Annotated in this window: 53 protein-coding genes (1 of these 53 only partly in view); 21 read left to right on the top strand and 32 right to left on the bottom strand. The window is 66.2% G+C overall.

Going from position 1 to position 56996, the window contains the following annotated elements; genetic code table 11:
• Positions 1-777, bottom strand: partial view of a PHP domain-containing protein gene (locus C5B85_RS01620; protein WP_104284312.1) — the 5' portion only. 99 nt of this gene lie to the left of the window's left edge; the window shows 777 of its 876 coding nt (coding positions 1-777); its start codon is at positions 775-777; its stop codon lies beyond the left edge, outside the window.
• Between the two features lie 86 nt (positions 778-863).
• Here C5B85_RS01620 and C5B85_RS01615 point away from each other — a divergent pair, with 86 nt between their 5' ends.
• Together C5B85_RS01615 and C5B85_RS01610 are read left to right on the top strand one after the other, a co-directional pair.
• Positions 864-1919 carry an endonuclease/exonuclease/phosphatase family protein gene (locus tag C5B85_RS01615; RefSeq protein ID WP_104284765.1) on the top strand — a complete coding sequence of 352 codons (1056 nt, stop codon included), beginning with the start codon at positions 864-866 and terminating at the stop codon, positions 1917-1919.
• Between the two features lie 66 nt (positions 1920-1985).
• Positions 1986-3557 carry an aminopeptidase P family protein gene (locus C5B85_RS01610; protein WP_104284311.1) on the top strand — a complete coding sequence of 524 codons (1572 nt, stop codon included), beginning with the start codon at positions 1986-1988 and terminating at the stop codon, positions 3555-3557.
• An 18-nt stretch (positions 3558-3575) separates the two neighbouring features.
• On the opposite strand, the gene C5B85_RS01605 is transcribed toward C5B85_RS01610, so the two are convergent.
• A complete protein-coding gene (locus C5B85_RS01605; RefSeq protein WP_104284310.1) occupies positions 3576-4310 on the bottom strand; it encodes a general stress protein in 735 nt (244 codons plus the stop codon).
• Positions 4311-4406: 96 nt separating this feature from the next.
• Here C5B85_RS01605 and C5B85_RS01600 point away from each other — a divergent pair, with 96 nt between their 5' ends.
• From C5B85_RS01600 to C5B85_RS01590, 3 genes are read left to right on the top strand one after another with little or no spacing between them, the layout of a single operon-like run.
• Positions 4407-5747 (top strand): magnesium transporter MgtE N-terminal domain-containing protein, encoded by a 1341-nt coding sequence (locus C5B85_RS01600; RefSeq protein ID WP_104284764.1) that lies wholly within the window; start codon positions 4407-4409, stop codon positions 5745-5747.
• A complete protein-coding gene (locus C5B85_RS01595) occupies positions 5734-6393 on the top strand; it encodes a DUF1003 domain-containing protein (protein ID WP_104284309.1) in 660 nt (219 codons plus the stop codon). Before C5B85_RS01600 ends, C5B85_RS01595 begins: the two co-directional genes overlap by 14 nt.
• Positions 6390-7523: an Mrp/NBP35 family ATP-binding protein gene (locus tag C5B85_RS01590; RefSeq protein ID WP_104284308.1), complete on the top strand. Its 1134-nt coding sequence runs from the start codon at positions 6390-6392 to the stop codon at positions 7521-7523. The genes C5B85_RS01595 and C5B85_RS01590 overlap by 4 nt, the downstream gene beginning before the upstream one ends.
• Before the next feature lie 60 nt (positions 7524-7583).
• Here the strand turns inward: C5B85_RS01590 and C5B85_RS01585 are convergent, their stop codons facing one another.
• Complete coding sequence (locus C5B85_RS01585) at positions 7584-7997, bottom strand: Sec-independent protein translocase TatB (protein ID WP_374953074.1); 414 nt, start codon at positions 7995-7997, stop codon at positions 7584-7586.
• A 134-nt stretch (positions 7998-8131) separates the two neighbouring features.
• Here C5B85_RS01585 and C5B85_RS01580 point away from each other — a divergent pair, with 134 nt between their 5' ends.
• Entirely contained in the window at positions 8132-8761 is a 630-nt protein-coding gene (locus C5B85_RS01580; RefSeq protein ID WP_104284306.1) for an O-methyltransferase, read from the top strand.
• 69 nt (positions 8762-8830) lie between these two features.
• Here the strand turns inward: C5B85_RS01580 and C5B85_RS01575 are convergent, their stop codons facing one another.
• Positions 8831-9001, bottom strand: a complete 171-nt coding sequence (locus C5B85_RS01575; RefSeq protein ID WP_082775374.1) for a DUF3117 domain-containing protein — start codon at positions 8999-9001, stop codon at positions 8831-8833.
• A gap of 217 nt (positions 9002-9218) precedes the next feature.
• On the opposite strand from C5B85_RS01575, the gene C5B85_RS01570 reads away from it, so the two are divergent.
• On the top strand, positions 9219-9815 hold the full coding sequence (locus tag C5B85_RS01570; protein ID WP_104284305.1) for a superoxide dismutase: 597 nt from the start codon (positions 9219-9221) through the stop codon (positions 9813-9815).
• Positions 9816-9882: 67 nt separating this feature from the next.
• Here the strand turns inward: C5B85_RS01570 and C5B85_RS01565 are convergent, their stop codons facing one another.
• The 3 genes from C5B85_RS01565 to dapE all read right to left on the bottom strand — a co-directional run bounded on the left by C5B85_RS01565 (position 9883) and on the right by dapE (position 13130).
• Positions 9883-10626, bottom strand: a complete 744-nt coding sequence (locus C5B85_RS01565; protein WP_146077800.1) for a hypothetical protein — start codon at positions 10624-10626, stop codon at positions 9883-9885.
• Positions 10627-10758: 132 nt separating this feature from the next.
• A complete protein-coding gene (locus C5B85_RS01560; protein ID WP_146077799.1) occupies positions 10759-12018 on the bottom strand; it encodes a hypothetical protein in 1260 nt (419 codons plus the stop codon).
• Positions 12000-13130, bottom strand: coding sequence for a succinyl-diaminopimelate desuccinylase (dapE, locus tag C5B85_RS01555; protein WP_104284302.1), 1131 nt, complete (start codon positions 13128-13130; stop codon positions 12000-12002). The genes C5B85_RS01560 and dapE overlap by 19 nt, the downstream gene beginning before the upstream one ends.
• Positions 13131-13205: 75 nt before the next feature.
• On the opposite strand from dapE, the gene dapD reads away from it, so the two are divergent.
• Entirely contained in the window at positions 13206-14189 is a 984-nt protein-coding gene (gene dapD / locus C5B85_RS01550; RefSeq protein ID WP_104284301.1) for a 2,3,4,5-tetrahydropyridine-2,6-dicarboxylate N-succinyltransferase, read from the top strand.
• A gap of 169 nt (positions 14190-14358) precedes the next feature.
• Here dapD and C5B85_RS01545 read toward each other — a convergent pair whose 3' ends face one another.
• The 6 genes from C5B85_RS01545 to C5B85_RS01520 all read right to left on the bottom strand — a co-directional run bounded on the left by C5B85_RS01545 (position 14359) and on the right by C5B85_RS01520 (position 21607).
• Positions 14359-15693 (bottom strand): citrate synthase, encoded by a 1335-nt coding sequence (locus C5B85_RS01545; RefSeq protein ID WP_104284300.1) that lies wholly within the window; start codon positions 15691-15693, stop codon positions 14359-14361.
• A 130-nt stretch (positions 15694-15823) separates the two neighbouring features.
• On the bottom strand, positions 15824-16954 hold the full coding sequence (gene dapC / locus C5B85_RS01540; RefSeq protein WP_104284299.1) for a succinyldiaminopimelate transaminase: 1131 nt from the start codon (positions 16952-16954) through the stop codon (positions 15824-15826).
• The gene (gene fdxA / locus C5B85_RS01535; RefSeq protein WP_061710753.1) at positions 16951-17277 is read right to left on the bottom strand and encodes a ferredoxin; all 327 of its coding nucleotides are present in this window, start codon (positions 17275-17277) and stop codon (positions 16951-16953) included. Before fdxA ends, dapC begins: the two co-directional genes overlap by 4 nt.
• A complete protein-coding gene (locus tag C5B85_RS01530) occupies positions 17274-17744 on the bottom strand; it encodes a hypothetical protein (RefSeq protein ID WP_104284298.1) in 471 nt (156 codons plus the stop codon). Before C5B85_RS01530 ends, fdxA begins: the two co-directional genes overlap by 4 nt.
• Positions 17745-17789: 45 nt before the next feature.
• Positions 17790-19706: a translational GTPase TypA gene (typA, locus tag C5B85_RS01525; RefSeq protein ID WP_104284297.1), complete on the bottom strand. Its 1917-nt coding sequence runs from the start codon at positions 19704-19706 to the stop codon at positions 17790-17792.
• 107 nt (positions 19707-19813) lie between these two features.
• Entirely contained in the window at positions 19814-21607 is a 1794-nt protein-coding gene (locus C5B85_RS01520; protein ID WP_104284296.1) for an ABC transporter ATP-binding protein, read from the bottom strand.
• 113 nt (positions 21608-21720) lie between these two features.
• Between C5B85_RS01520 and C5B85_RS01515 the strand changes: the two genes are divergently transcribed.
• On the top strand, positions 21721-22326 hold the full coding sequence (locus tag C5B85_RS01515) for a hypothetical protein (protein ID WP_146077798.1): 606 nt from the start codon (positions 21721-21723) through the stop codon (positions 22324-22326).
• Positions 22327-22385: 59 nt separating this feature from the next.
• On the opposite strand, the gene C5B85_RS01510 is transcribed toward C5B85_RS01515, so the two are convergent.
• From C5B85_RS01510 to C5B85_RS01500, 3 genes are all read right to left on the bottom strand, one after another.
• Positions 22386-23525: an ABC transporter permease gene (locus C5B85_RS01510; protein WP_104284294.1), complete on the bottom strand. Its 1140-nt coding sequence runs from the start codon at positions 23523-23525 to the stop codon at positions 22386-22388.
• A 14-nt stretch (positions 23526-23539) separates the two neighbouring features.
• Positions 23540-25114 (bottom strand): ABC transporter permease, encoded by a 1575-nt coding sequence (locus tag C5B85_RS01505; protein WP_104284293.1) that lies wholly within the window; start codon positions 25112-25114, stop codon positions 23540-23542.
• Between the two features lie 154 nt (positions 25115-25268).
• Complete coding sequence (locus C5B85_RS01500; protein ID WP_104284292.1) at positions 25269-27137, bottom strand: ABC transporter family substrate-binding protein; 1869 nt, start codon at positions 27135-27137, stop codon at positions 25269-25271.
• 188 nt (positions 27138-27325) lie between these two features.
• Between C5B85_RS01500 and C5B85_RS01495 the strand changes: the two genes are divergently transcribed.
• A complete protein-coding gene (locus C5B85_RS01495; RefSeq protein WP_104284291.1) occupies positions 27326-28132 on the top strand; it encodes a CPBP family intramembrane glutamic endopeptidase in 807 nt (268 codons plus the stop codon).
• 25 nt (positions 28133-28157) lie between these two features.
• Here the strand turns inward: C5B85_RS01495 and C5B85_RS01490 are convergent, their stop codons facing one another.
• The 6 genes from C5B85_RS01490 to C5B85_RS01465 all read right to left on the bottom strand — a co-directional run bounded on the left by C5B85_RS01490 (position 28158) and on the right by C5B85_RS01465 (position 34903).
• On the bottom strand, positions 28158-28841 hold the full coding sequence (locus tag C5B85_RS01490) for a hypothetical protein (RefSeq protein WP_146077797.1): 684 nt from the start codon (positions 28839-28841) through the stop codon (positions 28158-28160).
• 5 nt (positions 28842-28846) lie between these two features.
• Positions 28847-30982, bottom strand: a complete 2136-nt coding sequence (gene malQ / locus C5B85_RS01485; RefSeq protein ID WP_104284289.1) for a 4-alpha-glucanotransferase — start codon at positions 30980-30982, stop codon at positions 28847-28849.
• Positions 30979-31410 (bottom strand): Rieske (2Fe-2S) protein, encoded by a 432-nt coding sequence (locus C5B85_RS01480; RefSeq protein ID WP_104284288.1) that lies wholly within the window; start codon positions 31408-31410, stop codon positions 30979-30981. Before C5B85_RS01480 ends, malQ begins: the two co-directional genes overlap by 4 nt.
• Positions 31411-31490: 80 nt before the next feature.
• The gene (locus C5B85_RS01475) at positions 31491-32891 is read right to left on the bottom strand and encodes an MFS transporter (RefSeq protein ID WP_104284287.1); all 1401 of its coding nucleotides are present in this window, start codon (positions 32889-32891) and stop codon (positions 31491-31493) included.
• 172 nt (positions 32892-33063) lie between these two features.
• Positions 33064-33474 carry a VOC family protein gene (locus tag C5B85_RS01470; protein ID WP_104284286.1) on the bottom strand — a complete coding sequence of 137 codons (411 nt, stop codon included), beginning with the start codon at positions 33472-33474 and terminating at the stop codon, positions 33064-33066.
• A gap of 181 nt (positions 33475-33655) precedes the next feature.
• Positions 33656-34903: an FAD-dependent oxidoreductase gene (locus C5B85_RS01465; protein ID WP_104284285.1), complete on the bottom strand. Its 1248-nt coding sequence runs from the start codon at positions 34901-34903 to the stop codon at positions 33656-33658.
• 129 nt (positions 34904-35032) lie between these two features.
• Between C5B85_RS01465 and C5B85_RS01460 the strand changes: the two genes are divergently transcribed.
• Complete coding sequence (locus C5B85_RS01460) at positions 35033-35434, top strand: TraR/DksA C4-type zinc finger protein (protein ID WP_104284284.1); 402 nt, start codon at positions 35033-35035, stop codon at positions 35432-35434.
• Here C5B85_RS01460 and C5B85_RS01455 read toward each other — a convergent pair.
• Positions 35431-35790, bottom strand: a complete 360-nt coding sequence (locus C5B85_RS01455; RefSeq protein WP_104284283.1) for a DUF2695 domain-containing protein — start codon at positions 35788-35790, stop codon at positions 35431-35433. The genes C5B85_RS01460 and C5B85_RS01455 overlap by 4 nt on opposite strands.
• A 210-nt stretch (positions 35791-36000) precedes the next feature.
• Between C5B85_RS01455 and C5B85_RS01450 the strand changes: the two genes are divergently transcribed.
• A complete protein-coding gene (locus C5B85_RS01450; protein ID WP_104284282.1) occupies positions 36001-36435 on the top strand; it encodes a hypothetical protein in 435 nt (144 codons plus the stop codon).
• A 59-nt stretch (positions 36436-36494) separates the two neighbouring features.
• Here the strand turns inward: C5B85_RS01450 and C5B85_RS01445 are convergent, their stop codons facing one another.
• Complete coding sequence (locus C5B85_RS01445) at positions 36495-37106, bottom strand: dihydrofolate reductase family protein (RefSeq protein WP_104284281.1); 612 nt, start codon at positions 37104-37106, stop codon at positions 36495-36497.
• 120 nt (positions 37107-37226) lie between these two features.
• On the opposite strand from C5B85_RS01445, the gene C5B85_RS01440 reads away from it, so the two are divergent.
• Positions 37227-38420 carry a N(5)-(carboxyethyl)ornithine synthase gene (locus tag C5B85_RS01440; RefSeq protein WP_104284280.1) on the top strand — a complete coding sequence of 398 codons (1194 nt, stop codon included), beginning with the start codon at positions 37227-37229 and terminating at the stop codon, positions 38418-38420.
• Between the two features lie 66 nt (positions 38421-38486).
• Here the strand turns inward: C5B85_RS01440 and C5B85_RS01435 are convergent, their stop codons facing one another.
• The 6 genes from C5B85_RS01435 to ychF form a co-directional block, all read right to left on the bottom strand.
• Entirely contained in the window at positions 38487-40265 is a 1779-nt protein-coding gene (locus tag C5B85_RS01435) for an HSP90 family protein (protein ID WP_181064221.1), read from the bottom strand.
• Positions 40262-42499, bottom strand: coding sequence for a hypothetical protein (locus C5B85_RS01430; protein WP_104284278.1), 2238 nt, complete (start codon positions 42497-42499; stop codon positions 40262-40264). The genes C5B85_RS01435 and C5B85_RS01430 overlap by 4 nt, the downstream gene beginning before the upstream one ends.
• A 174-nt stretch (positions 42500-42673) precedes the next feature.
• Entirely contained in the window at positions 42674-43753 is a 1080-nt protein-coding gene (locus C5B85_RS01425) for a DUF4241 domain-containing protein (RefSeq protein ID WP_104284277.1), read from the bottom strand.
• A 97-nt stretch (positions 43754-43850) separates the two neighbouring features.
• Positions 43851-45482 (bottom strand): hypothetical protein, encoded by a 1632-nt coding sequence (locus C5B85_RS01420; protein WP_146077796.1) that lies wholly within the window; start codon positions 45480-45482, stop codon positions 43851-43853.
• Between the two features lie 77 nt (positions 45483-45559).
• The gene (locus tag C5B85_RS01415; RefSeq protein WP_104284275.1) at positions 45560-46219 is read right to left on the bottom strand and encodes a mismatch-specific DNA-glycosylase; all 660 of its coding nucleotides are present in this window, start codon (positions 46217-46219) and stop codon (positions 45560-45562) included.
• Positions 46220-46282: 63 nt separating this feature from the next.
• Positions 46283-47356: a redox-regulated ATPase YchF gene (gene ychF, locus C5B85_RS01410; protein ID WP_104284274.1), complete on the bottom strand. Its 1074-nt coding sequence runs from the start codon at positions 47354-47356 to the stop codon at positions 46283-46285.
• 46 nt (positions 47357-47402) lie between these two features.
• Here ychF and C5B85_RS01405 point away from each other — a divergent pair, with 46 nt between their 5' ends.
• Both C5B85_RS01405 and C5B85_RS01400 read left to right on the top strand, forming a co-directional pair.
• Positions 47403-48032 carry a 3'-5' exonuclease gene (locus C5B85_RS01405; protein ID WP_374953073.1) on the top strand — a complete coding sequence of 210 codons (630 nt, stop codon included), beginning with the start codon at positions 47403-47405 and terminating at the stop codon, positions 48030-48032.
• Positions 48033-48062: 30 nt separating this feature from the next.
• On the top strand, positions 48063-49295 hold the full coding sequence (locus tag C5B85_RS01400; protein ID WP_104284273.1) for a DNA recombination protein RmuC: 1233 nt from the start codon (positions 48063-48065) through the stop codon (positions 49293-49295).
• Between the two features lie 192 nt (positions 49296-49487).
• Here C5B85_RS01400 and glpX read toward each other — a convergent pair whose 3' ends face one another.
• Positions 49488-50420, bottom strand: coding sequence for a class II fructose-bisphosphatase (glpX, locus tag C5B85_RS01395; RefSeq protein ID WP_104284272.1), 933 nt, complete (start codon positions 50418-50420; stop codon positions 49488-49490).
• A 233-nt stretch (positions 50421-50653) separates the two neighbouring features.
• On the opposite strand from glpX, the gene fbaA reads away from it, so the two are divergent.
• Positions 50654-51679: a class II fructose-bisphosphate aldolase gene (fbaA, locus tag C5B85_RS01390; protein WP_068479490.1), complete on the top strand. Its 1026-nt coding sequence runs from the start codon at positions 50654-50656 to the stop codon at positions 51677-51679.
• Positions 51676-52119 carry a DUF6264 family protein gene (locus tag C5B85_RS01385; protein ID WP_104284271.1) on the top strand — a complete coding sequence of 148 codons (444 nt, stop codon included), beginning with the start codon at positions 51676-51678 and terminating at the stop codon, positions 52117-52119. Before fbaA ends, C5B85_RS01385 begins: the two co-directional genes overlap by 4 nt.
• A gap of 146 nt (positions 52120-52265) precedes the next feature.
• Here the strand turns inward: C5B85_RS01385 and C5B85_RS18890 are convergent, their stop codons facing one another.
• Complete coding sequence (locus C5B85_RS18890) at positions 52266-53093, bottom strand: hypothetical protein (protein ID WP_146077795.1); 828 nt, start codon at positions 53091-53093, stop codon at positions 52266-52268.
• A 255-nt stretch (positions 53094-53348) separates the two neighbouring features.
• Between C5B85_RS18890 and xseA the strand changes: the two genes are divergently transcribed.
• From xseA to C5B85_RS01355, 4 genes are read left to right on the top strand one after another with little or no spacing between them, the layout of a single operon-like run.
• Positions 53349-54623, top strand: coding sequence for an exodeoxyribonuclease VII large subunit (xseA, locus tag C5B85_RS01370; protein ID WP_374953077.1), 1275 nt, complete (start codon positions 53349-53351; stop codon positions 54621-54623).
• A 5-nt stretch (positions 54624-54628) separates the two neighbouring features.
• Positions 54629-54853 (top strand): exodeoxyribonuclease VII small subunit, encoded by a 225-nt coding sequence (locus tag C5B85_RS01365; RefSeq protein WP_374953072.1) that lies wholly within the window; start codon positions 54629-54631, stop codon positions 54851-54853.
• Positions 54853-55500 carry a DUF4245 domain-containing protein gene (locus C5B85_RS01360; RefSeq protein WP_104284266.1) on the top strand — a complete coding sequence of 216 codons (648 nt, stop codon included), beginning with the start codon at positions 54853-54855 and terminating at the stop codon, positions 55498-55500. Before C5B85_RS01365 ends, C5B85_RS01360 begins: the two co-directional genes overlap by 1 nt.
• Before the next feature lie 59 nt (positions 55501-55559).
• Entirely contained in the window at positions 55560-56963 is a 1404-nt protein-coding gene (locus C5B85_RS01355) for a class II fumarate hydratase (RefSeq protein WP_374953071.1), read from the top strand.
• Positions 56964-56996 lie beyond the last annotated feature (33 nt).

The following is a 56996-nucleotide window of genomic DNA, read 5'->3' as shown; positions in this document are numbered from 1 at the left end:
ATTGGGCTTCCCCGCCCCGTGGTAGTCGCTTGATCCCGTGACGATGAGATTGTGCTCGGCTGCGATCTCGAGCAGGAGCGCGCGGCTCTCGGCGTCGTTCTCCCTGTGCCCGACTTCGAGCCCGGCGAGCCCGGCCTGCACGAGCTGCCCGACGACATCCTGTGCCATCCCCCGTTTTCCGCGCGACCCGGGATGCGCGAGCACCGGCACGCCACCCGCCCGGCGGATCAACTTGACGGCGTCGAACGGGCTTGGCGCGTAGTGCGCGACGTAGTATCCGCCTCGCCAGTGGAGGATCGTCTCGAACGCGGCCACGCGGCTCTCTGCGATACCTTTCGCGACAAGCGCGTCGGCGATGTGCGGGCGGCCGACAGTCGCCCCAGGCTCCGTGACCGAGAGCACGTCGTCCCAGTCGAGGTCGTGGTCGGCGCCGATCATCCGCACCATGCGCTCGGCGCGAGAGACTCGCGACGCGCGCACCTGCTGCATCTCCGCGAGCATGACCTCGTTGGCTGGATCGATGAGGTAGCCGAGCACATGAACGCTCGCGTGGTTCAGCTGCGAGGAGAACTCGATGCCGGGGATGAGCGTCACCCCGGTCTCTCTCGCCGCGACGCTCGCTTCGGCCCAGCCAGCGGTCGTGTCGTGATCGGTGAGGGCGATCACGTCGAGGCCAGCCTTCGCTGCCTGTCGGACGACCTCGCCGGGCGATTCGGTGCCATCAGAGACCACGGAATGGGTGTGGAGGTCGATGCCTGGCTTGTCGAAGGAGGTCATGCCCCGATCAAAGCACAGGGCGCGGAGAGCTCAACGCCATGCGCCTCCCAGAGTCGCGAGACCCCGGGGGCTACGCTGAGGCCGTCATGCCGCGTACTTCTCCACCACCCAGACGATCCGCCATTGCCGGTTACCGAATAGCGGGGCTCCTGCTTGGGCTCGTCGCGCTCGCCGCGGCGATCGTCCTCGGCTGGCCGCAGCTGCTCGACCTCCAGCGAGCACCGCTCGTCGCGCAGGCGATCTCGTTCCGGCTCCCGGTAGCGATCGGCGCGACGGCGATCATGCTGCTGCTCCTCATCCCGGTCCTTGCCTCTCGCAAGGCCAGGGCCGTCCTCGGGATGACGACGCTTGTCATCGCGGTCTTCGTCGCGGCGACGGCCGCCCTGCTCGTCGACCGGGGGCTCGGCTCTCCCGTGGCGGCGGCGGACTCGCCCGAAAGCATCAACATCCTGAGTTGGAACACGCGAGGAGATGCCCCTGGCTCGCCTTCAGTCGCGGAACTCGCCATCGAGGTCGGCGCGGACGTCGTGGTGCTCCCCGAGACGACTGAGGAGCTCGGCGTGGAGATCGCTGCCCAGATGTCCGAGGCGGGCTCCCCAATGTGGGTGCACACGCACACCATCGATGAGGATTACAAAGCCACCTCGACGACGCTGCTCATCTCACCAGACCTCGGCGACTACGAGGTCGTCACCGACAGGGGCGACACGAGCACGCTGCCCACGGTCATCGCGGTTCCGGTGGACGGCAACGGTCCGACGATCATTGCGGCCCACCCCGTGTCTCCCACTCCGGGCAACATGAGCTCGTGGAACACCGACCTCGAGTGGCTTGCAGCCCAGTGCTCGAGCAACACCATCGTGGCGGGCGACTTCAACTCGACGCTTGATCACCTGTCGGGGCTCGGCGCGGACGACAACAGCCAGCTCGGGTCGTGCGCGGATGCCGCGCTCGCTTCGGGGAACGGGGCCGTCGGCACGTGGACGGCGGGCGTCCCCCCGCTGCTCGGCGCGAACATCGACCGCGTCATGGCGACACCCGAGTGGAGCGTCACGGGCTTCGAGGTGCTCCTCTCCCGTGACTCCGCGGGCAGCGACCACCGCCCTGTGTTCGCGCAGCTCACCCCGACCTCGGCAAGCTGAGGGCCTCACTCGTCAAGATGGGGGCGGCTGAGCGCCCCATCCAGTTTTCCGCGCGAGAATGGCAGGGTGACTACCTCCGACCGCGCCATCACCCTGTCCGCCACCGACTCCGTCTCCGGGCCCCAGAACGAGACCGCCGACACGGCCGCAGGCGGCCAGCAGCCAGGCGAGGCGCCAGCAAACGAGAACCGCAGCACGACGCCGAGGAGCGACGCGTTCCGTGCGCAGATCATGCAGGGCTGGGCGAATCGCGAGGAGCCCCTTCCTGCGGCCAGAGTCTCGGTCCCCACTGCCTCGGCGCACCGAGAGGCAATCTCGGCGCGCCACCGCGGCGCGCGCCTCGTCATCCCGGCCGGGAGCCTCAAGCAGCGCTCGAACGACACCGACTACAGGTTCCGCGCGCACTCTGCCTTCTCGCAGCTGACGGGGTGGGGTTCCGACGCGGAGCCGGGCGCCGTCCTTGTCCTCAACCCCGTCGACGACGGGCACGAGGCCACCGTGTACTTTCGTGAGCGTGCCGGCCGCGACAGTGACGAGTTCTACGCGAACTCCGAGATCGGCGAGTTCTGGATCGGGCCGCGTCCCTCACTCGCGCAGACGGCGGCCGACCTCTACGTCGCGGCGCGCGACCTCGCCGAGTTCTCCGAGCTCGGTCTGGTCACGGACGCACGCACGCTCTTGCTGAGAGAGGCCGACGCAGCTCTCACGGAGCGGGTCGACGAGGCGCGTCGCACGATGTCCCTCCCCGACGCCGAGTTCGATGCGCTCCTCGCCGACGACGCGCTCCTCGCTCAGGACCTGAGCGAGCTGAGGCTCGTGAAGGACGCCTACGAGGTTGACCAGATGCGCGAGGCTGTTGCTGCCACGGCTGCGGGCTTCGACGACATCGTGGCCTCGCTCGCGAAGGCCTCCGCACACACGCGAGGTGAGCGCATCGTGGAAGGCGTCTTCCAGGCTCGGGCCAGGCTCGAGGGCAACGATGTCGGCTACGACACGATCGCCGCCTCTGGGAGCCACGCGTGCATCCTCCACTGGACGAAGAACTCCGGCGCGGTCCACCCGGGCGAGCTGATCCTCGTGGATGCGGGCGTCGAGGTCGATTCCCTCTTCACAGCCGACATCACGCGGACGATCCCTGTGACGGGCCGATTCACCGACGAGCAGCGTCTGGTGTACGAGATCGTGCTCGAGGCGGCAGACGCTGCGTTTGCGATCGTCCGCCCCGGCATCACGTTCCGCACCATTCACGACACCGCGATGGAAGTCATCGCCAGGCGCACGCAGGAGCTCGGCATGCCGCTGGGGCTCGGCGAAGCCGATCCTGCCGAGCAGCTCTACCGCCGCTACATGGTGCACGGCACAAGCCACCACCTCGGCATTGACGTGCACGACTGCGCGAAGGCCCGCCGCGAGCTCTACCTTGATGGAGTGCTCGAGGAGGGCATGGTCTTCACCATCGAGCCTGGGCTCTACCTGCAGCCGGACGACCTCACGGTCCCGGAGCAGCTCAGGGGCATCGGCGTGCGCATCGAGGACGACATCCTCGTCACCGCCGACGGTGCCGAGAACCTGTCGCTGAGCATCCCTCGGACAGTCGCAGACGTCGAGGCGTGGTTCACGAGGCTCAACGAGCGATAGGCAGCGCCACCGCCGGGGTCAGGAGCTTGTGCTCGACCCCGAGCGGTCCTGCGCGGCCTGCTCGGCGCGCTTTTCGCGCTCTAGCCGGCGCATCTCCGCTTGCGCTTCCGCGTACGTGCGGCGCGGCGCGGCGGGCTCCTGCGGCTCGGTGGGCGCAGCGTCGCCAGGCTGAGCCTGGCCGTTTGCGAGCACGGGCGACTGCGGGGCGGCGGGCACGACGCTCTGAGTGTGCACCGGCGTCTGCTGCGGCACGGGGGCAGCCGTCGGCCGGGTCGTGCCAAGCAGTCCGCGGGCCTTCTCAGCGTGCTCTCGCGGGACCACGACGTCGAAGTGGGTTGCGACAACCTGCATGACGGAGGTGAACTGCCTGCGCTGGGGGTTCAGCGCGTAGCCGATGACGCTCCAGATGACCGAGAAGCCGATCGCGACCGGGAGGATGGCGATCAGCGTCTCGAAGCCGACGCCGGGCGTCACGATGAGCACGAGGAGGCCGACGAAGAGGCCGAGCATGACGCCGGTGCCGACCGCGCCGAGGGCGGCCTTGCCGAAGGACATCCGGCCAGTGACCCGCTCGACGGTTCGAAGGTGGCTGCCGAGGATGGAGACCGTCGAGACAGGGAAGTCCTGCTTCGCGAGGCCGTCCACCACAGAGCGGGCTGCCTCGTAGCTGTCGAGGCTTGCGATCACGTCGCCCTCTGGGACCTTGGGGAACCGGCTGCGAGCGCCACGTGTCGTCGTGCCTGGGGTTGTCATGCCGCCATTCTCTCAGCCCGGCCTGCGGAAACGCGTCGGGTGAGTCACATGTTCGCTGTTGGCTGGCGAGCAGTCAGCGGCGACTACCATTGGCCCGTGAGCGTCTCCAAGGTCTTTACCGCGCGTCTTTCCGCGTGCCCCGTCTTCGACGAAGACGGGGACCGGATCGGCAAGGTCCGCGATGTCATCGTCGAGTATCGCGCAGCGCACTCCCCCAGGGTCAACGGACTCGTCGTCGAGACCAAGAGCAAACGGCTGATCTTCATCCCCATCCGCCAGGTCGAGTCAATCGGCTCTGGCCAGATCGTCGTGAGCGGCGAGATCGACTCGCGGCCGTTCGTGCAGCACGGGCAGGAGGTCCGGGTCCTCGCGGACCTCGCGGACCGATCCGTGACGTTCAACGACGGGACCGCCTCCGGCACGATCGAGGACGTCCAGATCGAGGAGGACGCGCAGGGCAACTGGAGCGTCGGACAGCTCTTCGTGCGCCTGCCGCGCAAGAGCAAACAGCTCTTCGGCACCGGGCCGACTCGCTTCGCGACCTGGGGCGAGGTCACTCCCGAACTCACGATCGGTGAGCAGCAGGCCGCAACGCAGTTCCTCACGGCCCACTCGGAGATGAAGCCAAGCGACTTCGCCACCGCGCTCCTCGATCTGCCGGATGCGCGCCTCAAAGAGGTCGTGAGCATGCTGCCAGACGAGCGGCTCGCGGATGTCCTTGAGGAGATGCGGGAGTCCGACCAGGTGACGATCATCGAGTGGCTCGATGAGGAGCACGCTGCGGACGTGCTCGACCAGATGCAGCCAGATGACGCCGCCGACCTCGTTGCCAAGCTCGACGCGGTCAAGAGCGAGGCTCTGCTCCAGCGCATGGACCCTGAGGAGGCCGAAGAGGTGCGTATGCTCCTCGAGTTCGCCCCGGATACGGCCGGCGGGCTCATGACCACGGACCCGGTGATCCTGCCCGGCGACGCGACCGTCGCCGAAGCCCTTGTCCTCATCCGTCGGAAGGACCTCCCCGCGGCTCTCGCGACGAGTGTTTTCGTCACGCTGTCGCCGTACGAACCGCCGACGGGGCGCTACCTCGGGCTCGTTCACTTCCAGAGGCTCCTCAGGTACCCGCCGCACGAGCGGCTCGACACGATCCTGGACCGTGAGATGGAGCCGGCGCCCACCACGATGCGCGACGCCGAGGTTGCTCGCGTCCTCGCGAGTTATGACCTCGTGGCCCTTCCCGTCATCGACGACGCCCATCGACTTGTCGGTGTCGTGACGATCGATGATGTCCTCGACCACCTCCTGCCAGAGGACTGGCGCCAGGTCGACGCCGAGGGAGAAGTCGTGCCGAGTCGCGTCTCGCAACGAGTCGGCACCAAGCGCGCCGTCACGGCCCCCGCGAACTCCCCAGCAGCCCGGAGGACTCATGGCACGTCGTGAAGACGATCTCGAGCGCCCCAAGGTGAAGGGCCTCCACCTCCGTCGACCGCGCCCCAAGCCCAGGCGGGACTCGCGCGGGGACGATTCCGAGAACCGCGACCACGAGCGGAGCGATGCGTTCGGCCGTGGAATGGAGGCGTTTGCGCGCGCCATGGGAACGCCCGCGTTCCTCGTCGGCCTCTCCCTGTTCGTCATTTTCTGGGTCGTGTGGAACTCGATGGCGCCCATCGAGCTGCGCTTCGACTCCGCCGACCTCGGCTTCATCGCCCTGACGCTGATGCTGTCGCTCCAGGCTTCCTACGCCGCACCCATGCTGCTGCTCGCGCAGAACCGTCAGGACGACCGCGACCGCGTGCAGATCGCCCAGGATCGCCAGCGAGCTGAGCGCAACTCCGCCGACCTCGAGTATCTCGCGAGAGAGATCGTCGCGCTCCGAGTGCTCACCAAGGACCTGGCTTCGAAGGACTTCATCCGTGCTGAGCTGCGCGCGCTCCTCGAAGACATCGAGGATCTCGACGACCCTGACGAGGAGGGCTCTGAGACCATCTCGCGCCAAGAGCAGCGCGTCAGCGACTCCGCGCGTCGCCGCGCGGAAGCGATCCGAGACAGGAAGCGCGCGGCCAAGTCGGCAGAAGAGCAGGCGTGAGCAGCGTGACGCTTGCCGAGGACATCTGGAACGCGCTCGCCGGGGTCAGCGACCCGGAGCTGCGTCGACCACTGACCGAGCTCGGAATGATCGAGCGCGTCGACGAGCGTGCCGACGGGACCATCGAGGTCGAGCTCAGGCTCACGATCGTCGGCTGCCCGGCCGCCCGGCAGATCGAGCGGGAGGTGCGCTCAGCAATCGAGTCCGTTCTGGATGACGCACCGTACGATCTCGAGGTCGGCGTCATGACGCGTGAGCAGCGCACGGCGCTCACCGAGCGACTCCGCGGCTCGCGAGCCGGCCGAGTGCATCCATTCGGTCGAGACTCCCTCACGCGTGTCATAGCCGTCACGAGCGGCAAGGGCGGTGTCGGCAAGTCGACCGTCACCGCGAACCTCGCCGCAGCGTTCGCGCGGCGGGGCCTGAGCGTCGGGCTTATCGACGCCGACGTGCACGGCTACTCGATCCCTGGCTTGTTCGGTCTGGGCGACGACGTCTCCCCGACCCGGATCGGCGACATGATCGTGCCACCTGAAGCGCACGGGGTGAAGCTCATCTCGATCGGGATGTTCCTGGGCGACGACTCGCAGGTGGTCGCCTGGCGCGGCCCGATGCTGCACCGCACGATCGAACAGTTCCTCACGGACGTGTACTTCGGCGACCTCGACGTCCTGCTGCTCGATCTTCCGCCTGGGACTGGCGACATCGCGATCTCGCTTGGACAGCTCCTGCCGGCGGCGGAGGTTGTTGTTGTCACGACCCCTCAGGCAGCGGCTGCGGAGGTCGCCTGGCGCTCGGGTGCGCTGGCGAGGAAGACCGGTCAGCGCGTTGTCGGCGTCATCGAGACGATGTCGCCGTTCTCGACCTCCGACGGAGAGGTCGTCGCGCTCTTCGGCGAAGGGGGCGGCAGGGCCGTCGCGACCAGGCTCAGTGAGGAGGGCGCACCGGTCGAACTGCTTGCCGAAGTGCCCGTGAGCCAGCCGCTCCGCGAGTCGGGAGACGCAGGCACGCCGCTCCTGCGAGAGGCGCCGAGCAGCCCGGCCGGTCGAGCGCTGCAGCAGGCGGCGGACGCACTCCTGGCGCAACCGCGCGGGCTCAGCGGGCGCAGACTCCCCGTGACACTCGTCTGACGGCAGCGCGCTTCAGGGACACAGCAACAGCTCAGGGTAGGGCCGAGGAGGCGCGCGAGATCAGGTCGCTTCGCCGTCGAACGGCACGGGGCCGATAACGGAAGGCACGGGCACCGCGCTTGACGCCCAGCTTGGTCGAGATGCTCCACCGACCGCGGCGGCGGCCCCGGCAGCTGCGACCGCGCCGACGCTGGACGCTGCTGCGCCGGAAGCTGCGTTCACGGGAGCCGGCTCCGGCGCCGCTGGCTCGTCCTCGGACAGCAGCGCGTCACGGATGATGCGACGAGGGTCGTACTGGCGGGGGTCGAGCTTGCGCCAGTCGACGTCCGCGAAGTCGTCGCCCATCTCTTCTTTCATGCGCGACTTCGCATTCGTGGATGCCCCACGAAGCCACTTGACCGCATCAGCGAGACGCTCGGCAGCTTTCGGGAGCTTGTCGGGACCGATGATGAAGGCCGCGATAATGCCGATCAACAGCAACTTCTCAAACGTCAGCCCAAACACCGTCCCATCATAGGCTCTGGGATGCGCGGGCGCGGCACTCGAGGCCCGCCAGCCGCGACTCGACATTCGGGTCCCGCGGCCCAAGCCGACGCTAGTCTTGAAGAATGTCTGAACTGGAGCTCAGCTCGCGTTACATCAACGAGCGAATCGTGGACGATGCATTCGTCCGGGATGCTCGTCAGCTGACTCTCGAGCTCGGCCTTCCGCTGCCGTCTGCGGCGACCGCCGCCCACCTGACGTTCCTCGCCGCCGCGACAGGCGCATCCACGATCATCGAGATCGGGACTGGCGCAGGTGTGCTGACCCACGCAGTCTGGCGCGGCGCGCCTGACTCGACGATCACGTGCATCGATGCCGAGCCCGAGTATCTCGGTCACGCGCGACGCCTGCTGATCTCCGCCGGCGCGCGCGGCGCGAGCCTCCGATTCATCACTGGCCACCCGCAGGACGTGCTGCCCCGCATGACCGAAGGCGGCTACGACCTCGTCGTGATCGGCGGCGACGTCGCCCACATCGGCGCCCACCTCCAGCATGGACTCCGCCTGATCCGCCCAGGCGGGACGATCGTCGCCCTCGGGGCCCTCAACGGCGGCAAGGTGGCGTCCCCCGCCCGGCGCGACGCCCTCACCAGCGGGCTGCGTGCGCTCTACTCCGAGTTCGACCTGCAGGACGACCTGCGGCTCTCCCTGCTGCCCCTTGATGGCGGAATCCTGCAGCTCACGAAGCTGCGCTAGACACCTCGACCCGGCAGAGAGGAAGGGCGTCGACCGAGTGGTCGACGCCCTTCCTTTCGTGCGAAACGGCTATTCGCCGACGACTGCGCTCAGCGCATCGCGAAGCTCGCGGGCCTCGTCGTCGTTGACGGACACCACGAGGCGCCCGCCGCCCTCAAGGGGTACACGGACGATGATCAGCCGTGTTTCGCGGATGGCTTCCATAGGTCCGTCACCAGTACGCGGTTTCATCGCGGCCATAATTGCGCCTCCAAGATTTGTGCAGTGTCTCCCTAGTATCCCAAATTCGTGGACGGAGTGTGCAATCGGCCCTCCGGAATGTGGAAAGTCGCGAATCGAAACCGTGCCGACTTGCGCCCAAGCGACGCGGGGAACGACCAGAACCGAGGTGTAGCGTCGGTTTCTGCTGGCACCGAGGGTGCCTTCTGCTCTAGCCAGATGATCGAAAGGACCTCCCGTGGCTGAATTCACGCTTCCCGACCTTCCATACGACTACGCGGCACTCGAGCCCCACATCTCGGCCCGAATCATGGAGTTGCACCACGACAAGCACCACGCGACCTACGTGAAGGGCGCGAACACGGCGCTCGAGCAGATCGCCGAAGCGCGTGACAGCGGCAACCTCGCAAACATCAACAAGCTCGAGAAGGACCTTGCCTTCAATCTCGGCGGACACGTGAACCACAGCGTGTTCTGGACGAACCTCTCGCCTGATGGCGGTGAGCCCGAGGGCGGCATCAAGGACGCCATCGACGAGCAGTTTGGCGGCCTGGACAAGTTCCAGGCGCAGTTCACGGCTGTAGCTCTCGGCGTCCAGGGCTCCGGCTGGGCGGTACTCGGCTACGAGCAGACCGGCGGCAACCTGACCACGTTCCAAATGTTCGACCAGCAGGGCAACATCCCGTTCGGGGTCACGCCGCTGCTGCAACTCGACGTGTGGGAGCACGCCTACTACCTCGACTACCAGAACGTGCGCGCCGACTACATCAAGGCGTTCTGGAACATCGTCAACTGGAAGAATGTCGGCGAGCGCCTCGACGCCGCTCGCGCCTGAGTCGCGAGAAGACCAACACATGGCGATCGCCGCATCCAGTGATGGATGCGGCGATCGTTGTGCTGGCTCAAGAGCCGTAATCACCCTTCGCGATGGCGATGACCTGCTCGAGTGAAGCGAGGCACTGCCCGTCGGTCTCCCGCACGATCGTAATCACCGTCTGTCCCTCGACGTAGTGGCAGATATCGGCTTGAACAGTCTCGCCGTGCGTCTTGTTCTCGAGGAAGTAGACAGCACCGTCGCCGAGTTCCTGTGTCATGTACGGGTTTGTGCCGACCGAGAAGCCCTCGCTGAAACTCTCGAACTCGTCGAACATGTTCTCGGCGTCGAGCGCCTCGCTGCCCGGGACTGTCGCGATGTGGAGGAACGTCGATCGCCACTTCGCGGACGGGACACCGCCGCCGGTTCCCTCCACGTCGCCTGCCTTGGCCGGAACCCAGTTGCAGAGCTCAGGGGCGGCGTCCGCGAGCTGCGTCAGATCGGGGTGCTGCTCGAGGCTGAATGCCTGTTCGAATGGCGCGAGTCGAGGAGCGTTCAGGTCTCCGAGCATGGCGTCGGTGAAGAACGCGCATTGCTCGGCCGAATCGAGCGAGGTGACCGCCCAGGGAAGAGGAGACTGTTCCGTCTCCTCGGGCTGAGTCGACGGCATGGCCGTGGGCGCCGGCGTTGCAGATGCTGTCTCGACGGGTGAGGACGTGACCTCGGGAGTGACCGCAGGCGTGGCCTCTCCCTGAGTCGGCTGGCACCCCGTCAGTGCCAGCATGCCGACCGCCGCGATCGCTGCGATCCGCCCCACCCTGAGTCGTTCCATGTCCTGCTCCCCCGTGTTGTCGGCGCCTTCGCGCCGGTGCTGTTGCGTGCACTCAATCTAGGGGCTGACCGGGGGTTCCGTAGGCCGAAACGCTAACGCAGCGGACACGGATCGGTGTCGGTTTGGACCGAACTAAGCCGGCGTCCAGTCGCCCTCGACCGTGTACCAGCAGAAGTACAGCCAGAGCAGCTGGCCAACAAGCATGAACACCACAACGCCAACCCGATAGAGCGGTGACTTTGGGATCGCGATCGCCCCCAGAACCGGGAACATCGGCATGAGCAGGCGGAAGGTGCTCGATTGCGGGAAGAACACGGCGAAGAGGTAGGTGAAGTAGCTGAGGAGCCAGATCCGGATCTCGATGCCGAGCCTGCGCATGACGGGAAGCGCGATGACGCCGAGCACGACAACCACGAAGAGCACGACGATGATCGCGCCGATCGGTTGCCCGAACCAGAACGTCGATCCGTGGAACCACCCCGTGAAGGGAACCAGCTCGATGGGACCCGTGTAGTGGATGCGCCATGCCAACTCGGTATCGATGTACGCAGAGGGCACCCCCGTCACCGCCCACGCGATGAGCAGCCAGCCGAAGCCTGCAACCGCCGACAGGAGACCGGCCGCCATCACTCTGATGACCTCGGGGCGGGGGAAGTCCTCGCGTCCCTTCGCGTGCATCCACCACCGCGCCAGGAAGTACAGACCGAGCGTCATGGCCCAGGCGAGACCTGTGGGGCGAGTGAAGGATGCGACCACGATGACGGGAAGCATGACAAGCCACTGCCGCTTGATGAGCAGGTACAGCAGCAGCGCGACGAAGAAGTTCTGCGCGCTCTCGGCGTAGCCGAGCTGCAGGAGTGGACTTGTCGGCCCGATGCAGAAGAGCAGCGTCGCGAATGCCGTGGTGCTCTTGTCCACGACCAGCGCGAGCGTGCGGTTGAAGACCCAGGCCGCGGCGAACCCGAAGGCCGTCGCCACGAGTACCGAGGCCACCTCCCAGGGCAGCGTCGTCACGACCATGAGCGCACGGACGAGCATGGGATACACGGGCATGAAGGCCCAGGCATTCTCGGTCACCTGCCCCTCATCGTTCCGGGGCAGCTCACTGGAGTAGCCGTACGGGCCCGTCGCGATCCGCTCGTACCAGGCGGAGTCCCACAGGTTCGAGAAGGTCCACAGGTCCGGCTTCGCAGGCGACTGCCACGTCTCCTCCTGCTGCGACGCGAACGCGAGCAGGAAGACCGTCGTGACGACTCGGGAGGCGAAGAAAATGATGGCCACCTGCGCCAGCGCGGGCAGGCGACTCCAGTAGTAGGAGAAGTAGGTGGGCCTCGTGTCAGACGCGACGGTGAACTCGTCGCGTCCAGTCCTCGCTAGCGTGAGGTCAGCCACGTTCGGAGTCCCTCCTCGACGCGAGTGATCTCGGAGAGCAGCACGCGCTCGTCGTCAGCGTGCGCCTTGAGCGGGTCCCCTGGTCCGTAGTTGACGGCCGGGATGCCGAGCGCCGAGAAGCGGGCGACGTCCGTCCACCCGTACTTCGGCTTCGCCTCCGCGCCGACGGCTTCCAGGAAGCCGCGGGCCAGCGGCGCGTCCAGCCCGGGCCTCGCGGCGGGAGAACGGTCGACGAAATCGAGCTCGAAATCGCCGAACCATTCGCGGAGCCTCGCCTCAGCCTCGTCGAGCGACTTGTCTGGCGCGAACCGGTAATTGACGTGCACGACGCACTCATCCGGGATCACGTTCCCTGCGACGCCGCCGGAGATGCGCACGGCGTTGAGCCCCTCCCGGTAGTCGAGGCCCTCCACGGGCACCGTCTCCGGAGTAAACTCCGCGAGCCTCGCGAGGATCGGCGCAGCCTTGTGGATCGCGTTCTCCCCCACCCAGGCTCGCGCGGAATGCGCTCGCTTCCCCCGCGTCCGGATATCGACGCGGATCGTGCCGTTGCATCCCCCCTCGACCTCGCCCTTCGTGGGTTCACCGAGGATCGCGAAGTCCGCCGCAAGCAGGTCCGGGCGTGCCTCGGCGAGCAGACCCAGCCCGTTCAGGTCAGACGCGACCTCCTCGTTGTCGTACCAGATCCAGGTCACATCGACCGCGGGCTCCGTGAGCTCCGCAGCGAGTCGCAGCTGCACCGCCACTCCCGCCTTCATGTCTACCGTGCCGCGACCCCAGAGGTACTCCCCCGCGGGCGTGCCTGGCACGTCGGCGGCCGCCTGCTCGGGCGAGAGCACCTCTGGTCGCGTCGGGAGGTTGTTGTTGATCGGCACCGTGTCGATGTGACCGGCTATCGCGACGCGCTTAGCCCGCCCCAGAGCGGTGCGCGCGACGATCGTGTTGCCGAGGCGAAGCACGTGGAGATGCGCAAACGGCACCAGTGCCGCCTCGATCACGTCGGCGATCCTCGCCTCGTCACCCGACACCGAAGGGATGTCACAGAGCATCCTTGTGAGTTCGGTCGAGGGTCGCGTCAGGTCGATGGTCTCGGCACTCACGAAAGAAGACATGCGTTCAAGCCTAAGTCCTCCCGAGGAAGGGTCAGCGGCGCCCGCGCGGGGCCAACGCTGGGTAGCCTGGAGCGCATGACCAACGATGCACCCACATCCAACGACCCGCGGACAGCGTGGGGCGACGGCCTCGCCACGATCACGAACGACGGACAGGTGCTCGACGCCTGGTTCCCGACGCCAGCGCTCGGCCCACTGCCGGACGGCCGCGACCCGCACATCTCACCCGCCAGCTTCGCAGCGCTCGCCTACGACGACGAACGCCGCCAGGTGCAGGTCAGCCCGGTCACGGTCACCGTCAAGCTCGACGAGCCGGTGGAGAGCGTCGTCGACGCGTACCTCCGCCTGCACCTGCTCAGCCACCTTGTGGTGGAGCCGAACAGCATCAACCTCGATGGCATCTTCGGGCACCTGCCGACAAACGCGTGGACCAACGTCGGCCCCATGCGGCCTGAGCTGGCTGCCAACTCGCGTGCAACCCTCCAGCGCGAGGGCATCCAGGTCTACGCGATCGATAAGTTCCCGAGACTCCTCGACTACGTGATGCCAGCGGATGTGCGCATCGCCGACGGCGGCCGCGTGCGCCTGGGCGCGCACCTCGCTCCCGGCACCGTCGTCATGCACGAGGGCTTCGTCAACTTCAACGCTGGCACGCTCGGCCGTTCCATGGTCGAGGGTCGCGTCTCGCAGGGCGTCATCGTTGGAGAGGGCAGCGACATCGGCGGCGGCGCATCCATCATGGGCACGCTCTCGGGCGGCGGCGTGCAGCGCATCCGCATCGGCGAGCGCGCCCTCCTCGGAGCGAACTCCGGTATCGGAATCTCCCTCGGCGACGACTCGATCGTCGAGGCCGGCCTGTACGTCACCGCTGGCACGAAGGTCTCTCTCGTCGGCCAAAGCGACCCCGACGGCCAGATCGGCGAGCCCCGTTCAGTGAAGGCAGCCGAGCTCTCCGGCGTGCCGAACCTACTGTTCCGTCGGAACTCGCTCAACGGCGCCGTCGAGGCGATCGCGCGGACGGGTTCGGGTATCCAGCTCAACGACGCGTTGCACGCGTAGGGGCTGCTCCGATCCCCGGAGACAGAACAACACTCCCCGCTGGCCACCTGTCGTGCGGCTCGAGCGGGGAGTGTCTTGTTCGTTCAGCGTAAAGCGAGAGCCGCCGGAGCGGAAGCCCTCCCAGGGGTTTCCATGCTCCGGCGGCTCTTTTGCTTTCGCCCGGCCAGCGTCAGAGGAGCTGGAAGCCGCGGTTCTCCGGGTAGTGCCGCTCCGGCTCACCCGTGTACAGCTGCTGCGGGCGACCGATCTTCGTCTTCGCGTCAGCGTTTGCCTCGCGCCAGTGCGCGAGCCAGCCAGGTAGTCGGCCGATGGCGAAGAGCACCGTGAACATGCGCGTGGGGAAGCCCATGGCCTTGTAGATGAGGCCCGTGTAGAAGTCGACGTTCGGGTAGAGGCTTCGCTCTTTGAAGTAGTCGTCGTTGAGTGCGACCTGCTCGAGCTGCGTGGCGAGCTCCAGAAGCGGGTCGTTGACACCGAGGGCGGCGAGTACCTCGTCAGCGGACTCCTTGACGAGCTTCGCGCGGGGGTCGTAGCTCTTGTAGACGCGGTGGCCGAACCCCATGAGGCGCACGCCGTCTTCCTTGTTCTTCACGCGCTCGACGAAGCGGTCGACGCCCTCGCCGGATTCCTGTATCTGCGCGAGCATCTTGAGAACGGCCTCGTTGGCCCCGCCGTGGAGCGGGCCGTTGAGGGCGCTGATGCCAGCCGAGATCGACGAGTACATGTTCGCCTCGGTCGAGCCAACAAGACGCACAGTCGAGGTCGACGCGTTCTGCTCGTGGTCGGCGTGCAGAATGAGCAGGCGCTCGAGCGCCTTCGAGAGCACTGGGTTGGCCTCATACGGCTCCGCGAGGTTGCCGAAGTTGAGCTTGAGGAAGTTGTCGACGAAGTCGAGCGAGTTGTCCGGGTACAGGAACGCCTGGCCGATGCTCTTCTTGTGCGCGTAGGCGGCGATGACCGGGATCTTCGCGAGGAGGCGGATGGTGGACTGCTCGACCATCTCGGGGTTGTGGACGTCGAGCGAGTCTTCGTAGTAGGTCGAGAGCGCGTTGACTGCGCTGGAGAGCACGGACATCGGGTGCGCGTGCGGCGGCAGTGCCGTGAAGAAGCGCTTGAGGTCCTCGTGCAGGAGCGTGTGGTGGCGGATGCGGTCCGTGAAGTTCTCGTACTCGGACTCGGTGGGGAGCTGACCGTAGAGAAGGAGGTACGCGACTTCGAGGAAGCTCGACTTTGAGGCGAGCTCCTCGATCGGATAGCCGCGGTAGCGCAGGATGCCGTTGGCACCATCGATGTAGGTGATGGCCGACTTGGTCGACGACGTGTTGACGAAGCCCTGGTCGAGCGTTGTGTACCCGGTCTGCTTCATGAAGGTCGAGATATCGACCGCGTCAGCACCTTCCGTGGCGCGCAGAACGGGAAACTCAGCTGTCCTGTCGCCGATCCTGAAGGTGGCCGAGTCCGCCTCGTGCTGGTGGGCCTCAGCCTGCTTGTGCTGTTCAGTCACAGATCCTCCTCGAGCGGGTGGGGGATGCTCCCCGGCGAGCACGCAGAACGCGCAGTGTCCTCATAGCCTAATCGCTCGACAAGGTGACTATGCGAATCCACAATGAAACGCGCGATGTGCTGTCAGTTATCTACTGAGCTTTCGTGGAATTGTCGCCGCTGGCCGCGAGGAGCCGGCGTGCTGCCTCGTCGACCTGGTCATCAGTGGCCGTGAGCGAGACTCGTACGTGCCTCCCTCCGGCGTCTCCATAGAAGACCCCTGGCCCGCCGATGATGCCGAGACCGGCGAGTTCTTCGATCGTGACCCACGAGTCGTCGCCTTTGGTGCCCCACAGGTACAAGCCGGCCTCGCTGTGCTCGATGCGCAGCCCCCAAGCCTCGAGTGCCGGAAGCAGGACCTCCCGGCGCCTCCGGTAGCGGTGGTACTGCTCGACGGCGTGCTCGTCGTCACCAAGAGCCGTTGCAACGGCAGCCTGCACTGGGGCAGGCACCATGAGGCCGGCGTGCTTGCGCGCCACGAGGAGCCTGGAGATGAGCGCCGCGTCGCCTGCGACGTAGGCCGCACGGTACCCCGCGAGGTTCGACCGCTTCGAGAGCGACGAGCATGCGAGGATGTTCGTCAGGTCGCTGCCGGTGACCCGCTCGTCAAGGATGCTCGGGATGAGCTCCCCCGCCCAGTCGCCCCACCCGAGTTCCGCGTAGCACTCGTCGTTGATGATGACGGCGCCGAGCTCGCGGGCGCGCTCGACAGCGGCCTTCAGCTCGCCGGCCCCGAGGACTCGCCCGTCCGGGTTGCCGGGGCTGTTGAGCCAGATCAGCTTCGTCGAATCAGGCCAGGCGGCGGGGTCGTCGCTCGCAAACCCGGTCGCACCGGCGAAGACGGCACCGATCTCGTAGGTCGGGTAGGCGCGGGACGGGTAGACAACCGTGTCGCCGACACCCAGGCGCAAGAAGAATGCGGCCGTCGCGACGAACTCCTTGGAACCGACGGTGAGCATGGTGTTCGCCCGCTCGAGGCCGGTGACACCACGGCTCCTTGCGAACCACGCGACGACGGCGTCCCTGGCTTCGTTGGTGCCGATCGTCGTCGGGTACGAGTGCGCGTCCGCGTGCTCCCGAAGCGCCGTGCGCACGATCTCTGGAGTCGGGTCGACTGGCGAGCCGATGGAGAGATCGACCGCTCCGGCCGGATGCGCCTTCGCACGTTCGATGTATGGGGTGAGCTGGTCCCACGGGTAGTCGGGGAGCTCGCCGAGCGTCACGCGCCTTCCCCCTGCGGGTCGAGCGCGGCGATCAGCGGGTGGTCGTGGTGGATGACCCCCACCTTGGCGGCGCCGCCCGGGGATCCGATCTCGCTGAAGAAGTCGACGTTGGCGGTGTAGTACTCACTCCACTCGTCCGGCAGATCATCTTCGTAGTAGATGGCCTCGACGGGGCAGACGGGTTCGCAGGCACCGCAGTCGACACATTCGTCAGGATGGATGTAAAGCATCCGATCGCCCTCGTAGATGCAGTCGACGGGGCACTCATCGATGCAGGCCCGGTCTTTCACGTCGACACAGGGAAGGGCGATGACGTAGGTCACTGGGGTGACTCCTCCTCGTTCGAGTGCGATCTTCCATCGTACTCGTCGCGGGCGCGTGCTGTCCGCACTCGGCGGTTCGGCAGCTCGGGCCAGAAGGCGCAGGCGGCAGCGACCAGCGAGGCCAGGGCCAGCCAGGCAAGCCCGAACGCGTCGCCGACGACCACGACGCTCGAGCCGGGATTCCACAGCCCGAGCCCGCCGACAGCCACAACAACCCCGACCGCGAACCCGGTGGTCATCCACCGGTCGACGAGGTACAGGCGCAGTCCGATTCCGAGACACAGGATGCACGCGAGGCCGAGTACGATGCCCACCCAGAGCGTGATGTCGAAGATCTCGACACGCCCCCGGTGGAGGAACGTCGTCACTGTCCCGACGATAACGCCAAAAAGCGCGTAGAGCAGCGCGCCGAGGATACGTTCCCCGGTTCGCTGCTCTACAACGGGCTGTTCGATGACTTCCGTCATACGACCTTAATCTTCACCGCGAACCCTGGAGGCTCGCACGTTCGACTACTGCTTCTTGGCGCGCGACGTCGCACGAGCACGTGCGTTGCCGTCGAGGAGCAGCTTGCGGATGCGGATCTTCTCGGGCGTGACCTCGACGCACTCGTCCTCGCGAGCGAACTCGAGTGACTCCTCGAGCGTCAGGACGCGCGAGGGAGTCATCGACTCGAACGTGTCCGCGTTGGCGGAACGCATGTTCGTGAGCTTCTTCTCCTTGGTCACGTTGACGTCCATGTCGTCAGCGCGCGAGTTCTCGCCGATGACCATGCCCTCGTAGACCTCTTCGGTCGGCTGCACGAAGAACGACATGCGCTCCTGCAGGGCCTGCATGGCGAACGGCGTCGCGACTCCTGCGCGGTCGGCGACGATCGAACCCGAGATGCGGGTCGTGATCGGGCCGGCCCACGGCTCGTAGCCGTGCGAGATCGCGTTCGCGATGCCCGTTCCACGCGTGCTCGTCATGAACTCGCTGCGGAAGCCGATGAGGCCACGCGACGGGATGACGAACTCCATGCGAACCCAGCCGGTGCCGTGGTTCGACATCGACTCCATGCGGCCCTTGCGGGCAGCGAGCAGCTGCGTGATAGCACCGAGGTGCTCTTCAGGCGAGTCGATCGTGAGGTGCTCGTAAGGCTCGTGCGTCTTACCGTCGACGATCTTCGTGACGACCTGCGGCTTGCCTGCCGTGAGCTCGAACCCCTCGCGGCGCATGTTCTCGATGAGCACGGAGAGCGCAAGCTCGCCGCGACCCTGGACTTCCCAGGCATCGGGGCGACCGATGTCGAGCACGCGGATCGAGACGTTACCGATCAGCTCGCGGTCAAGGCGGTCCTTGACCATGCGCGAGGTGAGCTTGTGGCCCTTGACCTTGCCCATGATGGGTGAGGTGTTGGTGCCGATCGTCATCGAGATGGCGGGCTCGTCGACCGTGATGCCGGGAAGCGGACGGATGTCCTCCGGGTCGGCGATCGTCTCACCGATCATGATCTCGGGGATACCTGCGACGGCGACGATGTCGCCGGGGCCAGCGGAGTCGGTCGGGACGCGGTCAAGCGCCTTCGTCTCGAGCAGTTCCGTGATGCGCACGTTGTGCACCGAGCCGTCGTTCTTGACCCAGGCCACGTTCTGGCCCTTCTTGAGCGTGCCGTTGAAGACGCGCAGCAGGGCAAGACGGCCGAGGAACGGCGAGCTATCGAGGTTGGTGACGTGCGCCTGCAGAGGCGCCTCCGGGTCGAAGACCGGCGGCTGGATGTGCTTGAGGATCGTCTCGAAGAGCGGCTCGAGGTCGTCGTTGTCGGGCAGCTCGCCGTCGGCGGGCCGGTTGTGCGACGCGGCGCCTGCGCGGCCGGAGGCGTAGAGCACGGGGAGGTCGAGGATGCCGTCGAGATCGAGATCCGGGACCTCGTCAGCCATGTCGGACGCGAGGCCGAGGAGGAGGTCCTGGCTCTCGGCGACGACCTCTTCGATGCGAGCATCCGGGCGGTCTGTCTTGTTGACGCAAAGGATGACGGGGAGCTTCGCCGCGAGTGCCTTGCGGAGCACGAATCGGGTCTGCGGAAGCGGGCCCTCAGAGGCGTCCACGAGCAGGACGACACCATCAACCATGGAGAGGCCGCGCTCGACCTCACCACCGAAGTCGGCGTGGCCTGGGGTGTCGATCACGTTGATCGTGATCGGGCCATCCGTGGCGTGCTTCCCCTTGTAGGAGATCGCCGTGTTCTTGGCGAGGATCGTGATGCCCTTTTCACGCTCGAGGTCGTTCGAGTCCATGACTCGGGCCTCGGTCGAGTTGCTGTCGTGCTCGCCAAACGAGCCCGTCTGCTTGAGCATGGCATCGACGAGGGTCGTCTTGCCGTGGTCGACGTGCGCCACGATGGCGACGTTTCGGAGTTCAGAACGGTGGGCGACAGGCACAGCAGTCATTCAGGGGTGCTTTCATTTGAGAAAAGGGCAGTTCATCCTACGTCACGGAGGGCAGGCCTCCCGACCAGCACAAAGGAGCCCTTGTGCTGGCCGAAGTTCTTACCGGATCACTGGCCGGATTCGCGCTCCTCGGCCTCGGCCCGCAGGATCTCCTCCTGCTGCTCCGAGGTGGCGTCCGAGACGACAATGTCATCTCCGAGTACCTCGGTCGTGACCGCGCCGGCGGTCGCCGCCTTGAGCGCGGCGCGCTCCGCGCGGCGGATCGCCTGCTCGTCGGGGTCAGGGACGGGGACGGCGGCGACGAGGCGTTGCGTGTACGGGTCCTGGGGAGCTCGCAGGATCTGATCGGTGGGACCCTGCTCCACGATCTTCCCGTGGTTCATGACGATCACTCGGTTGGCGAGCTGGTCGACGACCGCGAGGTCGTGTGTCACGAAGAGCACGGCGAACTGCAGCCGCTGCTGGATCTCGACGAGGAGCTCGAGCACGCGCTTCTGGACCGACACATCCAGGGCTGACGTCGGCTCGTCGGCGACGAGCAGCTTGGGCTCGAGCGCAAGTGCCCTTGCAATGCCGATGCGCTGCCGCTGGCCACCCGACAGCTCGTTCGGGTAGCGATTGCGGAAGGCGCGGGGAAGCTCGACCTGGTCGAGCAGCTCGCCGACCCTCGCTTCGATCTCTGCCTTCGAGAGCTTCTTCTCGAGGATGAGCGGCTCCGCGATCGACTGCCCGACGGGCCAGCGCGGGTTCAGCGAAGATCCCGGGTCCTGGAACACGATGCCGATGTCACGGCGCACACGCGCGAGGTCCTGCCGAGAGACCCCGTTCAGCTCTACCCCGTTGAGCTTCATCGAGCCTGCGGCCACAGGGAGCAAGCCGACAACCGCACGGGCGACCGTCGTCTTACCCGAGCCTGATTCGCCCACGACGCTCACGATCTCGCCGGGGTAGATCTCGAAGGTCGCGTCCTCGACCGCCTTGAAGGCGGGCACTCGCCCCTGCTTGGGGTACTCGATGTCGGCGTTCTGGACGACAAGCGCAGGCTCGCCGGTGAACTCTCGAGCGTCCAGCCCGCTCGCCTCGCCCGTGCCGAGGTGCGGCACCGCGTCGAGGAGCGTCTTCGTGTACTCGTGCTGCGGGTTCTTGAAGATCTCGCGGACGGTGCCGCGCTCGACGATCTCGCCGCCCTTCATAACGATGACGTTGTCCGCGATGTCCGCGACGACGCCCATATCGTGCGTGATGATGACGATCGCGGAGTTCAAGCGCTCGTGCAGGGAGCGCATGAGCTCGAGGATCTCGGCCTGGATCGTCACGTCGAGCGCCGTGGTCGGCTCGTCGGCGATGAGGAGGTCCGGATCGCAGCTGAGCGACTGCGCGATCATGGCTCGCTGTCGCTGGCCGCCGGACAGCTGGTGCGGGTACGAGTCGAAGGCTTTCGCCGGGTTCGGCATCTCCACGAGGCGCAGCAGTTCGAGCGCGCGCTCACGAGCATCGTTCGGCGTCATCGTGGGGTTGTGGATGCGCAGGGCCTCGGAGATCTGGAAGCCGATCGTGAGCACCGGGTTGAGTGCCGTCATCGGCTCCTGGAAGATGACCGCGATGTCGTTGCCTCGCGCGCGTCGGAGCGTCGACTGCGGTGCGCCGATGAGCTCGGTGCCGTTGAGCTTCGCGCTTCCTGACGTGCGCCCGTTCTTGGGGAGCAGGTCGAGCAGCGTCATCGACGACACGGACTTGCCGGAGCCGGACTCGCCGACGATCGCCAGGACCTCGCCGGGCCGCACCACGTAGTTGATGTCCTTTGCGGCCGTAACCCAGTCGCCGCCGACCCAGAACTCGACGCTGAGGTCCTGGACTTCGAGGATCGGCGTCGTGTCGTCTTTGCGTGAAGTTGTGCTCATGATCGTGCCTCCCGGTGGGCTGCGGTCAAAGTGCTTGGTGTCTGAGGGATGCGGCCAAGGTGTGTCGGCCTGCTCGCCGCGGCGAGACTCGATTCGTCTGCGAGACTTGGCGGGTGTCCGAGCGAACAGTTCTCCGCCCCCGCATGGGTCTTGTCGTCTACGGCGTCATCGCCGCCATGGCGCTGGTCGCCGTCATCTCGGTGATCCTGACGCCGGGGGCTGGTCGCCACCTGCTGTCGGTGCTCCCACTGCCCATCCTGGCGCTCGGCGTCGGCTGGATCACCCTCGTGAGCCCGAGCGTCGTCTTCACCGAGACAGCGCTCGAGGTGAACAACCCCCTCAAGAAGACTGTTGTGCCATATGGCCAGATCGAGCTGGTCGAGACGACGCGCGGCTTCACCGTCACGACGCCGGAAGGCAAGGTGAGCGCTTGGGCTGCTCCCCCGCCCGACCGCCTGAGTGCTGAACGCATGGACCCGAGAGACCCGCTCCTGTGGAAGGACCCGCGCCGCCTCACCGACGAGTCGCAGAGCATCCGGACGAGCGCGGCGCCTGGCACGTACTCCGGCGACGCGGCCGTGAACCTCACGCACCGCAGGGCTCAGCAGCAGCGAGAGGCCGGCGTCCCGCTCGGTCCCGTCGTGCGAACGCAGAACGTCGCGAACACTGTTGTGCTCATCGCCACCCTGCTTGTCGTGGGCGCGCTCTTCGCGATCTAGCGCTCCTGAGGAGAGCGCCTGGGTGGCGAAGGCCTCGGCGCGCGCTGCGACGTGGGTCGTCACGCATCCGCCTTGCTCGTGCCGCTGCCGTCCGAGTCGCCCTGAGTGGGACGGCCGTCGCGCGACGTGAGCGTGCGCCACATGCGAGACCACGTGCCGTTGCCCGGGATCTTTCGCTGGCGGGGGTCGAAGGCGTCACGCAGGCCGTCGCCGATGAAGTTGATGCACAGGGCGATGGACACGATGAAGGCGCCTGGGAACCAGAAGAGCCAAGGGCGGGTTGCGAACGCGCCCTGGTATTCCTGGACGATCTGGCCAAGCGACACGTCGGGCGGCTGGATACCGAAACCGAGGAACGACAGGTTCGCCTCGAGGATGATGGCGGCGCTCATGAGCAGGGTCGTGGAAACGATGACGACGCCGAGGGCGTTCGGCAGGATATGGCGGAAGATGATCCGTCGCCCGGAAGCACCTGCCACGCGCGCCGCATCCACGAACTCCCGCTCGCGCAGCGTGAGGAACTCGCCGCGCACCAGACGCGCGAGCGACATCCATCCGACGAGGCCAAGCACGACGGCGAGCGAGACCGCGCCGTACGCACGCAGGACCTCGTTCTGGCCGGCGAGCTGGCCGAGCACGGCCGCGAAGACGAGCGTCGGGATGACGAGGAAGAGGTCCGTCAGGCGCATGAGCACGTTGTCGACCCAGCCGCGGTAGTAGCCGGCGATGCCACCGACGATGATGCCGATGACGGCCGCGAGGACGCCGTAGATGAACATGACCGTGAGCGACTGCTGCGTGCCGCGCATGACGCGGGCGAAGATGTCGCGGCCGATCTCATCCTGGCCGAACGGGTGCGAGCCCCAGTCGACAAGGCTCACGAACGTCGGGTTGCCGCCGTTCTCGATGGGGGCGATCGAGTTCCAGTCGTAGGCCCACCAACCGGGAACCTGGATCTGCATGAACTTGCCCTCTGAGAAGTCCCACCACGGCACGACGATGCCGACGGAGGTGAAGACGAGGAGCACGATCATCAGCAGCACGGCGGTCGAGACCATAGCGCCCGTGTGGCGCACGAAGCGCCGCCACACGATCTGGCCCTGGCTGAGGCCGATGGTCTCTCGCTGTTCGATGGTCAGCTCATCCCCCGGGCCGTGAGGCTGCGGGGCGGTGATCTCGGTGAAGTTCGGAGTCGTCATAGCTCAGCCCTCTCTCAGCTCAGGCGGATTCGCGGGTCGAGGACGGAGTACAGGATGTCGGCGATCAGGTTGAAGATCACGGTGAGCGCCGCCGTCACGAGGATGTAGCCCATGAGCGGGTTCAGGTCGACCGCCTTGAGCGACTCGGAGAAGATCGAGCCCATGGCACGCCAGCCGAAGATCTGCTCGGTGACGATCGCACCGGAGATGATCGCGCCCACATCGGCCGCCACGATGGTCGTGATCGGGATGAGAGAGTTGCGCAGGGCGTGGCGCATGACCACGGTGCGCTCCGGGAGTCCCTTCGCGCGGGCAGTCCGAACGTAGTCCTGGTTCATGATCTCCAGGAGGCTCGAACGCGAGTAGCGGCTATAGCTCGCGATGGAGATGACCATGATCGCGATGGTCGGCAGCAGCAGGTGAGTGAAGCCGTCGAGCATCTGCAGCCAGATCGACGGGTCCGAGCCGAGCTGCGGGCTGGATGCGCCCACCGTCGCGATGGGGCGTCCGCCGGTCTGGTCGTAGTAGCCGGACCAGGTCTGCATGACTCGGTCGATGACCAGCAGCAGCGACACGACGAAACCGACGATCGCGGTGTTGCTCGCCACGTTGCGCTTGTCGAGGCCACCGAAGTACTTGCCGACGAACCAGGCGATGACCGTGAACGCCACGATGAGCACGATCGGGAACCAGGCGCCGATCTCATTGGTCATCGCGAACTGCAGCGGGTACCACAGCGCTCCCCCGACGACCGCCACGGCACCGGTGACGATGAGGTTTCTGCGGTGCGAGAGCCCGACCGTAAGGGCAGCCGTGAGGAGCACCGTGGCGAGGCCGAGGACGATGATGAGCACCGTGCCGAGGCCGGGGTTGCGGAACCAGTCGAGCAGCTCCATGCCGAAGAGGATCGCGATGGTGCCGAGGGCTCCGCCGCCGAATACCATGGCACGCGTCTTTGCGGGCCCGCCGATGATCGACATGAAGATGAAGCCGATGATGACGCCGATGAGCAGCAGGAGGGGTATCGGTATCTCCGGGTCCTGCAGGAAGTCGTTGAACCCGATGGCCATGTACTGCTTGAGCAGCACGGCCACGAAGAAGATCGGCAGCGAGTACGTGAGGAAGGACAGGAACGTGACCGTGTAGTCATAGCCCGAGTACTGCCGGAGCGCGGTCGTCACGCCGACGGCGACGCCGATGACGACAGCGATGAGTGTCGCGGCAGTGACGAGCTGCAGGGTCTGGCCGACCGCTGCGCCGATGAGCGGGCCGACATCCTGTCCGACGATGTTGACGCCCATGGAGAAGTTGTTGCCCAGGAAGCCGAACAGGCCGTCCGGGTCGTTGAAGGTCGGGATGAAGAACCCGAGGATGCCGCCGAGCCAGAGGAAGAAGCGTGCGGGGGCAGGCACATCAAGTTGCAGGAGCTCCACGCGCGCGGCGATGAGCTGCTCCTTGTTGGGAGCCGTGGACTCCAAGATGTCTGCGAGCGGGTCCTTCGAGATCGCGACGAGGTTGTACACGATGAAGAGCGCGCCCAGCAGGATGAAGATCGACACGAAGAGGCGTCGGAGGGTGAATCTCAGCACAGATGGGTCCTGTTCTGGAGGAGGCATTCGGCCGGGAGTGTGGCCGCGAACAGACGAGGCGGGAGTCCCGCAGTCGAGAAGACTACGGTACTCCCGCCGTCGCTTGGTCTGACCGCGCGGCGGTCAGCGCGTCGAGAGTTCGACGCCGGTGTGGCTACTCAGCGGCTTCCACTGGTGCCCACTCCCAGGCGTTCCAGAAGTACTGGGGCGAGAGGAAGCCAGGCTTGACGTTGGCAACTTCGTCGCTCCAGGCAACAACGCCGGGGAACTGGAAGATCGGCACGGACCAGGACTTGTCCATGATGATCTTCTCAGCCTCGACGAGCTTGCCCTGAGCCTCAGCTGGGTCGAGGGTGACCTCGACGTCCTTGAGGATCTGGTCGAGCTCCGGGTCGCTCCAGCCGTAGTAGTTGTTGATGCCGCCCGTGATGTAGTTCGGGGACGGCTCTCCGACACCGAGACCCTCGGACTGCCATCCGAAGAGGGCCGCGTCGTAGGCGTCGGTCTGCGTCGTGAGCACGGTTGACCAGTTCTCAGCGCTCGCGTCGACGATCGTGAAGCCAGCCTTCTCGGCCGAGGCCTTGATGAGCTGCAGCTCCTGCTGGCGGCGCGGGTTGGTGGACGCCGTCATGAAGCGGACCGAGGGGTTCGCGACTCCGGCCTGAGCGAGGAGGCCCTTGGCCTCTTCGATGGAGGCGTCGTCGCCCGAGTAACGGTCGACGCCGCTGGCTGCGACGGACTCTTCGTAGCCGTCTGCTCCGGGGAGGAAGACGAGCGAGTCACGCGTGGTGGCATCCGGTGCGATCGGGGTGATGAGCTTCTCGACGATCTCCTGGCGAGGGATCGTGAGCAGGAAGGCCTCGCGGATCTGCTGAGCCTTGGCCTCGTCGCCGCCGTAGGTGGCGGGGTCGAAGACGCCGCCGTTGGCAACCTGGAGGTCGACGTGCTCGTAGGTGCCCTCGAGCGAGGACTCCCACTCGATGCCCTCTGTGGCCTCGAGCTGCTGAAGGAGGTCGGTCGTCGGCTGACCGGAGACGATCTGGACTTCACCGTTCTGGAGCGCCTGCACCTGCGCCTGCGGGTCCGGGATGAAGCGGATCGTGATGGTCTCGTAGTGAGGCAGCGGGCCCCACGTGTAGTCCTCGCGCGCCGTGAGCGTCACGTACTGGTTCTCGACGAGATCCGTGATCGTGTAGGGGCCGTTGGAGAGCGTCTTCTGCGGCTCCTCGGGCATCGACGTGTAGTCGTAGCCCGTGCGGTACGCCGTAGCGACCTTGCCGAGGAAGGCGGTGTCGTTGTCGTTGATGGCCGTGACGAGTGCATCCTTCGCGGCCTGCGCCTCGTCGTACTCGCCCGGGTAGGCGAGCTGGACAGTGCCGTGTGCAGAGATCGCCGTGGTGTCAGGCGCGAACATGGTCTTCCAGTCGGCGTACGGCTTGTCGTAGACGACCGTGAACGACTTGTTGTCGTCAGCGAGCGTCGGAACTGCTGAAGCGAGGTCGAGCTGGAGGCCGGGAGCCGGGTCGGTTCCCCAGTAGACACCGGCGTCTGCTGCCGCGTCGATGGCGTCCTGGTTCGTGACGTTGCCGTCGTCGTCGTACTCGGCCTCTGGGACCTCGCCGGCGGAGCGGTGCGTCGTGTTCGCGGCCCACGTGAGCAGCAGGTCGGCGCCGTCGAAGGGCGTCCCGTCGCTCCAGGTCACCGCGTCGGCCACCGTGTACTTGATCGTGAGCGGGTCGCTCGAGACCTCTTCGACCGTGCCGAAGTCGGTGTTCTCGACCAGCGCGGGGGTCGGGTCGTAATCGATGAAGCCGTCCGACGTGACGTGGACGATGTTGGCGTTCGCGGCGGCGTTGTTGGCCGAGGTGTTGACGTTGAACGCGAAGAACGGGTCGTTCCAGGCAACCGTGATGGCGGAGCCACCGACGATCTCGGGATCGCGGTTCGGGGCGGAGCAGCCGGCGAGAACCAATGCGCTTGTGGCGACGATGGCTCCCACGGCGATAACTCGTGATGTCCTCATAGGACCTCCTTGGGGAAACATGGGGCTGTGAGCGTCGGAGATCCACGGACTCTGTGAATTCTCGACAAATACCCGTTGAACCTACGCCCCCGCGCGCGGGGCCCTGCACCAATTCAGGGGATCGTTACTCACACGAAACGGGTCTTGTGCATCTCTTACAAGGCCGTCAACGTTCGTAGACTGCGGACATGTCACATTCGCGCATTGACGTTACGGTCTGCGAGGGCCAGAGCAAGTTGGACCGCTCCGCGCGCGTGCGACTGCGCTGGGAGGTCTGGATCGTGCTCGCGATCGCGATCATCCCCTCGAGTCTGTACGCGATCATTTCGCTCGCAGAGCGGGCCACCCGCGATACTCCGCTCGCCGACCAGACGACCACCCTCAACGCCACTCGCGACGCACGTCCGGTCTTCGACGCGCTCTTGCAGCTCATGAGCATCGCGACCGATCTCCTGCCCGTGGCCCTCGCGATCTGGCTGCTCTGGACGCCCGCCGTCTCCGGCTTCAGGAGGCTCGGTCTGGATGCACGCCAGCCGCTCCGCGACACGGGTCACGGGTTCCTGCTGGCCGCCTGCATCGGCATCCCTGGGATCCTGTTCTACCTGGCCACCAGGGCACTCGGGCTGACGATCTCGGTCGAGGCCAGCGCCCAGGAGCTCACCTGGTGGACGGTCATCCTGCTCCTGCTGGCCGCCCTGCGCGCCGCTCTTCTCGAGGAGGTCATCGTGGTCGGCTACCTCGTGACGAGGCTGCGCGAGCTAGGTTGGGCCACCTGGCAGATCATCGTCGCGTCGTCCCTGCTTCGTGGTTCATACCACCTGTATCAGGGCCCCGGGATGGCGCTCGGCAACGTCGCCATGGGCTTCCTGTTCTCGTGGTGGTTCCTGCGGAAGGGCAGAGTGGGCGGACTTGTTGTGGCCCACTTCATCCTCGACGCGGTCTCATTCCTCGGGTACCCGCTGGCCGCGGCCCTCCTCCCCCAACTCTTCACCTGAGCGTCGCCTGGCGTGATGCCTCGGCTCAGGCCGTGAGGTTCACGAAGCGGAACGTCTGATCGCCGTACTCCCAGACCACGTCGAACCTCTGCTTCGGAACGTCGAAGACGAAGTAGCCGGACTCGGAGCCGACCCCGTACTCGCGCTGCTGCACTGAACTCTCGATGCAGTCGTAGGCGAGCGACTCACCGAGGCGCGAGTCCGAGTTCTTCTCGAACAGCTGCATCCGGTTGAAGCCGAAGACCGGCGCGAATTCCCCCTCGTAGCCTTCGGCGCCGAGCGCACCGTAGCCCTCGACCTGCAGCTGGACCGCGACGTAGCTGCCGTCCGCTTTCGGTGGATCCTCTTCAAGGCAGCTCACGTCGAAGACGACGCCGGTCACCGTGAACCGACCCACGGGCGTGCCGCTCGCTCCGAGAACCGTCGCCCACTGCCCGCGCGTGAACCGCATCTCGCCCTCGACCGGCTCCGGGTTCTCGTTCTCCGCGACGCGGGGTGCAGGCACAACCTGGACATTGACGGGCGTGACCGTCGGAGTCGGCGTCTGCGTCACGCCCGGCGTGGCGATGACCGAGACGGCTTCGGCGGACTCACTTGGGACAACCGTCTCAGGCGACGCGCACGCGGCGAGCAGCAGCGCGGCAGCAAGGGCACCACCCGCGAAGTGAGCTCGCAGACAGGGCGACCGCCGCTCAGCCGACTGCCTCACGGCCTTCACGCCGTTCGTGCGGAGGCCGCGGCGATCCGGTCCGCGAGTGGCGAAGCCAGAAGCTGTTCGAGCGTCAGCAGCTGCCCGCTCGCGTCGGTCATGGGCACTCGCCAGTTCGGATACTCGTCGGCGGTCCCAGGCTGGTTGACCCCGCGCCGGTCGCCGGCGAGGTCGGACACTCCGACACCGAAGAGCTGCGCGGCGGACCCGGCGAGATACTCGTGCAACGCGACGACGACGTCCTCATTGCTCGGCGTCTCGCCCACGAGCCCTGACTGCCTGAGCCGCTCGACGACTTTCGCGATCGTCTCGGTCTCCTCGGCCCGCGCCTCCTCGACGGAGCCTTCGAGAAGGCCAAGGCGCTCTCGCACGTCCAGGTGCTCGAGAGCGAGGAAACCCGCGGTCGGCGGCAGGTCATGGGTCGTGACCGTCGCCAGGCAGGCACGGCGGTACTCCTCAGCGGCCAGTGGGACACGGCCCTCAGACCATTCGAACCAGAGGACCGAGGCGCCGAGCATGCCGCGCTCGGCGAGTGCATCCCGCGCCTCAGGCGGAACGGTGCCGAGGTCCTCGCCGATCACGACGGCACCGGCTCGTTCAGCCTCAAGGGCGAGGATTCCCAGCATGGCCTCGGCGTCGGTGCGCACGAAGCAGCCGTCCTTAGCCGTGTTGCCCTCCGGAATCCACCACAGGCGGAAGAACCCGAGGATGTGGTCGATGCGCACGGCGCCCGCGTTGCGGAACACGGCCCGCAGCATGTCCCGATACGGTGCGTAGCCCAGCTCGGCGAGCATGTCCGGCCGCCAGGGCGGCTGCGACCAGTTCTGTCCGAACTGGTTGTACTGGTCCGCCGGCACGCCAACCGTCACGCCGCGGGCCATAGCCTCACCGAACGACCAGGCGTCTGCACCGCCCGCATGAACTCCGACCGGCAAGTCGTGCACCACGCCGATGGACATGCCAGCGGCCTTCGCATCCGCCTGCACCAACTTGGCCTGCGCTTCGAGCAGGCATTGCAGCCACACGTAGAACTCGGCGTCCTCGGCGTGCGCCGCGGCGAACGTGAGCACCTCGCTGCCGTTCACCGTCGCGAGCTCGCTCGGCCAGTCGCGCGCATCCCGCCCATGGACTCGCGAGATTGCGCAGAAGACGCCGAATCGCTCGAGGGGCTCGCCCGCCGACCTCCGGAAGTCCTCGAAGTCGCCATCGACGACGTTCGCCGACTGCCAGAGCTCGAAGAGGGCGCGCAGCGCCGGTTCCTTGAGCGACCAGGCTCTGTCACGATCGATGGAATCGATTCCGTTGCCGAGGATCGCCTCTCCGGCAAGTCGCGACAGCAGCTCGACGGTTTCAGCTGGCACGGCCACGCGCCGAGCGACGAATGCAGCGGCCCAGTCGATGTTCAGGATCAACGGGTCGCCGAACTGCCTCGACGTCGGCAGGTACGGAGACGGCTCGATCGGCGAGACGGGAGGGTTCGCGTTGAGCGGGTTCACGAGCACGAAGTCCGCCGTGCGCTCGGCGCCCCAGGCCGTCAGCGTCGCGAGGTCTCGCAGGTCACCGATCCCCCATGAGGTGGATGAGCGGAGCTGGTAGAGCTGCGTGAACAAGCCCCACGAGCGTTCCTCTGGCCATGGTGTGCTCGTCGGCACGACGATCAGAGTGCCCGCTTCTGCGGGCTCGGCAGAAGCCTCGTCGCCGACGCGCGCGACGAGCTGGTGCCACCCCGTCGGAAGGTCTTCGGGCACAGCAAACGTGGCACGACCGGTGAGCTCGCCGTCGATGACCCTCGGGTCGACCCAGTTCTCGAGCTGCTCGAGGCCGCGGACGGAGCCGTCCTCGAGGTGCGCCTCCACACGAACGCTGCTCCCGTGCGGGACATGCGCGAACACCCTCGCGGCCCTTCCCTCGCGCACAGTGGTGCAGGCGGGAACTGCGCGACGCCATGCACGGCTCTCGAAGTCACGTGCCGAGGCGGCGATCTCCTCGTCCGTGGATGCCGGGAGCCCAAGGGCGCCGAGGACGGCCGCGAGCGTCTCGGGGGCGACCTGCTCCTTCTCGCCACGCCAGCCCCAGTACTCGACCTCGAGTCCTGCGCTGGTCGCGAGGTCGCGGATCGCGGTCAAGTCGGTGATGCTCACGAGTATTCGACCTCAGTTTCGGTGACGGTGATAGTGCGAGGGGCAAGGGCCTGATTGGCCGGTCCGGAAACCGGCTCTCCTGTCCTCGTGTCGTAATGACTCGAATGGCACGGGCAGATGATGTGCTCGGCGGTCACCTTCGAGACGGGGCACCCCTGGTGCGTGCAGATCGAGCTGAACCCGTAGTACTCGCCGGCGGCGGGCTGCGTGATGACGGTCTCGGTCTCCGAGATGATCGCGCCCCCGCCGACCGGTACCGCCGCGAGAGCAATCGCACCACCCTCGGCAGCCGCCCCGTCCGACCCGGTCCCGCCTTGCGGTTCGCCGCTTCCGCACGCCGCGAGCAATGCCGCCGTCGCGATCCCGCCGCCGACGGCCGCGCTTCCCCGTATGACCCCGCGTCGTGAAGGTTCGTGTCGTTCGTTCACGGTCTCAGGCTAGTCGGCGCTTGCCTGAGCGTGCGGCGGCGCGCACGGCGTCCTGGCATCGTGATGTGAAGGCCCGTCGGCTACTCCTCGAGCTCGCGCCCCATGAGTTCAGGCAGCGTGAACGCCGCGCCCGCGGCGAGAAGGAACGCGGCTGCGAAGACGCCGAAGACCAGCACGCTGCCGCCCGCGGCGAGCATCACGGGCACCAGCAGCGGGGCGATGATCGAGGCGATGCGTCCGAACCCGGCCGCTGCCCCGGTCCCGGACGCGCGAAGCCGTGTCGGGTAGAGCTCCGGGCCGATCGCGTAGAGCGCTCCCCAGGCGCCGAGGTTGAAGAAGGACAAGCACATGCCGGCCGCGAGGATGGTGCCCTCCGTTGTCGCGAAGCCGAACCAGAACGCGGCGCAGGCGGAGCCGAGCAGGAAGATCGCGAGCGTCGCGCGCCGGCCGATCCGCTCGATGAGGTAGGCCGCCACGAAATAGCCGGGGAGCTGCGCGAGCGTGATGATGAGGGTGAACTCGAACGACTTCACGAGCGTGAACCCCTGCCCGACGAGCAGGCTCGGGATCCAGATGAAGGCGCCGTAGTAGCTGAGGTTGATGCAGAACCACACCGCCCAGAGCGCCGCCGTTCTCCGGCGGAGGGCGGGCGCCCAGAGGTCCCGCCAGCGAGCCTTCTGCGTGTCCGCCGCGGTTGATGCCCGCTGGGCGGCCTGGGCGCGATCGGTGGACGCGATGCTCGAGGCAGGCGGAGCATCCACCCCCGCAGACTCCTCGAACTGCCGGACTGCCTGCTCTGCCTCCCGGTACCTTCCCTTGCTCTCGAGGAAGCGGACGGATTCGGGGAGCCCAAACCGCACGACCACCGCGTAGACAGCGGGCAGGAGTCCAGTGAGGAGCGCCCACCGCCAGCCGTCGGCGGAAAGCGGGATGATGAAGGCCCCGATGAGTGCGGCGCCGATCCAGCCAACGGCCCAGAAGGCTTCGAGCAGCACAACAACTCGCCCGCGGATTCGCTTCGGCGCGTACTCGCTCACGAGGGTCGATGCGACGGGAAGCTCAGCGCCGAGACCGAGACCGACAACAAATCGCAGCACCATGAGGGCGGCAACCGACGCCGCGAGCGCGGAAGCTCCCGTCGCGAGACCGTAGATGAGGAGTGTCGCGGCGAACACCTGCCGCCGGCCGAACTTATCCGCAAGCAGACCGCCGACGCTGGCGCCGATCGCCATGCCTACGAAGCCGATCGAGGCGATGAACGACAGCGTCGTCGTGTCGAGGCTCCACTGCACGGCAAGCGCCGCCATGACAAACGAGATGAGGCTGACGTCCATGGCGTCGAGCGCCCAGCCGATGCCCGAGCCGAAGAGCAGCTTGCGGTGTCTGCGAGTGAAGGGCAGGCGGTCCAGTCGTTCGTTGCGCGTGAGCGGCGCCTGCGCTGCGCTGGGGACGGTGCTGTCTGCCGGACTGAGCTCGGTCATGTGCGTATCCAAAGGTGCGGAGGATGGAGGGGACGACTAACCGTGCCAGAGAGGAAACGGCTCCACCAGGCCCCACTGCAGTTTTGTGCAATGGAGTGCAGTGGAGCCGTCCTCTTCAGGCGTTGCGCCCTCGCGCCGTCCCGCCCGCGCCGTCGTGGCGCCCGAGCTGAGGTCAGGCCTCGGGAGCCGCCATGTAGAAGACCTCCCACAGGTGACCGTCGAGGTCGTCGAAGGCCGAGCCGTACATGCCGAACTCGTTGGCCTCTGCGGGGCGGTGGATCTTGCCACCGCCGGCCTCAGCCTTTGCCGTGATCTCGTCGACCTCTTCGTTGCTGCCGAGCAGCAGCGCCGTGGTGCTCTCGTGGCGATTGCCACCGAGGATCGCCTCGGCCCCCTCCGGCAGGAAGCCCTGGAAGCGCTCCGTCTGGAGGAGCATGATCGCGACGTGCTCGTTGACGACGACGCAGCTGGTGCTGTCGTCGCTGAACATCGGATTGACGCTGAAGCCCAGCCCGACGTAGAAGTCGGTGGCCGCCTTGACGTCGGCGACGGGGAAGTTCGGGAAGACCATGGATACACCCATGAGGGCTCCTTTGCACTTGGATTCTGAATCGGCGCGGGGCGCCGGGTCGAATTCTATGATTCGGACCCGAGATTCTGCGGGAACTCCGGTCAACTTTTCTCCCCTGTCCCACGAGTTGAGAACGGCTGACCTGCAGGCATCTTGCCGGGAATATAAGTGACCGATCCAGGCTCGGAGCCAGTCAAGCCAGCATGGTGCACGCCGCGTCGGCGGCGCGCTGCCCGGCGACCAGGGCACCCTGGATCGAGCTGGATTCCCGGTGGTCGCCAGTCACAAGAACGCGCTCGCCAACCTGCCCCGGACCAGGTGACCTGAACGGCGGCAGCACCGCCGGAAGGGCATGCGGGACAACGTGGTGAGCGAGCACCTCCCAGCCCGAGGTGGACGTCCCGTAGAGGCGCGCGAGGTCGTCGCGGATCTGCGCCTCGCTCGCGAGCCCGTCGATGCGGTCGAGGAGCGTGGTCGCCTGCACGAGGTGCTGCCCCGCCGGCGCGTAGGACGGTGCCACCTCCGAGATAACGGCGGTGTTCCAGATCGGACCGGCTGGCCCGCCTCCTGGCAGCGACGCATCAATGACGAGGTATGGCCCCGTCCGAGGCTCCCCCGACGCCCGGAACCACCAGGTCGTCAGGCCGTGCGTTGCAGGAGCGGCCTCACCCGTGAGTTCCGGCAGTTCTCTGGGTGCAACGGCCACGATCGCTGCACGCGCCAGGATCGTTCCCCGGTCGGTCACGACCCGCACTCCCGCACTCGTCTCGTTGACCTCGCGAGCGGCCGTTTCGAGGCGGACCGGTTCGTGCAGCGACGATGCCATCTGGGCTGGCAGGGCGCGCATCCCGGCACGAGGCAGCCCCGGCGCCCCGAGCGCGAAGAATCGGACAAGCTGCTTGACGAAGTTCGCTGAGCTCTCTCCGCTGCTGTCAGCAAGGACGCCGGCGAGGAAGGTGTCGAGGAGATCGTGCCGCAGCTTCCCCGTGAGCCCCGCCTCGTCGAGGGAAGCCCGGAGCGCGCGATCCTCCGGTCCGACGCCGTCAAGACCCACCAGCGTCGGGCCGAGCCAGCGCGCCAGCGCCAGCACGTCGCGAATCGGCACATGCTCGCTCAGCAGCGTCTGCAGCGCGAAGCGCGGGTGGCGGAGCGGATGCGCCAGAGTGGTCGCGCGTTCACCGGACCTGATGATCGCGCCCACTCCGAAGCTGTGCAGAGCGAGAGCTTCGAGGTCCACGGCCTCCCGCAGCGCCGGGTAGGCCGGGTTGAGCACCTGGAAGCCGCGGTCGCAGAGGAAGCCGCTGACGTCATCGGTGCGGATCCTGCCCCCGACCTCGCCTTCCGCCTCGACGACCACAACGCTGCGCCCGTGCTCTTCGAGGCGCCGAGCTGCCCGCAGCCCGGCGATCCCCGCTCCGATGACAACGACGTCCGTATCCATGTGGCTCCGTTCGGTGAGGTGGCTCGCCAGTCTGCGGGAGCTACCGGGGCCGTCCCTGAGCGCTGCGGTGAGAACGCCGCTTGCCCCGGTCGCTGACGGGGCAGGGATGGTTGGCGCAGAATGGCTCCAATGGGCGAGACAGATGGCAAGCGTGAGAGAGCCAAGGCGGGTGACGCGGGCGTGTACGCAGAGCGACTCGAGAACCAGCGCGCCGTCGCTGTCGACCGCCTCGCACGCAGCGAGGCAGCTCTGAGCGCCCTCGTGCGCGACCGTTCATCCCTCAACGACGACGACGAGCACGACCCCGACGGGGCTCCGCTCTCAACCGAGTGGTCTCGTCTTGCCGGCCAAGTGGAGGCCTCCAAGTCGGAACTGCAGCGGATTGAGGCGGCCCTGCTCCGCCTGGAGAACGACACCTACGGCATTTGCATCGCCTGCGGGAGGCCCATCCCCGAGGTCAGACTCCGCGTGCGTCCCTTCGCCGAGACATGCGTTGCCTGCGCAGACCTGCCACGACGCTCCGCCCGCTAGTAAGCGGCATCCCGCCGCCGCCACCAGAGCCTGCAGGGCTGCGTTGACCCTCGCCTGACGCCGGCGCACGGCGGAAGTTCCTCCGGCTCACCACCACACGCGTCGAAGGCGTTGAGGAAGATCTCGCAGTCGCAGTACGCACCTCTTCGGCCGAGGCGGCGGAGCAGCGCAGTTGCACGCGGGGCAACTCGCTCCTGGTAGCGCTGCGAGAACCGGTGGGTTCCGTCGCAGCCGAACTCGTCGAGCTGGTCTGCGACGTAGCAGAGCAGGCATTCTCCGTCCCTTGGCTCCAGGAGTTCCTCCGCTAGGGACTGAACGATGTACTCGGCTTCTTCGGCGATTCGCTGATCTGTCATGCCGAGATCTTGGACCGGACCACCGACATTCCCGGCTCATGCCCTGAACGGCCTGTCGTGACTCACCTCTCGCGCGACGAGAGCACGCAGATGCACAGCTGCGAGACGCAACGGCTGCGAAGACCGAGCAGGTTTGGAGAAGCATCTGCGGCCGGGGAGTCGTACCGTAGTCGTGATTCACTACAACGAGGAAGAACGAAGGAAGCTGCCATGGCTGAGAAGACCACTGGACTCTCGAAGGACGAGCGCGACGCTGTCAAGCAGCGCGCTGCTGAACTGCGCGCGGAGCAGAAGGCTGGCAAGAACCGTGCCGCGGGTGATGCGGCGATCCAGAAGGCCATCGCAGAGATGACTGACGAGGACCGCGCTCTGGCTGAGGGCATCGACCGCATAGTCAAAGAGGTCGCCCCGAGGCTCATGCCGAAGACCTGGTACGGCTTCCCCGCTTACACGGACGCAGATGGCAAGGTCGTGGTGTTCTTCAAAGCTGCGTCGAAGTTCACGACCCGCTACGCGACGCTCGGGTTCGAGGAGGCGGCGAAACTCGACGACGGCGACCTCTGGGTGACGTCGTTTGCGCTCATCAGCCTGACGCCGGAGACCGAGAAGACCGTTGCCGACTACGTGCGCAAGGCCGCCGGGTAGGCATCTCTCACGCGAAGACCCGAGTGGCCCGGCAGGTTCATCCTGCCGGGCCACTGTGCTCAGTCCTGTGCGATCCTGCGATAGCGGATGTGCGTGGAGAGCGGCGAATGCAGCACTTCAACTGGCTCGTAGCCGAACGTGTCGACCCCGTCGAAGAGCCGCTCGCCTGACCCGAGCAGGACGGGCGCGATGTCGAGCGTCAGCTCATCGACAACCCCGGCGTTCAGCGCCTGCCGGACGGTCGAGGCGCCACCTGCGATGTCGACGCCCTTCTCGCCTGCGGTTTCAACTGCCTTGGCGTAGGCGAAGTCGAACCCTTCGGTGACGAAGTGGAAGGTTGTCCCGCCCTCCATTTCGATCGGTTCGTGCGCGTGATGTGTCAGCACGAAGACGGGCGCGTGATACGGGGGTTCGTCTCCCCACCACCCTCGCCAGTCGCCCTCCCAATCGCCGCGAATGGGGCCGAACATGTTCCGGCCCATGATGTAGGCGCCGCGCGGCCGCATGAGCCAACTCGCAGCGAGTTCGTCGGCCTCTGTGGCGCGAGGGTCGCCGATGTGCCAGCCGTGCACCTCTTGCCCTCGCTTACCGAGCGGATGCTCGCTGCTTTGATCCGGACCGGCGGCGAAGCCGTCGAGCGAGATGGACATGTGGCAGGTGGTGTCGGACATCGGTGTCCCTTCCGAGGAGTGCAATTCAAGTGCCAGTATCTCGTTCCTCGAAGGCAATCGCCAGGAACAGGCGTACTGTCAGGGCAGGAGCTACCTCTGGTTCCCCAATGATGGGATCCCATGTCGGACGCTGCTCTCTCCACTCGCACCCCGTTGCTCTCGCTCGGACTGCTCGCCGACTCTTCGATGGAAAACGAGCGCAGGCTCCCGATCCACCCGCGTCATCTTGATCGGATCGACGCGGACATCCGGGCTCGAATGGTCGTCGAGCGCGGCTACGGAGCCGACTTTCAGCTCGAGCCCGCTTTCGTGGAGTCTCGAGTCGGCAGGGTCGCCGAGCGCACCGAAGTTCTCGCTTCGGCCGACGTGCTGCTGCTGCCGAAGCCACAGGCTGCGGATGTCGCGGCGCTCGCGCCCGGTCGAACGCTCTGGGGGTGGCCGCACTGCGTGCAGGACGCCGAAGTGACGCAGATCGCGATTGATCGGAAGCTGACGCTGCTCGCCTTCGAGGCGATGAACCATTGGACCCCGCAGGGGGACATGAGCCTGCACGTGTTCCACAAGAACAATGAGCTGGCCGGCTACTGCTCCGTGATCCACGCGCTCAGCCTTATCGGCTTGACCGGTGATTACGGTCCGCGACTCCGAGCCGTGGTGATCGGCTTCGGTGCGACGGCGCGAGGCGCGGTGACGGCACTCAACGCCCACGGAATCCACGACATCGAAGTCCTCACCCAGCGCGGTGCGGCGGCTGTGGCTTCCCCCATCCACAACGCGCACATCACCCAGCTCAACACCGACGAAGGACCGACGCACCTCAGCAGCGTCAGTACGGAGCAGGGAGACTGGCTGCTTCCCGATTTCCTGGCGACCTACGACATCGTCGTCAACTGCACGTTCCAGGATGTGGCGGCGCCGTTGACGTATCTCCTCACCGAGAATCTGTCGCGGTTCTCGCCTGGCGCCCTCATCATCGACGTCTCGTGCGACGAGGGCATGGGGTTCGAATGGGCGAAGCCGACGACATTCGAGGAGCCGATGTTCACCGTCGGGCAGGGTGTCAACTACTACGCCGTCGAGCACAGCCCCTCGTACCTGTGGAACTCCGCGACCTGGGACATCAGCGAGGCGCTGCTCCCCTTCCTTCGGACAGTTCTGGAGGGGCCGGATGCGTGGGCCGAGAGTGCGACGCTCACGCGCGCGATCGAGATCCGTGACGGCGTCATCCAGAACCCCAGCATCCTGAGCTTCCAGGACCGCAAGGCCGAATATCCGCACCCCGTCGCCGCGGCCATGCCAGCTCTGGCGCTCTGACGTTCGGGTCTTCCGGTATTTCGACGTTCCGGCGACCTTGGTCAGACCGGCCCTGCCTCGATGCCGTCAGTCGCGTCCTGGCCCCGCGTCACCGCCGCCCGCCGCTGTGATGAGCGCATGGAGGGTCTCGCTGAGCAGTTCAGTGTGGCGATCGTCGAGCTTCTCGCCGGCGGTCAGCAACCCGATGACGTAGAGCCCCGTGACCGCTTCGGCTCGTACGCGCTCGTCCGTGAGCGACGCGAGCGCACGAACAGCCGTGCTCGACACGTTGAGGACCAACCGGGACCGAGCTTGGCACCGTTCTGGCTCGCTCAGGAAGTCGGCCCAGGGATCGGTGTCGCTCTGCGCTGCCGACGAATCGGCTATCCCGGTCTCGCCGACGAACAGGGAAGGCACGGATGCCGGAGCGAACTCCCTCAGATCAAGGTCGAGACCCAGCCGATCGAGCACCGCGCGTGCGTGTGCCTGGAAACCGCGAACATGCGTGTCATCCTGAGCCGGTCTCGGGAGCTCGCTGAGGAAGCCGCGCGCGTCGAAGAGCCGAAGTCCACCGATGCGCCCGCGGCGTTCTTGGACCTGACGGAGGATCTCACCGCCGTACACGTAGGCACCGTTGACGAGCAGCGTCTTGCCGGCGCGGAGGAGAGGCGCGAAGGCGTTGAACTCGGTCATCGAGGTCGTGTACTGCACCCTGTCGAAGACCCGAAGGAGCCGCTCCAACGTCATCGTGCCCTCGCTCGTCTCCCACAGGACGTGCTTCATGACGAGGTCGAGCATGTCGGTGTCAGTCGCCGCCATGGCGAGCAGACCCTTCGCGTGGACGTCCAGGAACCGCCCGAAGCCAACCGGGTCGCTCGCCGCGAATCTCTCGATGCCCGTTCGGATCTGGATCCCGATCTGGTTGCGGACCTCGGCGATCGCGACCGAATCCTGCAGCGACTCCCGCGAGGCGGTCAGCGGCAGCTCGCCCGCGTCCAGTGCGAGGCGGACGAAATACGCCCACGCGGGCACGAGCTGCACGTTGTTCTCTGCGACGAACATCCCGCGCGAGTAGATGGTGTCTCCCTTGCGGTTGCCGACCCGGCCGGGAGCGTCGGCGATGAAGGCGAGACCGACGACGCCAGCCGCGCCGACCTCGATCGGCAGTCCCGCGAGCGGCGAGAAGCCGAGCTCTTGGCGACACCACACCTCGGCTTCAAGCTGGGATGCGCGCCACGGCGGTGTTCGGACACTGATGACCTCGGCGGCTTGCCCCTCGCTGCCGAGGGACACGGGCAGGTCCAGGAGCGACGCGAACCGCTCGGCGAGGAGTCGGACCCGGTTGGGTTCCACCCACTCTCTCTCGTCCGCCCGGGCAGTGACGGTCACTTCGGTCCCCGCATCGGCAAGGGGATGCTCGGCCTGGGAGATCGTGAAGGTCCCGTCCGCGCTGCCAACCCAGCTCAGCGTCGGTGAGTCCGCCGAGCGTGCACTCCGTGACCGAACTTCGATGCGGTCCGCGATGAGGAAGCAGGAGAGCAGTCCTATACCGAACTGCCCTAGGTACTGGCGTCGGAGCTGCGTCAGGTCGCCGCGCTTGCTGGACGCACCGATGGTTGCGAGCACCGTCCGCATCTCGTCTTCGGTGAGACCGATGCCGTGGTCCCGAACGATCACCGCTCCCCCGTCGTCGACCTCGATGGAAATCTCCCCCGCGGTCCCTGGGTTGAGCGACTGCCGGGCGACAACGGCGTCGCGCGCATTCTGGATGAGCTCGCGCAGGTAGACGCGCGGGCTCGAGTAGAGGTGATGGGACAGGATGTCGACGATGCCGCGAAGGTCAACGCGGAAGCGCTCGCCGCTCACGCGCTCACCTCGAACGCCTGGTCTCCCGGGTACCAGCGGTCGCGGATCCACTCGCTCCAGAAGCGGTCGCCATTGCGACTGGCGAGGCCCTCCGTGATCTGGATCACTTTCTCGCGCAGCTCGGGACCGCGTGGGTCGCCCTTGCCCTGCGCGAGCAGTGCACTCCCGGCGGCCGCGAACACAAGCAGATCGCTTGCTGACCCCGTGTCGGCTTCCTCAAGCGCAGCGTCGATGACCGGGCCGAGTTCCGCGCCGGGTGCCGCCAAGCCCTCCAGGAGCACCCAGCTCGGGAGGGGGCCGAACTCTGTCACGTCACCGTCAACCGTTGCGAGGAGGTGCGCGAGGGCTGGCGCGGCGCGGACGTCGCCCTGTTGCGCGCCGAACCAGCAGAGCCACGCGTTGGCGGCCCTGACCTGCTCGGCGGCGCCGGTGTCGGCGACACGCGTCGCCACCGCGATCGCGAACTGGGGCGCGTAACGGGCGCTGAGGCGGACGATCTCGAGCTCCACGGCAACGCGGTCGAGGAGTTCCTCCTCCTCCGCGACGGCCCGTTGCAGCCGCGCGATGATCTGCCGGAGCGATTCGGCGTCGTCTCGGTGGGCCGCGATCTCCGCGCGGGCAAGGAGCACGTGCGAGGCCGGGCCGCGTGTCGTCTCCCGGACGCGCACCTCACGGTCGATGAGGTCGTCGATCTGCACCCACGGGATCTCGGGGTCAGCCACTGCCTGTTCGACGGTCACTGCGAAGAACCTCTCCCCGATTGCCTGGATGGAGTCGGTGATGAGCCCAGCGTTCGTGACCAATTCGAGCTGCGAGCGCTCGAAGTCACGCACCAGCGTCCCCGTCTGCGCCTGCTGCCCGGCTCGGAGCCCGTGAAGGAGCGGGATGCAGTAGCGGGACGTCGCGCACTTCAGCTGCTCGGCCCTGGCCGTGAGCCGCTCCTTGAGGTCGGTCGCCTCATCCGCCGATTCGGTGGCAAGCAGGTCCATCGTCTCGCCGAGCAGCGACACGTAGCGGTGCTTGATGGAGATCGGCGGGTCGTCGAGGCTCACCGCGCGCCGCCTCGGCAGCCATCCAGCCGCGAGGATGCGCTCGGCGCGCTCTTCCACGTCGTCCCAGACTCCGCGCTTTCCGACGAGGGCCGGGCGATCGTGTTCCGGCAACCCCACCCACCAGAAGTCGTTGAGCTCGCGGCGGTGGATGTCAGTGCTTCCTCGAGCATCCTGTGCCGTCGCGGCTTCCTCGGCCAGCGCCTGCAGGAGGCGGCCTTCCTCGCCGTCCGGGTTGGCAAGGATCCGGCTGCGCGCGACGGCGGCGAGCGCCTCCCAGTCGCTCGTGTCGAGGTGCAGGTTCTGGAGGGTGTGATCGACAGCGACGAGCGCATCCGCCGGTCGCTCTTCAAGCACCGGGATCAGGTAGTCGGTGACGGCTTCTGTCGCCAGGCGGTCGATACCCACGCCGGCGACGAGCTGCTCGACGATCCGATCCGCATCGCCGCGTCGCCCCTCGTGCACGTAGAAGAACGCGAGCATCGTCAGGAGACGCACAACGGTGCTCGCGTCGTTGGTGTCGGCGTCGAACTGCTCGGGGTCGATGTCCAGCATCCGCAACCGCTGCTCGAGCGTGACGGTCGCCCGGGGCACGTCGAAGCGGGCGATCAGCGGCACCTCCATCTGGATCACGCCAGACGAGTCAGGGCGCCATTCCTCGCTGCCCACCGCCCGCCAGCGCGAGATCCAGTCGAAGGTCGCGTCCGCGTCTCCCGTGGCAGCTGCCACGGCCGCCCGCGCGACGTACACCCCGACGATGTCGGTGCCGCGTTGCTTCACCTGCTGTTCGACAAGGTCAACAACTCGCGTGATCTGCAGGAGCGGCACGGTGGGGTCGTCGAGGAGCGTCATCGTGGCGGTCGCCACGGACCCCAGCATCCGGTCGACGTTGTCTGGCGCAATCAGGTCGCCGTGCCGGTGGATGACCTGCATGAGCTTCGCGTAGGCGTCGAGGGCCCTGCCGGCGAGCCCCGCCTTGACGAGGGTCGTGTACTGACCGAAGCGCGCACTGGCGATGAGGTGCGGGAAGCTCGCCCGCTCGCAGTCCTCGACGAACTCGTCCCAGACCTCGATCTTGCCCTCGTCCTCCGGCAGGTCCCAGATCGTCGCGCTCCGTTCAAACAACGACTGGATGCGCTCCTGCTGCTCTTCGTCGAGCGTGCCGAGATCTGAGTAGGCAATCATGTGGGCCTCCGATGAAGGTGCTCGCGGCCGTCGCCTCGCCGCGCGGACGCAGGAGGCGGGAGATTCCGCAACCCTAGCGAATGCCCCTGCTTGGACGATCAGGGGAACTCGGCGACGATCGACGATGAGGATCGCGGGGGTCTCGACGAGGACGACGATGGTCGAGCGCGCGGATTACAGGTGGGTCAGCACGCCATCTTCATCTTGCTCGACCAGCACCATGCAGTCGACGACAAGCTGCGCCACCGCGCCTTCCGAGTCCAGACCCCAGTAGGCCGGGTAGCTGCCGTCCCCGTAGCCAGAATCGAACGCGATCCCGATGTCGGTACCGGCGAGGTCGAACTCCTGGACCGCAGGCGTCTGAGCAGCAGAGAAGGCGTCGTAGGCGGCAGCCTTGTCGCGGCGCGTCATGTCCGAGTAGCCGACGTAGTCCACAATGCAGATGCAGCCAGCATCCACGCCGACCACGTGGCCGCTGCCGGGGAGCGACGCCGGAATCCAGGTGACAGGCGCAGCGTCGCTGAAACGCACTCGGACCGCGGCGTTGCGACCGAACGCAGTCACCCGGTCGACCGAGTACCGGCCTGGCGGGACGGTTCTCGCGAGTGGACGGGCGTCGTCGTTGTCGTATCCGAAGTCGAGGACCGAGAGAAACCCGGTGCTGGTCGAAAGTGTGCCGAGGTGCGTGACCTCGGCACGCGCGGACTGCTTGTCCCCCGGGCGGCTCACCTCACGCTCAGTGAAGTTGTGGACCTCGTCGAGTTGCACTTGCAACTCGGGCATGTCGGTCGGCTCGGCGTCCGGCCCGCACTGCAGCACACGCTGGTTGACGACGGCTGGATCAGCGAACGGCGCTTTCGGATCTCCGAAATGCTGGCTTATGACCGCGATCTTCCACGTAGCCCCCTTCTGGCGCAGCGTGTACTCGTTCAACTTGCGCTGCATCGAAGTGCTCCGTGTGAGGACGTAGGCGACATCGCCGACGACCTCCGAGCTGACAAGCTGTTCCGCTTCGGGACCATGGCTGGCAGGTCGACCAAACGACTGCGCGAGGTCCACCGCCGGCGGGTCCGTGAAGTGATTCCGTGTCGTCTGCGCCATCAGCTCTCGCCACAGCTGAAACGCGGACATCGGGTTGTCGGGGTCGCGATGCTCGAAGGCTGGAGCGGCGATGCGCCATTGCGCCTCGTACTCGGCCATGAAGCTCAGTACTCGCTCTTCGGCAGGGTTCTTCGGTGCACTCGAATCCGTCATGGCACTCAAAATAGCGGTGACGCTGACTGCGTCTCTGAGCGAGGGGCCCACCGGTACATCTCGCGGTGCACACCGACTCGACTCGTTGTTCCGAGCTTCAGTCCGTGCGCCCGCGTCGTTCGACGAGGCCAGTGACACCGATGAGGAAGACGCCGAGCAGGAGGAGACTCAGGCCCTTGATCGCCGCAAGAAGAAGTGTGAGCCAGATCGAGCTCGGCCAGATCGTCTGAGCGAGCCCGAGGGAAATCGGGGCGAGGATGAGATCGAGCGAATACAGGAACGACCACACGAGCGTATCGACGAGCGAAAGCAACCAGCTTCCGGGCACCAGCGCCTCGTTGGCGAGTGGAGCTTGCACGAGCATGGTGGGCGCGAACAGGGCAACGCCGAGCACCGTACCCCAGGCCACACCAAAGAGGGCGAGCAGGTACCAAAGCGCTCGCATATTGTCATAGAAGTAGCGCACCGTCGAGCCCAGAACTACGCGCTTCAACCATCCTCGGAAGCCCTCGAAGGTGGTGACGTGACGAGCAGCCCGGATTCCAAAGATGGTCGCGGCCTCCGAGTGCTGGGAGCGACGCAGGGCATTCTCGAGCTGGTCCCACACATCCCTTGGCAGGCGCACGTCTCCAACTTCGTTCGCTTTGAGCCACTCGAAAACTCTGTCTGCGACTTCCTGCGCCTTTTCGGTTTCGTTCTCCAGCCCTCCCAACGAGGCGATGCGCACTGAACGTGTGATCACCACACGGAATCCGGATTCGAGGTCTTTGGGAATCGAGAACCGGCCGAAGGTCGCGCCGTCAATGACCGGCAGAAAATCACGTTGCGATGGTGGCGGACCTTCCGCGTGCGGGTTGATCGGCGAGAAGGAACCGATGTGCGCGTCCGGGATGACGAGCTGATCGAGCCCGTGGCATCCCCAGAATCGAAGTTCGTTGTCGACGACGAGCGAAGCAGCGTTCAGTGCACCTCGAGTGTAGAAAACCTGCCCCCGGGGCGTGAAGTCGCAGCTATCAAAAGAGAGCCACGGGACAGTGAGGTGATCGGCCGAGACCCAGTGGTAGAAATCGCATCCTTCGAAACCGAGTGGGAAGTGGCACTGGATCCAATTGAGGTTCAGCTCTCCCCCTCCCACAACGACTTGGCGCAAGCGCAGCCCCTGCGCGTCGGCTCTGAACTCGTCATCCCCCGCCGCGAACCGCTTGATTACGGTAGCGAGCAACGTCGCATCAACCCATGCCGTCGCAGTTGGGCGGTGGAGGAAGGCTGCCGAGTAGTTCTCGTCACTTCGAATGCGTTCCGCCTCACCATCATCATTGATTGCGTTCACGATCGTGCCGTTTCTCAGTGCAGCGACGATCTCATCCTCACTGACAACACGCAATGCGTGTCCGTATTCTTCTGGCGAGCTCTCCTTGAGGCGACGCAGGCGCTCCTCGTTCGCTCTGGCCTCGATGATGCGCTGGACTGTCGTCGGCACCTCGTCGTAATTCTCGTCAAGAAAGACCAAGAAATCTTGATACTCGGCGGAGATCACGAGATCGATCAGGTCAGGTATGGCCAAGCCACCCTCAGACGAGGTGAGCACTTCGGAGAGTTTTCGAATCTGTGCGACGGCAGCGTCGTACGAGTGCTTCTCCGGATACTCCGATCGCATAATTGAGAGGTACAGGCTCATGTTGAGGCCGCGCAGCGTTACAAGCGATGTGGGAAAACTCTCAGCAAACACGTCGGGAGACTAGCAGAGGCAGTTTCGAGGCGTTTATCCGGTGATTCGACTCCAAACTCCGATAAGACGCGTGATTGTCATGTGTTGGGTTGCAGCGGATCCCAGACCTCTCGCCACTTGGCCGCAAGGGTGTCGATCGTCTCGTGCGCGTTCAGCCCACTTGGCTGTGGGACGACCCACAGGGCGACTTCCTCCGGCCAGCCGTCAATGACGGGCGCGTCCTGGCGTCCCAGCACCGACTTCGGCAACCGGAAGGCAGTCCGAAACGCCGTGATGCCGGCGACCGCCACCACATCTGGCCGCATCTCGCGGACACGTTCGACGATGCGCTGCCCGCCGGCTCGGAGCTCGGAGGCCGACAGCTCGTCGGCGCGGGCCGTCGCCCGACCGACGAGATTGGTGAGCGCGATTCCGCGGCTGAGCAGCTGCTGCTCGTCGTCAGTTGACAACCCTCGGGAGGCGTCGACCACGTGATCCGTGAGTCCTGCCCGGTGCAGCGACGGCCAGAAGCGATTGCCCGGGCGCGCGAACGGTGCATTGACTGCCGCCGTCCACAACCCAGGGTTGACGCCCACGATGAGAAGCCGAACGGTCGTGAGGTCGACGGGGAGGATGTCGTCCATGGCGTCGTTGGGGATGCTCTGGAACGCGGCAAGCTCGGAGGTCAGGGGTTTCCGACCGCCGAGCGGCGACGCACGACGTGGCCTAGCTGATACCGGCTTCGCGTCAGATGGCATGTTCATCCTGGTCTCTCAAGTGCAACGCAGTGGCGAGTTGCTAGAGGGTGAACCGGAACGCGACTACACGTTGAAGCGGAACTCCACGACGTCGCCGTCCTGCATGACGTACTCCTTGCCCTCCATGCGGGCCTTGCCCTTCGCGCGAGCCTCGGCGGTGGAGCCGGTCTCGACGAGGTCCGCGAAGGAGATGACCTCGGCCTTGATGAAGCCGCGCTCGAAGTCGGTGTGGATGACGCCGGCAGCCGCCGGCGCCTTCCAGCCCTTGCGGATCGTCCACGCGCGCGACTCCTTGGGGCCGGCCGTGAGGTACGTCTGCAGGCCGAGCGTGTCGAAGCCGATGCGTGCGAGTTGGCTCAGGCCGGACTCGTCCTGGCCGAGCGACGCGAGCAGCTCCGCCGCCTCCTCGGGGTCGAGGTCGATGAGCTCCGACTCCGTCTGCGCGTCGAGGAAAATCGCCTTAGCCGGCGCGACAAGCGCGGCCAGCTCTGCGAGCTTCTCCTCGCTGCTCAGCGCGGCCTCGTCGATGTTGAAAACGAAGATCATCGGCTTGGCCGTCAGCAGGCCGAGTTCCTTGATGGGCTCGAGGTCGATCTTCGTAGCTGAGAGCAGCGTTCCCTCGTCGAGGGCGGCCTTCGCCTCGCTTGCGGCCTCGAGCACGGACGAGTCAAGGCGCTTCTGCTTGACCTCCTTCTCGAAGCGCGGAAGCGCCTTCTCGATGGTCTGGAGGTCGGCGAGGATCAGCTCGGTGTTGATCGTCTCCATGTCGCTCGCGGGCTCGACCTTGCCGTCAACGTGCACCACGTCGCCGTCCTCGAAGCCGCGCACGACCTGCACGATTGCGTCAGCTTCACGGATGTTCGCGAGGAACTGGTTGCCGAGCCCCTCACCCTCGCTTGCACCGCGCACGATGCCGGCGATGTCGACGAACGACACCGCTGCGGGCAGGATGCGCTCTGATCCGAAGATCTCGGCAAGCACCTTGAGGCGGGCGTCAGGCAGTTCGACGACCCCCACGTTGGGCTCGATCGTGGCGAACGGGTAGTTCGCCGCGAGAACCTGGTTCTTCGTGAGTGCGTTGAAAAGGGTCGATTTGCCGACGTTGGGCAGGCCGACGATGCCAAGAGTAAGAGCCACGAGGGTCTATCGTACTTGCCCGCCGCGAGTTCCGGGCCGTGCCACCATGGATGACGTGACCATCGACTTCACCGCGATCGACTTCGAGACTGCCAACGGCTCGCCGGCCTCCGCCTGCGCCGTCGGTCTCGCTCGCGTTCGCGACGGAGCGGTGGTCAGCCGGGCGACGTGGCGAATCCGACCACCAGGCGAGCACGATGTGTTCCTGCCCTTCAACGTGCAGCTGCACGGCATCAGTCGCGAGATGACTCGGGATGCATCCACTTGGGAGTCGCAGCTGCCCGCCCTTCTCGACTTCCTCGGCGACGACGTGCTCGTCGCGCACAACGCCAGGTTCGACGTCGGCGTGCTGCTCGCGAGCAGCCTCGCGACTCGGATGCCCCTGCCGCCCCTGCGCTACTTCTGCTCGCTGCGGCTCGCGCGTCGCAGCTACGACCTCCACTCCTACCGACTGCCGGTAGCAGCGGAGGCTGCCGGGTTCCGGAGCCTCGTCCACCACGATCCGATGTCGGACGCGGAGGCAAGCGCCGCGATTGTCGTCGACACGGCTCGCCGACTTGGGGCGATGGACCTCGAGTCGCTCGCCGCGCTGAAGGACGTCGCCATCGAGCGGATCGCGCTCGACAGCGAGCTCGAACGTGCCGCGACACTCACTGCGGCGGCCACCTTCGCCTGAAATGTCGGAGGCACCTGCGAGGGTGGATGCATGGAACCACTTCCCCTCGTCATCGGGCTTCTCCTCGGCCTTGTCGTCGGCTTCGCCATCGCCACGATGCGAGGAGCGAGCCAGCGTCAGCTGCTCGCCACCGAACTCGCCGCCGCGACCGCGCGCGCTACAGCAGCCGTCGAAGCCCGCGCCACTGCCGAGCGGCACCTCGACGAGGTCCTGACACGCGAGCGATCTCAGCTCGAAGCGAGACGATCCACGGAGGTCGGCGAGCAGCAGGTCCTGACCGCGCTTGCGCCCGTCAACAAGCAGCTCGAGCTCATGCGCCGTGCTGTCGCCTCGATCGAGGAGCAGCGCCTTCAACAGCACGGCGAGTTGAGCGAGCAGCTTCGCAACCAGCACGAGGCGGACGAGCGCCTGCGGGCAACAACCGACTCTCTCGCCTCCGCGCTCCAGTCGAACCAGGCGCGCGGCGTCTGGGGCGAGGCTCAGCTGCGCAATATCGTCGAGGCTTCCGGCCTGATCGAGCGAGTCGACTTCGACACGCAGGTGAGCGTCAATGGAGAGCAGGGAGCGCGCCGCCCCGACATGATCGTGCATCTCCCGGGTGACAAGCACCTCGTCATCGACGCGAAGGCGCCCATGTCGAAGTACCTCGCCGCGAGCCAGCTCAGCGAGCTCGGCGACGAGGAGGAGACCACAAGACGACGCGCCCTGATGGGGGAACACGCGAAGGCCCTCAAGGCGCACGTCGCCGCCCTCAACGCCCGTGGCTACCCAAGCGCAGTCCCCGGCTCCCCCGAGCTGGTCATCGCGTTCGTGCCAAGCGAGTCGGCGCTCTCCGCCGCGGTTGCGGCAGACCCGTCGCTGCTCGAGGACGCAATGCACCGCGGCGTTGCCGTCACCTCGCCGGTGTCGCTGTGGGCCACGCTCCGGGCGATCGCGTACGCCTGGCAGCAGGATGTCCTCGAAGACCAGGCGCATGAGATCTTCGAGCTCAGCACCCAGCTCCACACGCGCCTCGGAACTCTCGCCACCCACATCGACAGGCTCGGCCGTTCACTTGCCGGAGCGGCAACCAGCTACAACGCCTTCCTCGGCTCCCTCGAGACGCGTGTCCTTCCAACCGCCAGGAAACTCGACGCACTCAACATCGGTTCACCCATCAACACGCCACGCCCCGTCGACGAGCAGCTGCGCGGCCTCACCGCCCCGGAGCTGACGGAGTCGACCCGCCCTGGCGAGATTGAGCCCGAGCTCACCGAACGCTGACTCAGGCTCAGGCTCAGACTCAGACTCAGACTCAGACTCAGGCCCAGTGTCAGCTCAAGCTTGCTTCTGCTTCGTGTTCTCCTCGCAGACAAACGCTGCCCGTCGAACGCTTCGTCCGCCTGGGCGGCGGAGCATTCGACGGGCAGCGTACTGCTCTCTCGGCGACGCCGCTGAGTCAGCAAGCCTCCGAGGTCAGAGCCACTTGTCAGCCATGTGCTCAGCCGTCACGCGGCGCACAGTGCCCGAACGCGAACGCAGCACCACCGAGTCGGTCAGGATGCGGTTGCCAACACGACGCACGCCCGCGCACAGTCCACCATCGGTCACGCCCGTCGCGACGAAGTACGTGTTCTCCGTGCGAACCAGGTCGTCCTGCGTGAGCACAGCCTCCAGGTCGTGTCCACCGGCAATCGCGCGCTCGCGCTCCTCCTCGTTGCGCGGGTACCAGCGGCCCTGCAGCACTCCACCGAGCGCCTTGATGGCGCAGGCCGTGATGATGCCTTCTGGCGTTCCGCCGATCCCCACGCACATGTCGATGCGCCCCGTGCCGCGGGCAGCGTTGATGCCGCCGGCGACGTCGCCGTCGAGCATGAGCTGCGTTCCAGCGCCAGCCTCACGGATCTGGTTGATCAGCTCCTCATGGCGCGGGCGATCGAGCACGGCGATGACCATGTCCTCGACAGGCTTGTTCTTCGCCTTCGAGAGGGCACGGATGTTCTCGCCGATCGGGCGAGCGAGGTCGATGACGCCAACACCCTCGGGCCCCGTGACAATCTTCTCCATGTAGAAGAGATCCTTCGGGTTGTACATGGAGCCGCGGTCTGCGACGGCGATGACGCTCAGCGCGTTCTGTCGCCCGGCTGCGGTCAGGCTCGTTCCATCGATCGGGTCGACCGCGATGTCGCAGTCAGGTCCCTGCCCGTTTCCGACCTGCTCGCCATTGAAGAGCATGGGAGCTTCGTCCTTCTCACCCTCGCCGATGACAACAACACCGGCGAAGTCGACCGTCGAGAGGAACTTGCGCATCGCGTCGACGGCGGCGCCGTCTGCAGCGTTCTTGTCACCACGCCCGATGAACGGCGTCGCCCGAATGGCCGCAGCCTCGGTTGCACGCACCAACTCCATAGCGAGGTTTCGGTCCGGGTTCGCAAAGAGCTGCCCGTGCTCAGGAGTCGGAGTGGCGGAAGATGAGGTCACAGGGGGTCCCTTTCGCTGGCGTTGTGGAAGTTCTCGCCGAGCAAGCACACGACACCATTGCTCCGCGCTATCCAGTTCCCAACCCTAGTACGCGCGCTCGGAGAAAGTCGGCGGCCCTGGCTAGACTTCACGCGTAAGTTCCAAGCGCTGAAGGAGCACACATGCCCATCGCAACACCGGACCAGTACGCCGAGATGCTGAACCGAGCCAAGGAAGGCGGCTTCGCGTACCCCGCGATCAACGTCTCCAGCTCGTCGACGATCAACTCCGTTCTCCAGGGTCTCACCGAAGCCGGCTCTGACGGCATCCTCCAGGTCACCACCGGCGGTGCCGACTACTTCGCCGGCCAGACCGTCAAGGCACGCGCATCAGGCGCGCTCGCCATGGCCGCATTCGCGCACGAAGTCGCGAAGAACTACCCGATCACGGTCGCACTGCACACCGACCACTGCCCGAAGGATGCGCTCGACGGCTTCGTCTACCCGCTCCTCGAGGCCTCCGCCGAGCAGATCAAGCGCGGCGGCGAGCCGATCTTCCAGTCGCACATGTGGGACGGCTCGGCCGTGCCACTCGCTGAGAACCTCGAGATCGCGTCGAAGATCCTCAAGCTCACGCAGGCCAACAACCAGATCCTCGAGGTCGAGATCGGTGTCGTCGGCGGCGAAGAGGACGGCGTCGCCCACGAGATCAACGAGCACCTCTACACGACCCTCGACGACGCGATCGCGACCGTCGAGGCCCTCGGACTCGGCGACCGCGGCCGGTACATGGCGGCGCTCACCTTCGGTAACGTGCACGGCGTCTACAAGCCTGGCAACGTCAAGCTCCGTCCCGAGCTCCTCGCCGAGATCCAGGCTGGCCTCGCTGCGAAGTACGGCACGGGCCCGAAGCCGCTCGACCTCGTCTTCCACGGCGGATCCGGTTCGACCGACGAGGAGATCGCCGAGGCAGTCCGCAACGGTGTCATCAAGATGAACATCGACACCGACACCCAGTACGCGTTCAGCCGCTCGGTTGCCGACACGGTGCTCAAGAACTACGACGGCTTCCTCAAGATCGATGGAGAAGTCGGCAACAAGAAGGTCTACGACCCTCGTTCGTGGGGCAAGAAGGCCGAGACCGCGATGGCGGCTCGTGTCATCGAGGCCACCAAGCAGCTCGGCTCGTTCGGTCACTCAGCCGCGTGAGCGTGACGCCGGGAGCCGAGCAGCAGGAGTCGGTGCAGGAAGCGAAGCGGAAAAACGACCGCTTCCTCGGCATCGGGTTCCTGGTGCTCGGCCTCGTCGCCACGATCGTGAACATGACGACGTTCACGGAGAACTCGCTGGCGGGCCAGATGGCCCTGCTCTACAAGGACTTCGGGATCAGCGACTACGTACGTCCCGACGGGCTGGGCACGCTGTCGCTCACGGCGATCGTCGTGCTTCCAGCGATCTACGCGCTGACGCTCTACCTCACGCTCCTCCGCTGGAAAGCGGGGAAGCGCGCCATGTGGATCCCGATTATCGGTGCGGTTGTCACCCTCATCACGATCTTCGGCTTCATGCTTACGGCGATCCTGCTGCATGATGAGCTGCTGAAAGCGATCTCGAGCGGAGCTCTGCCCGCGGCGACGCCAGGTCCATAGCTAGGCGACACACCCAGAACGCCTCGGCCGCCGGCCAGCTGGAATCGGTCGTTTCATCTGGCCGGCGGTCGGGACCAGTCAGTCGCGGTCGGTTCTGACTAGAACGACGAACTGTCCATTGCGCTGTTGGCAGGCGACCTCAGCCTTCACAGGGCGGTTACCAGTGGCAGATCCGAAACGACCAAAGGCCGCGTCAGGGTCGGCAAACCTCGTGTCTGGTCAACGGCTAGGCTCGCCTTCTCGCCGAAGACATCGCCCACCCAGATCTGCCCGCAGCCCACTGCTTGCAAAAGCAGACTTAACCCCTCGCCCGTCAGGCGAAATGTCACATAACCTAGGTTTTCATCGAGCTCACGCCCTCTGGTGTATTTCACCTCGTCGCGGAGGTAGTCACCACGCCCATGAGAGAGCCTGTCGATCAGTCCTTCTCGCTGGAGTCCATAGGCCGCGTTGGTCATGCGAACGATGTCATTCTCTGAGTCGAAATCCCAACCGAGCGACGAGAAGAGTTCTTCGTATTCAATAATTAATTGAACGCTGGTCAGCGACCAGAGGTCATCTCGGCCTCTTCCGCGGAATCGAAGTTGCACGCTTGCCGCCATAACCCAATGGAGGGCAAGCTGGTCGGAAGATAACCGTCCAACCAACGCCACCCAAGCCACTCCCGCGTCACTCTCGCCAGATGCTGTTCTCCCCGAAGCGAGTACGCCTGAAAGATAGTCTGAGAGAACTTCGCTCTCTGCCCATCGTGATTGCTCCAGTACGCTCGCGGCAACTCGAATCGGAATTGCTCCCTCGGCGCCAGCCGCCACTTTCGAAGCAGCTTTCTCGGCAACTCGACGAGCGTTTCGTTGGATGACGAAGTCGTGAAGTTGTGCACCGTAGTACTCAGCAGTGGGCCCTAAGAGCTTATCGATGACACCCCCAGCGCTCTTCGCGCTTTGCGCGACAACTGGTCCGATCACCGGTTCCATGACTCACCTAAACTCTCCGCCTGTTGCTCGACAGATTATGGCGAGCCTGATGTTGTCCAGCCCTAGCCTTGCACGGAGCGCACACTTGCCGGCTCTGTCGATCTACGGATCGTTGTCCACAGCCGGGACGATGCGGTCGCCGCACGCGATATCCTCGATTTCGCGTGCGGCGGCCGTATTTTGTCGTCCGGCCGCACCGCCCCGGCTGCAGTCCCACCGGGAAACACCAGCTCCGAGAAGAGGCACGTGGTCGTCATCCAGCCCCCGAAGTCGACGCCGGATGCACCCTGGCCGGTCAGCGTCGTCTCCGAACTTGTCCGCGACTGGATCGCGCGCCTCGGATCCGTCTGGATCGAAGGCGAGCTCACCGGCTGGAGCATCCGCGGCGGACACGCGTACGGCAAGATCAAAGACCTGGACGCCGACGCAACCCTCTCCGTCACGGCCTGGCGCAGCGTCGTGCAGCGTCTCGACGGCGAGTTCAAACAGGGCGATCGGGTCATCGCGAGCGTCAAGCCCGACTTCTGGGTCAAGGGCGGCACGCTCTCGATGCAGGTCTCCGACCTGCGTCACGTCGGCCTGGGCGATCTCCTCGAGCGCCTCGAACGCCTGCGGAAGCAGCTGGCCGCCGAGGGACTCTTCTCGGATGCCCGAAAGAAGACCCTCCCGTTCCTGCCCGGCACGATCGGCCTCATCACGGGTCGCGAGTCCGACGCCGAGAAGGATGTGCGCCGCAACTCCGAACTGAGATGGCCGGCCGTGCAATTCCGCACCATCCACACGTCCGTGCAGGGTGAGCGCACGGTCGCGGAGGTCTCAGCGGCGCTCCGCGAACTCGACGCCGACCCAGAGGTCGACGTCATCATCGTCGCGCGAGGCGGCGGCGACTTCCAGCACCTCCTCCCGTTCAGCGACGAGAGTCTCGTTCGCCTCGTCGCGGACCTCTCCACGCCGGTCGTGAGCGCCATCGGCCACGAGGCAGACCGGCCGATCCTCGACGACGTCGCCGACCTCCGTGCCTCAACCCCGACGGACGCCGCCAAGCGAGTCGTGCCCGACGTGGCCGAGGAGCTCGCCGCCGTCCAGCAGGCGAGGTCCCGCATCCTGCAGAGAATCGTCGACCGCGTGCGCAGCGAGTCGAACGCCCTCGAGTCGCTCGTGTCGAGACCAGCCCTCGCTAACCCGTCGTGGATCATCGACCAGCGCGGCGAGGAGCTCATGCGGGCCTCTCAGCGCGGCGAAGAGCTCATCACACGTCGCATCGACCGGGAGCAGGACAGGCTCGAGTCGCTTGCGCGACACCTCCAGGGTCTCTCGCCCCAGGGCACGCTCGAGCGCGGTTACTCGATCGTCGAGCGAGTCGACGGCGACGCTCGAACGCTCGTCACCGCCTGGCAGGACGCGCCTGCCTCGACCGAGCTCCGCATCCGCACGGCCGACGGCCGAATCTCAGCATCGTCGCTCGGCGGCGAACCCATCACCACCATGACCGGCGCCTCCAACGGCGCAACGGAGGCGAACGTAGAATGACCACCATGCAGGAACAGTCCGACATCGCCGAGCTCAGCTACGAGCAGGCCAGAGACGAGCTGATCTCCGTCGTGAGCCAGCTCGAACAGGGCAGCGCCTCGCTCGAAGCCTCCCTCAAGCTCTGGGAACGCGGCGAGCAGCTCGCAGCCCACTGTGAGTCCTGGCTCCTCGGCGCCCGCAAGCGACTCGAAGCCGCGCGTCGACGCGACGACGACGCGGATAAGTCCTGATGTCCAAGCAGAAGCAGCCACCGATCGTCGCGGAGCTCGGGCGTCCGGAGACTCCCGAGGAGACCTTCGCGCGCAAGGCTGAGTCCTCGCGCCTCTACCGCAAGCGCAAGACGATCAACAACCTCGTCTATTCGCTCCTCGTCTCGCTTGGCCTCGTGGTCTTCATCGTCGCGATCGTGCCCCGCAACGACACACCGGTTGCGTTCGACATCGACTTCGCGTCAGAGGCGCAGAGCGCGCAGGGTGACTTCGCGGTCCCCCTCGTCGTGCCGGAGGTCCCCGCCGACTGGACGGCCAACGAGGCCGAGATCCGCACGAGCGCCGACGGCGTGAGCGAGTGGTACATCGGCTTCCTCGTCGGCCCCAAGGAAGCTCCCACCGAGTACGTGGGCGTGAGCCAAGGCATCGGCGTCAACCCGACGTGGCTGCTCGACGCAACTCGCGAGCGCACCCCGACCGGAACCGTCCAGGTCGGCGGTCTCGACTGGGTCGAGTACGACGCAACCGACCTCAGCCCGGAAGACGCGGGCAACCGCGCATACATGCTGGTTCTCGAGCAGGGCGACCAGGCCTACCTCGTGTACGGCAACAACAAGCCCGAGACAGTCACGAAGCTGGCAGAGCTCGTCGCCGCCGACCTCCGCTGAGGCCAGCACTCGGTAGGCTGGCTCCTACAGAGATCGGCTACCTGGAAAGGTCACACAACGTGGTGGAAAATCAAGACGAGTATCGCATCGAGCACGACACGATGGGCGAGGTGCGTGTTCCGAAGAACGCTCTCTACGCTGCGCAGACACAGCGCGCAGTCGAGAACTTCCCCATCTCCGGTGCAGGTCTCGAGCCGGGCCAGATCATCGCCCTCGCGCGCATCAAGCGCGCCGCCGCGATTGTGAACGCGAAGCTCGGCATCATCGAGCAGCCAGTGGCTGACGCCATCGTGGCCGCCGCGCAGCAGATCATCGACGGCGAGCACCTCGACCAGTTCCCGGTCGACGTCTACCAGACCGGCTCTGGCACGTCGTCGAACATGAACATCAACGAGGTTCTCGCGACGCTGGCAACGCGTGGCCTGGGCGACTCCGTTCACCCGAACGACCACGTCAACGCCTCGCAGTCGTCGAACGACGTGTTCCCGACCTCGGTCCACGTCGCCGTGACGGACGCGCTCCTGAACGATCTTGTTCCCGGGCTCGAGCACCTCGCGGAGGCGCTCGAACGCAAGGCTGAGCAGTGGGCGACCGCCGTCAAGGCCGGCCGCACCCACCTCATGGACGCGACGCCCGTCACCCTCGGGCAGGAGTTCGCCGGGTACGCCAGGCAGATCCGCCTCGGTGTCGAGCGCGTGCAGTCGACCATCTCACGCGTCGCGGAGGTGCCGCTTGGCGGGACCGCCACGGGTACGGGCATCAACACCCCAGCTGGCTTCTCGCAGCAGGTCATCGCCGAGCTCGCCGACAACGCGCAGCTCCCGCTCACGGAGGCGCTCGACCATTTCGAGGCGCAGGGCGCGCGTGACGGCCTCGTCGAGGCGTCAGGTGCGCTTCGCACGATCGCAGTGAGCCTCATCAAGATCAACAACGACCTGCGCTGGATGGGCTCCGGCCCGAACACGGGCCTCGGCGAAATCCAGATCCCCGACCTTCAGCCTGGCTCCTCGATCATGCCTGGCAAGGTCAACCCGGTTGTCCCGGAGGCTGTGCTCATGGTGGCCTCTCGCGTCATCGGCAACGACGCAGCAATCGTGTTCGGCGGCGCGTCCGGCTCGTTCGAGCTCAACGTGCAGATCCCGGTCATGGGTACCGCTCTCCTCGAGTCGATCCGCCTCCTCGCCAACGGCGTGCGGGTGCTGGCCGATAAGACGGTTGACGGTCTCGTCGCCAACGAAGAGCGTGCACGCGCCCTGGCTGAGTCGTCGCCATCGATCGTGACACCGCTCAACCGCATCATCGGCTACGAGGCCGCGGCGAAGATCGCGAAGCACTCGGTCGCCAACAAGGTCACGGTGCGCCAGGCCGTCATCGACCTCGGCTACGTCGAGCGCGGCGACATCACAGAAGAGCAGCTCGACGAGAAGCTCGATGTGCTCAGTATGACCTCGCCGAACCTCTAAGCGAATAGCTGCAACGCGAAGGCCCGCCGTGGG

It is taken from the genome of Pseudoclavibacter sp. AY1F1, from assembly GCF_002931075.1.
In the GTDB taxonomy this organism is placed as follows: Bacteria; Actinomycetota; Actinomycetes; order Actinomycetales; family Microbacteriaceae; genus Pseudoclavibacter.
The sequence above is the reverse complement of the archived record's forward strand: the minus strand, read 5'-3'. Positions and strand labels throughout refer to the sequence as shown.

Excerpts from the sequence above, each read along its gene's own strand:
- C5B85_RS01470 (WP_104284286.1), bottom strand. The coding sequence starts at position 33,474 with ATGGGTGTATCCATGGTCTTCCCGAACTTCCCCGTCGCCGACGTCAAG.
- C5B85_RS01530 (WP_104284298.1), bottom strand. The coding sequence starts at position 17,744 with ATGACGGAAGTCATCGAACAGCCCGTTGTAGAGCAGCGAACCGGGGAA.
- C5B85_RS01460 (WP_104284284.1), top strand. The coding sequence starts at position 35,033 with ATGGGCGAGACAGATGGCAAGCGTGAGAGAGCCAAGGCGGGTGACGCG.
- C5B85_RS01510 (WP_104284294.1), bottom strand. The coding sequence starts at position 23,525 with ATGACGACTCCGAACTTCACCGAGATCACCGCCCCGCAGCCTCACGGC.
- C5B85_RS01405 (WP_374953073.1), top strand. The coding sequence starts at position 47,403 with ATGGATGACGTGACCATCGACTTCACCGCGATCGACTTCGAGACTGCC.
- C5B85_RS01565 (WP_146077800.1), bottom strand. The coding sequence starts at position 10,626 with ATGGAACGACTCAGGGTGGGGCGGATCGCAGCGATCGCGGCGGTCGGC.
- C5B85_RS01495 (WP_104284291.1), top strand. The coding sequence starts at position 27,326 with ATGTCACATTCGCGCATTGACGTTACGGTCTGCGAGGGCCAGAGCAAG.
- C5B85_RS01415 (WP_104284275.1), bottom strand. The coding sequence starts at position 46,219 with ATGCCATCTGACGCGAAGCCGGTATCAGCTAGGCCACGTCGTGCGTCG.
- C5B85_RS01425 (WP_104284277.1), bottom strand. The coding sequence starts at position 43,753 with ATGACGGATTCGAGTGCACCGAAGAACCCTGCCGAAGAGCGAGTACTG.
- C5B85_RS01400 (WP_104284273.1), top strand. The coding sequence starts at position 48,063 with ATGGAACCACTTCCCCTCGTCATCGGGCTTCTCCTCGGCCTTGTCGTC.
- C5B85_RS01520 (WP_104284296.1), bottom strand. The coding sequence starts at position 21,607 with ATGAGCACAACTTCACGCAAAGACGACACGACGCCGATCCTCGAAGTC.
- C5B85_RS01360 (WP_104284266.1), top strand. The coding sequence starts at position 54,853 with ATGTCCAAGCAGAAGCAGCCACCGATCGTCGCGGAGCTCGGGCGTCCG.
- C5B85_RS01445 (WP_104284281.1), bottom strand. The coding sequence starts at position 37,106 with ATGTCCGACACCACCTGCCACATGTCCATCTCGCTCGACGGCTTCGCC.
- C5B85_RS01595 (WP_104284309.1), top strand. The coding sequence starts at position 5,734 with ATGGCACGTCGTGAAGACGATCTCGAGCGCCCCAAGGTGAAGGGCCTC.
- dapD (WP_104284301.1), top strand. The coding sequence starts at position 13,206 with ATGACCAACGATGCACCCACATCCAACGACCCGCGGACAGCGTGGGGC.
- typA (WP_104284297.1), bottom strand. The coding sequence starts at position 19,706 with ATGACTGCTGTGCCTGTCGCCCACCGTTCTGAACTCCGAAACGTCGCC.
- glpX (WP_104284272.1), bottom strand. The coding sequence starts at position 50,420 with ATGGAGTTGGTGCGTGCAACCGAGGCTGCGGCCATTCGGGCGACGCCG.
- C5B85_RS18890 (WP_146077795.1), bottom strand. The coding sequence starts at position 53,093 with ATGGAACCGGTGATCGGACCAGTTGTCGCGCAAAGCGCGAAGAGCGCT.
- C5B85_RS01500 (WP_104284292.1), bottom strand. The coding sequence starts at position 27,137 with ATGAGGACATCACGAGTTATCGCCGTGGGAGCCATCGTCGCCACAAGC.
- C5B85_RS01465 (WP_104284285.1), bottom strand. The coding sequence starts at position 34,903 with ATGGATACGGACGTCGTTGTCATCGGAGCGGGGATCGCCGGGCTGCGG.
- C5B85_RS01605 (WP_104284310.1), bottom strand. The coding sequence starts at position 4,310 with ATGACAACCCCAGGCACGACGACACGTGGCGCTCGCAGCCGGTTCCCC.
- C5B85_RS01615 (WP_104284765.1), top strand. The coding sequence starts at position 864 with ATGCCGCGTACTTCTCCACCACCCAGACGATCCGCCATTGCCGGTTAC.
- C5B85_RS01580 (WP_104284306.1), top strand. The coding sequence starts at position 8,132 with ATGTCTGAACTGGAGCTCAGCTCGCGTTACATCAACGAGCGAATCGTG.
- C5B85_RS01575 (WP_082775374.1), bottom strand. The coding sequence starts at position 9,001 with ATGGCCGCGATGAAACCGCGTACTGGTGACGGACCTATGGAAGCCATC.
- C5B85_RS01440 (WP_104284280.1), top strand. The coding sequence starts at position 37,227 with ATGTCGGACGCTGCTCTCTCCACTCGCACCCCGTTGCTCTCGCTCGGA.
- C5B85_RS01475 (WP_104284287.1), bottom strand. The coding sequence starts at position 32,891 with ATGACCGAGCTCAGTCCGGCAGACAGCACCGTCCCCAGCGCAGCGCAG.
- C5B85_RS01430 (WP_104284278.1), bottom strand. The coding sequence starts at position 42,499 with ATGATTGCCTACTCAGATCTCGGCACGCTCGACGAAGAGCAGCAGGAG.
- C5B85_RS01450 (WP_104284282.1), top strand. The coding sequence starts at position 36,001 with ATGGCTGAGAAGACCACTGGACTCTCGAAGGACGAGCGCGACGCTGTC.
- fbaA (WP_068479490.1), top strand. The coding sequence starts at position 50,654 with ATGCCCATCGCAACACCGGACCAGTACGCCGAGATGCTGAACCGAGCC.
- dapE (WP_104284302.1), bottom strand. The coding sequence starts at position 13,130 with ATGTCTTCTTTCGTGAGTGCCGAGACCATCGACCTGACGCGACCCTCG.
- C5B85_RS01455 (WP_104284283.1), bottom strand. The coding sequence starts at position 35,790 with ATGACAGATCAGCGAATCGCCGAAGAAGCCGAGTACATCGTTCAGTCC.
- C5B85_RS01365 (WP_374953072.1), top strand. The coding sequence starts at position 54,629 with ATGCAGGAACAGTCCGACATCGCCGAGCTCAGCTACGAGCAGGCCAGA.